Consider the following 57,671-nt stretch of genomic DNA (forward strand, 5'->3'; position numbering starts at 1 on the left):
GAACGGGAGACTTCCCTTAAGCCAGCGGGTTTTCCGTTGTGCGGCCTGCGGGCTGGAGGTGGATCGGGATCTCCACGCGGCCATCCACCTCCGCAATTACGGATTGGCTGTCCTAAACAGCTCTACCGCCAGTTCGGCGGGAAGGGACGCCTGTCGGGGTCCCCAGCCGGTCGAAGACCGGCTGGGGTGCCCCAGATCCCTCTGGCGGCGGAACGGCCTTCGGGTCGAGGAAGCCGGAAGTGGCCGGTCATGGATTTCGCCCGGTGGGGCGAAATAAATGACGATGAGTTGCAGAACGGTAGAACCTGTCCCGACAGAACGATCGTTCGCTGGATCATGATCCGAAGGGAGCAGGTGGGGGGAACCATGGAGAAGAACGGTCGGGATCCGGTGATCGTAGGGGCGGCGCGCACGCCCATTGGGAAACTGCTCGGGGGACTATCCCCGCTATCCGCTCCCCAGCTGGGCGCCGTTGCGGTCCGCGAGGCCATCCGCCGGGCGGGCATCGATCCCCGCCAGATCGATGAGGTCATTATGGGCGAGGTGGTCCAGGCTGGCAGCGGCATGGCCCCGGCCCGCCAGGCGGCGGTCTTCGCCGGGATCCCATCGGAGGTCGGCGCGGTCACGGTGAACAAGGTCTGCGGCTCGGGGTTGAAGGCGGTGATGCTGGCGGCGCAGGCCATCCGGGCGGGCGATGCGGATCTCGTGGTGGCCGGCGGGATGGAGAGCATGAGCAACGCCCCCCATCTGATCCGCCTGCGCGCTGGGATGCGGTATGGCCATCTCCAAGCGGAGGATAGCCTGATCGCGGATGGGCTGCGCTGCCCGTTCCACCAGGTGCTGATGGGGGAGCTGGCGGAGTTCATCGCCGATCAGTTCGAGGTCACCCGGGAGGAGATGGACGCCTTCGCCCTGGAGAGCCACCGCAAGGCGGTCGCAGCCATCGATGCCGGCCGGTTCCGGGCGGAGATCGTGCCGGTGGAGGTGCCCGATGGCAAGGGAGGGACACGGGTGGTGGACACCGATGAGGGGCCCCGACGGGACACGTCCATGGAGGCCCTGGCCCGGCTCCGGCCGGCTTTCCGGCCCAACGGTCGTGTCACGGCCGGCAATTCCCCGGGTTTGAACGATGGCGCGGCCGCCGTGGTGGTGATGAGCCGGGCGAAGGCGGAGGCCATGGGGATCCCGCCGCTGGCCCGGATTGTGGGCTACACGCAGGCGGCGGTCGACCCCCAATGGCTGTTCTACGCTCCGGCGAAAGCGATCCCCCGTTTGCTGGAGCGGGTCGGCTGGCGCTGGGAGGAGGTGGATCTCATCGAAATCAACGAGGCCTTCGCCGCTCAGGTCCTGGCCGACGCCAAAGCCATGGAGCAGCAGGGATACCGGTGGGACTGGAGCCGGGTGAATGTGAACGGCGGGGCCATCGCCCTGGGCCATCCAGTCGGCGCCAGCGGCGCCCGCATCCTGGTCACCCTGATCTACGCCCTGCGGGATCGCGGCCTGCGCCGCGGCATTGCCACCCTGTGCCTGGGGGGTGGCGAGGCCGTGGCCATGGCGGTGGAGATCGAGTGAGGACTTGCACGGAACCCGCCGCAGGAGGCCATCATGAACATCCGGGATGTGCGAACCATTGGGATAGTCGGTTGTGGTCTGATGGGCTCCGGGATCGCGGAAGTGTGCGCCCGCGCCGGCTTCCAGGTGATCGTCCGCGAGGTGAACCCGGAGCTCCTCCAGAAAGGCCTGGATCGCATCCGGGCTTCCATGGCGAAAGCGGTGGAGCGGGGGAAGCTGAGCGCCTCCGATATGGAGGCGGCCTGGGGCCGCATCCGGGGCACGCTGGATATGGCGGACTTCGGGGCCTGCGATCTGGTGATCGAAGCGGTGGTGGAGGACATGAACACCAAGAAGGGGGTCTTCGCCGATCTCGATCGCATCTGCCCCCCCCATGCCGTCCTGGCCAGCAACACTTCCTCTCTCTCGATCACGGAGCTGGGGAGCGTCACCCGGCGTCCGGAGCGGGTGATCGGTTTCCATTTTTTCAACCCGGTTCCGGTGATGCCTCTGCTGGAGATCGTGGTGGGGCTGCAAACCGCCGAGGAAACGGTGGCCCTGGGCCGGGCCCTGGCGGAGCGCCTGAACAAGACCGTGGTGATCTCCAAAGATCGTCCGGGGTTCATCGTCAATCGCCTGCTGATCCCTTACCTGCTGGACGCCATCCGGCTCCTGGAGGAAGGCGTCGCGACCATGGAGGACATCGACACGGCGATCCGGCTGGGGCTGAACCATCCGATGGGCCCCTTCACCCTGATGGATTTCGTGGGGCTGGACACCCTGCTGTTCATCGCCGACGCGATGTTCGAGGAGTTCAAGGATCCCCGCTACGCCGCCCCGCCGTTGCTCCGCCGCATGGTGGCCGCCGGCTGGCTGGGCCGTAAGAGCGGACGAGGGTTCTACACGTATCCAGCGTGAGAGCTCGATCGGGAGGATAGGACAACCTGATGATTCGAGGAGGTTTGCGATGGAGGTGGAGCTGCTTGCCCAGGCAGGGCTGAACTTCGAGCTCTCCGAAGAGCATCGCATGTTCCAGCAGGTGGTGCGGGAGTTCGCCCAGAAGGAGATCGCCCCGGTGGCCGCGCACTATGACGAGACGGGGGAGTTCCCATGGGAGACGGTGCGCAAGATGGCTGCCATGGGGCTGATGGGCCTGGAGGTCCCCGAGGAATACGGCGGCCAGGGGCTGGACGCCATCGCCTCCGCCCTGGCGATGATCGAGATCGCCAAAGCCGACGCTGCCCACAGCGCGATCATGTCCGTCAACAACACCCTGTTCTGCTTCCCCATTCTCACCTTCGGCACGGAGGAGCAAAAGCGCAAATATGTGACCCCCGTGGCCAGCGGGCAGGCGATCGGCGCTTACGCCCTCACGGAGCCCCAATCCGGATCCGATGCCGCGGGCATGCGCACCCGCGCGGTGCGCAAAGGGGATGTCTATATCCTCAACGGCCGCAAGTCCTGGATCACCAATGGGCCGGTGGCGGATTACATCGTCGTCTTCGCGATGACGGAGCCGGAGAAAAAGCATCACGGCATCAGCGCCTTCATCATCGAGACGAACCGCCCGGGCTTCATCCGGGGCAAGAAAGAGGAGAAGCTGGGGATCCGGGCCAGCGCCACCTGTGAGATCTATCTGGACCACTATGAATGCCCGGTCGAGAACCGTCTGGGGGAGGAGGGGGAAGGCTTCCGGATCGCGATGACCACCCTGGACGCCGGGCGGGTGGGGATCGCGGCCCAGGCGGTGGGGATCGCCGAGGCCGCCTACGAGGCAGCGCTGGCCTGGGCGAAGCAGCGGGAGGCCTTCGGCCGCAAGATCGGGGAGTTCCAGGCCATCCAGTGGAAGCTGGCGGACATGCGGGTGAAGCTGGAGGCCGCCCGCCTGCTCACCCTGCAGGCGGCATGGAAACGGGAGCGGGCCAAGCGCACCGGGGAGCGCTACACCCTGGAGGCGGCCATGGCCAAGCTGTTCGCCAGCGAGGCCGCCCAGTGGATCACCTATGAGGCCATCCAGATCCATGGCGGCATGGGCTACAGCCGGGAGCTGCCGGTGGAGCGCTATTTCCGGGACGCCCGTATCACCACGATCTACGAAGGCACCAGCGAGATCCAGCGCCTGGTGATCGCCCGCCAGATCCTGGGGTTCAAAAGCAGCGTGTGAGGCCCATATCCTCCGGGGAGCGGAAGATCCGCCATGAAGGCCATCGTTTTCTACCAGCACGGAGGTCCAGAGGTGTTGCAAGCGGCGGACCTTCCCACCCCTCACCCGGGGCCGGGCGAGGTGCAGGTCCGCGTCCATGCCTGTGCGATGAACCACCTGGATCTGTGGGTGCGGCGGGGGATCCCATCCCTGCGGCTGGAGATGCCGCACATCCCGGGCTCGGATGTGGCCGGGGTGGTGACCGAAGTCGGCCCCGAGGTTTCCGGGATCCAGGTGGGGGATCGAGTGGTGGTGAACGCGACCCTGAGCTGCGGGCAGTGCGAGTTCTGCCTGCGGGGGGAGGACAACCGCTGCCGTCGGGGAGGCATCCTGGGCGAGCACGTGCGAGGGGGCTATGCCGAATACGTGGTGGTGCCGGCCCGCAATGTTTTGAAACTGCCGGAGGGCTTCCCCTTCGAGGAGGCGGCGGCGGCTTCCCTGGTCTTCCTCACCGCGTGGCACATGCTGATCACCCGGGGTGGCCTCCGGCCCGGGGAGGACGTGCTCATCGTGGGGGCTGGCGGGGGTGTGAACACGGCGGCCCTCCAGATCGCGAAGCTGGCGGGCGCGCGAGTGGCGGTGGTGGCCTCAAGCCCCGCGAAGGCGGAGCGGGCCCGCGCCCTGGGGGCGGATCACGTCATCGACCGCTCCCAGGAGCCGGACTGGTCCCGGGCGGTCTGGCAATGGACGGAGAGGCGGGGCGTGGATGTGGTGGTGGACAACGTGGGACAGGCCACCTGGATGAGGAGCATCCGCTGCCTGCGGCCTGGCGGGCGCCTGCTGGTGGTGGGGGCGACCTCCGGCCCGAACCCGGAGGATTTCGACATCCGGTATGTGTTCTCCCGACAGATCAGCATCCTGGGCTCCACCATGGGGACCCAGCATGATTTCCGGATGGTGATGGGGTTGATCTTCGCCGGGCGGCTGCGGCCGGTGATCGACCGGGTTCTGCCGCTGACCCAGGAGGGAGCGCGGGAGGGCCACCGCCTGCTGGAGTCCGGGGCGGTCTTCGGGAAGATCGTCTTCGCGGTCGACGCGATCCGATGACCCGATGGCGACGCCTCCCTGGAGCCCTGTGGCTGCTGTATTTCGCCCTGCGCAACGGGGTGCGGGCCGTCTACTATCTGGGAATGATCCCTCCGGCATGGGCGGAGGAGGGCCTCCACGGGCCCTGGACTTACCTGGGGGTGGCTGCGCTGATCTGGGCGCTGGCCTTCGGGGCGGCCGCTGGCTTCTGGTGGCGAAGCGGATCACCGGCCGCTCGCTGGATCCTGGGAGGGATGCTTCTCTATCAGGTCCATATCTGGGCCCATCGCCTCTTTCTGATGCGAAGCCCCTTCATCGCCGGAAGCCATGGCTTCGCCCTGCTGATCAGCCTGCTCACGCTCCTGCTCACCATCGGAGCGCTTGGAGGAATCCCGTGGCCCCGCCGCGGAGCGTAAAGGTTTTCGGTGGTCCTGCCGTTCCGTACAGGAGGTGAAGAAGTGCAGATGCGATCCATCGCGGAGCTGGCCGAAGCGGTGGAGCGGGATCCGGAGCTGGCCCGTCAGATCCGGGAGGATCCAGCGGGGGCGCTTCGAAAGCTGGCCATGCCCGAGCCGCTCCAGTCGGATGTGTGGATTTATCGCATGGTGGTGGGAGCCCTGGGCGCGATTGGCCTGGCGGCGATCCTGGGCGCGCTGATCCTGACGGCGATGGGAAGGGGAGGAGATCAAATCCCCGCGGTAGTGACGGCCCTGGGATCTGCCGCGATCGGCGCCCTGGCCGGGCTGCTGGCTCCATCCCCCCGGGAGTAACCGATCGGCCGGGCCTGTTATCGGACAGGGAAAAGAAGGGGGCGCCCCAGCGAGGGCGCCCCCTTTCTGGCCTTCGTCGACGGATCGATGGGGGAAGCTTCCACCCGGTCTCTTCAGCCTTCCAGCACCTCCTGGATCTGATCCAGCGCCCAGTCCAGGTCTTCGCGGGAGATCACCAGGGGCGGGGCGAAGCGGAGGATGTGTTCGTGGGTGTCTTTCACCAGTATGCCCCGTTCCTTCAGGGCCTCGGCGAAACGCCGCGCCCCGCCGGCCTCGGGATGGAGCTCAATGCCGATGAGCAAACCGCGGCCGCGCACTTCTTTGACGTAGGGGCTGCGGATCGCCCGCAGGCGCTCCATCGCTTGCTCGCCCAGGGCCGCTGCGCGCTCCGGCAGACCTTCCTCCACGATCACCCGTAACGCCTCCCGGGCCACCGCGGCGGCCAGCGGGTTGCCCCCGAAGGTGCTCCCATGATCGCCCGGCCGGAACACACCCAGGATCTCCCGTCGGGAGACCACCGCGGAGATCGGCAGCACGCCCCCGCCGAGGGCCTTGCCCAGGATCACCATATCGGGCTGCACGTCCTCCCACCAGGAGGCCAGCAGTCTGCCGGTTCGCCCCAGGCCGGTCTGGATCTCATCGGCGATGAAGAGCACGTTGTGCCGGCGGCAGATCTCGGCGGCCCGGGCCAGATATCCGGGCGGCGGCACCCGCACGCCCCCTTCGCCCTGGATCGGCTCCACCAGGAACGCGACGGTGTTCGGGGTGATCGCCCGCTCCAGGGCTTCCGCATCCCCATATGGGATGCTCACGAAGCCGGGGGTGTAAGGGCCGAAGTCTTCCCGATACTGGGGCACCGTGGAGAAGCTGATGATGGTGGTGGTCCGGCCGTGGAAATTTCCCTCGCACACGATGATCTCCGCCTGATCCCGCGGGACGCCCTTTACCCGGTAACCCCATTTGCGGGCCGTCTTGATGGCGGTCTCTACGGCCTCGGCCCCGGTGTTCATCGGCAAGGCCTTCTCATATCCCAGCAGCTCACACAGCTCCTTCAGGAAGGGGCCGAGCTGGTCGTTGCGGAAAGCCCGGGAGGTGAGGGTCACCCGCCCGGCCTGCTCGATCAGGGCCCGGATGATGCGGGGATGCCGGTGGCCCTGGTTCAGCGCCGAATAGCCGCTCAGGCCGTCCAGATAGCGGCGCCCTTCCACATCATACACCCATACCCCTTCCGCCCACGCGATGACCACATCGATGGGTTGATAATTGGGGGCGCTGTAAGTGTCCTCCATTTCGATGTAATCTGCAGATCGAAGCAAGGTCGGCGTCGACATGATGGCCTCCTGGTGAAGGGGAAGTTCAGCTGCGCGCTATGGTGTGGTCCAGCGGTGAACCGAAGGCATGGGCGCTGGATCGCTCACCGGGACGCGCATGGCCTGGCCCAGCGCCTGCTGCACCAGCTCCTCCATCCTCACCCGGCCTTCGATCTCCCGAACGGTCTCCAGGGAGGGGCGGGTGATGACCCGGGGGGGCATCAAGAACTGACAGCAATCTTCGCCGGGCAGGATCGAGAGCTCATAGGTTCCGATGGCCCGCGCCCGATCGATGATCTCCACCTTATCCAGCCCGATGAGGGGCCGCAGGATCGGCATGGCCGCCGCGTCCTCAATCGCCGTCAGGCTTTCTAAAGTTTGAGAGGCCACCTGTCCCAGGGAATCCCCGGTGACCAGGGCTAGCCCGCCTTCCTGTCGGGTGAGGGCTTCCGCCACCCGCACCATCAGCCGACGGTAAAGGATCAGGCGATAGGGCGCGGGGGCGGCCAGGACGATGGCCCGCTGAGGCTCTCCGATGGGCACCACATACAGCCAGGACGGCATCCCATAAGGGCGCATCTGACGGACGATGGCCATCGCCTTCGCCTCCGAGGCCGCCCAATCCCCGAAGGGCCCACTGTGGAAATGGATGGGGATCACCTCGCAGCCCCGTTTCAGCATGAAGTAACCCGCCACAGGGGAGTCGATGCCGCCGGAGAGCAGCAGGCCCACCCGCCCGCTCACCCCCACCGGCAATCCCCCGGGGCCTCGATGGCGGGCGAAGTAAATGAGGGCGGTGTTGGTGGCGATTTCGATGTAGGCCACCCAGGCTGGCTCCTCGAGATCCACCCGCCAGCCCGTCTGGCGCTGGATCGCTGCGCCGATGTGCCGCTCGATCTCCTGGGAGGTCAGGGGGAACGATTTATCCGCGCGGGAGGCTCGAACACAGAAAGAGGGCACAGGCTCGGAGGGGAGGTGGCGAAGAACGATCTCCGTAATGACGTGGAGGTCTTTCGCGGCAGGGATCGCCGGGGCGAAATAGGCGATCCCGAACACGGTGCGAAGGCGCTCGACCCAGATCGCCTCCGGGATCGGGCGCGGAAGGCGAACGAGGAGCCGTCCGGGCAGACGCTCCACCGAAGCAGGCCCGATATCCTGCAGGCGCTCCTCGATCCGCCGGGCCAGCATCCGCTCGAAGAAGCCCCGATTATGACCTTTCAGCCCGATCTCTGCGTAATGCACCACCGCATACCGGCTGTCCATGGCGCCTTCCTCAGCGATTCCGGGTCCTCGGGCACTCGCCCCGACCCATTGCACCGATGGAAATCAACCTCATTGGGCGCTCTGCGCCGAACGTCGGCGGATGTGCCGATGGAAATCGGCCTCGTGAGGCGCTCCGCGCCTCGCGTCGGCGAAGGCCGACACGGAAGGCCTTTCGGCCGGCGGAGGCCGGCCATTGGCCGGAGGCCTCTCGAGGTCGAATTCATTCGACACTCACGCCAGCCGCTGGCCTCTCACGCCGATTGAAATCGGCCTTTCCGGGCGCTCTGCGCCGAACGTCGGCCTCCGCCGACGTAACGGCCGGCGCAGGCCGGCCATCGGCCGAAGGCCCATCAAGGTCGAATTCATTCGACGCCCGGAGGCCGGCCATTGGCCGGAGGCCCACTTCACCCCGCGGCGGGCTGCCCTCCCGGGCATCTCCGTAAAAGAAGGGGCGCCATCCGCGCCCCTTCTCCCGCATGGGCGAGGCAGGACTCGAACCTGCGACCCTCCGCTTGTAAGGCGGATGCTCTCACCCCTGAGCTACTCGCCCGTCTTCCCCGCCGGCCGCATCGCCGGCTGGACGTTGAAGCGATTCATCGCTGCTTCCAGCCCCTCCTCGATAAACGTGCGGATGGCCTGCGCGGCCCGATGAAGCACTCCCTCCAGGATCTCCTCCTCATCCGGCCGGAAGTCCTGGAGCACGTAATCGGCCGGGTTCATATGGCCCGGGGGGCGCCCGATGCCGACCCGCAGGCGGGGGAAGTCCATCGTCCCCAGCGCCTGGACGATGGATTTCATCCCGTTGTGGCCGCCCGGGCTGCCCCGGGGCCGCAGCCGGATCGCCCCAAGGGGGAGATCCATATCATCGTACACGACCAGCAGCCGGTTTAAAGGCACCCGGTAATACGAAACCAGGGGGCGCACGGAGCGCCCGCTCAGGTTCATGAACGTCTGGGGTTTGGCCAGGATCACCCGCTGCCCGGCCAGACGCCCCTCGGCGATTAGAGCTTGATGCAGGATCCGCCGGAAGGCCATTTGATGGGCCTGGGCGAACACATCCACGACCCGGAAGCCCACATTATGGCGGTTGCGGGCATACTCGGGACCCGGGTTCCCCAACCCCACGATCAACACCGGGAATCCCTCTGGGGCCTCTTCCCTCTCGTCCTCCCGGGACGCGGGCTCCGGCCGAAGCGCCTTCAGGATGCGATCCAGGCGCTCCAGCGTCTCCTCATAGTGTAAAGTCACGAGAGGCCTCTCCCTTATCACTGGATAGGTTGCAGAGATGGAGTCCTTCCCATCCGACTGGGACCTTTCGATTTCCGGCGGGCGCGGAGGGGAGGACGCTGAAGGCGGCCCTCACCCCGGATTTCTTCAGTTCAACGACCCAAGAGTCCTGGGAGGGGCCTATCCCCCATCCTCCCGATCGCCCTTTCCTCACTGGGCGCGCACCAGAATGGGGGCCCCGCGCCAAAGGGACTCCAGGTCGTAGTAGCGGCGCTGGGGGGGCGCGAAGATGTGAACGATGATGTCCCCGTAGTCCATCAACACCCACCCCGAGGCCGGATCCCCTTCTACCCGGGCCGGATCGACCCGGTAGCCTTGCGCGGTGGCCTCCGCGATGCCCTCCACAATCGCCTTCAGCTGTCGTTCCGAGGTTCCCGTGCAGATGATGAAGTAATCGGCGAACGTGGCACGGGCCCGGATGTCCATCAGCACCACATCCATCCCCTTCTTGTCGAGGATGGCGTCCACGATCCGATGCGCCAGATCCAGGGTGTTCAGGGAGCCACCTCCTGATTGGAGATTTGCCGACATGGCGCCGGTTGGCGGGATCTGCCAGCTTCACTATCATTCTATCACGTAACCCGATCGGCTACCGCTCGGCCGGGAGGTCGCCATGGTCGAAACCCTTTCCCCGATGAGCGCTGAGGAAATCGTCGCCCTCTGCCGGCGATACACGATCTACGAATGGTCGGCCCAGGATGCTGTCGATCCCATCCCGGTGGTCCGGGCGAAGGGGGTTTATTTCTGGGACGCCCGGGGCCGTCGCTATCTGGATTTCAACTCTCAGCTGATGAACGTCAACATCGGCCACGGCGACGAACGGGTGATCCGGGCGATCCAGGAGCAGGCCGCCCGCCTGCCTTACGTGAACCCGTTCATGGCCACCGAGCCCCGCGCCCGCCTGGGCCAGATGCTGGCGGAGATCGCCCCGGGGGATCTTAACAAGGTCTTCTTCACGCTGGGCGGGGCGGACGCCAATGAGAACGCGATCAAGATCGCGCGCCTTTACACCGGCCGCCACAAGATCATCGCCCGCTACCGGTCCTACCACGGCGCCACGGCGGGTGCCATCACCCTCACCGGGGATCCCCGACGCTGGCCGGCGGAGCCGGGCATCCCGGGGGTCATCCACGTGTTCGACCCCTATCGTTACCGCTGCCGCTGGTGCATGCGGGAGGAGCGATGCACGCTGGACTGCCTGAACCATATCGAGGATGTGATCCAGCTGGAAGGCCCCCATACGGTCGCGGCGGTGTTCATTGAGACCGTCACCGGGACCAACGGGATCATCATCCCGCCGGAGGGCTATCTGGAGGGCCTGCGGGAGATCTGTGATCGCTACGGCATCCTGCTCATCTGCGATGAGGTGATGAGCGGCTTCGGCCGCACCGGGGAGTGGTTTGCCGTGAATCACTGGAATGTGGTCCCCGATCTGATGACGGTGGCCAAGGGGCTGACCTCGGGGTATCTCCCCCTGGGCGCCGTCCTGCTCTCGGAGCGGATCGCGGAGTTCTTCCGCGAGCGCCCCTTCCCGGGAGGCCTGACGTATAACTCGCATCCCCTTTGTCTGGCCGCGGCCATCGCCACCCTCCAGGTCTATCAGGAGGACCGCCTGATCGAGAACGCGCGGCGGATGGGGGAGATCCTGGCGCGGGAGCTGGCCCGCCTGAAGGAGCGTCATCCCAGCGTGGGGGATGTGCGGAGCATCGGCCTCTTCGGAGTGATCGAGCTGGTTCGGAACCGCGAGACCCGCGAGCCTCTGGTCCCCTTTAACGCCCGGCCTTCGGAGATGGGGATCATGAACCGCCTGCGGGCGTTCTTCCTCGAGAACGGCCTTTATACGTTCATCCGCTGGAACACGTTCTTCACCAACCCTCCGCTGTGCATTACGGAGGAGGAGCTCATGGAGGGCCTCGAGATCATCGACCGGGGGCTGGAGATCACGGATGATGCGGCGGTGGGTTGAGGAGGCGGCAGAGCCTTCCGGGAGGAGCCAGGGGTCATGCCGGCGGGGTGGACAGCCACAAGCGGTTATCCTGTGAACCCCGGAGGGGCGAGACCATGCGCGTGACGGTGTTCGGAAGTGGGGGGTTGGGTGGCTATTTTGGGGCGCTGCTGGCCCGTGCAGGCCACGAGGTCACCTTCGTCGCTCGGGGTTCCCATCTGGAGGCCATGCGCGCCCGGGGGCTCCAGGTGCACAGCGTCCACGGGGATTTCCATCTCCACCCGGTGCGGGCTACGGATCGGCCGGAGGAAGCGCCGCCGGCGGATCTGGTCCTGTATGCGGTGAAGACCTATCACATCCCAGAGACGGTGGAGGCCCTCCCGCGCCTGCTGGGGCCAGAAGGGGTGGTGCTGACCACCCAGAACGGCGTCGAGGCGCCCGATCAGGTGGCCGCCGTGGTAGGGGCGGAACGGACGCTGGCCGGGGCCGTCTGGGTGGTCTCCCGGATCGAGGCCCCGGGCGTGATCCGGCAGGAGAGCGCCTTCCGTCGGATCGTGGTCGGGGAGCTCGACGGCCGGCTCACCCCGCGGGCCCAGGCCATCGCCCGCGCCTTCGCGGAGGCCGGCACCGAAGGGGAAGCGACGGCGGAGATCCGGAAGGTGCTGTGGACCAAGTTCCTGTTCATCGCTTCCATCGGTGGGGTGGGGAGCGTCGTGCGCCTCCCGGTAGGGGCCTGGCGGGAGGTTCCGGAAACCCGGGCGTTGCTGGAGCAGGCCATGCGCGAGATCGAGGCGGTGGCCCGGGCGGAGGGCGTGATCCTGGACCCGGATGCGGTGCCCCAGACGATGGCTTTCATCGACCACCTGGCCTCTGGCGCGACCGCCTCGATGCAGCGGGATGTGGAGGCGGGCCGCCCGCTGGAGATCGAGGCAATGAGCGGGGCGGTCGTCCGCCTCGGCCAGCGCCACGGGGTTCCCACGCCGGCCCACGCGTTCATCTACGCCGCCCTGAAGCCTGTCCACCTGCAGGCGTTGCAAAGGGCCGGGGTCGCGTAGCCACCCCTCGCTTGCCGATCGGGCTTTGCGGCCGGGTCAGGGTTACCGTAATCCGCCCGGCCTGAGTTAAAATGCACGGAAACGTTGGAGGTGAAGGGAAGATGCCGCCAGCCCCTTCGGAGCGCATGCGACGTCTGAAGCCCTATCCCTTCGCCGCCTTAGAGCGGCGGATCGCGGAGCTGCAGACCCAGGGTCGCGATATCATCCGCCTGGACATCGGCAGCCCGGACATGGCCCCCCCGTCTTTCATCCTCGACGCGCTCGAAAGAAGCGCGCGGGACCCCCGCGCCCACGGCTACGCCGGCTACCGGGGGATCCCGGCGTTGCGCCAGGCGGTGGCCCGCTTCTACGCCCGCCGCTTCGGCGTCGAGCTCGACCCCGACCGCGAGGTCCTGATCCTCATCGGCTCCAAAGAGGGGATCTTCAACCTCAGCCTGGCCTACCTGAGCCAGGGGGACATCGCCCTGGTCCCCTCCCCGGGGTATCCCACCTACACGGATGGCGCCCTGGCGGCTGGGGCCGATGTCTTCTACATGCCATTGCGACAGGAGCGGGGCTGGTTCCCGGATCTCTCGGAGATCCCCTCCGAGGTCCTGGCCCGGGCGAAGGTCTTCTGGCTGAATTACCCCAACAACCCGACCGCGGCCTGTCCCACCCTCGAGTTCCTGACGGAGGCGGTGGCCTTCGCCCGCCGGCACAACCTGCTCCTGGCCTACGACAACCCATACGCCGACGTCGCCTTCGATGGCTACCGGGCCCCCAGTGTTCTCAGCATCCCGGGGGCGAAAGAGGTGGCCGTGGAGTTCTATTCCCTCTCGAAATCCCACAACATGGCCGGCTGGCGCGTGGGGATGCTGGTGGGAAATCCGGAGGTGGTGGGCACAGTGGCGCAGCTCAAGAGCAACATCGACTCGGGCCACTTCCGACCCATCCAGGAGGCGGCGGCCATCGCCCTCACCCATGACGACGAGTGGATGGCCGAGCGCAATGCGGAATACGCCCGGCGGCGGGACGTGGTGGTGGACGGCCTGAACGCCGCCGGCTTGACGGCGGAGCGGCCCCGTGCCACGATTTATGTATGGGCGCGCCTTCCGTCGGGATGGCGCAGCGCGGATTACGCCGCCCGCCTCCTGGAGGAGACCGGGGTCTCGGTGGCCCCCGGGGCGATGTTCGGCGAGGCCGGCGAAGGCTATATCCGGATCTCCCTCGTCCAGCCGGTCCCCCGCCTCGAGGAGGCGGTGCGTCGCATCCAGGCCTTCCACGCTTCCCTGGGGTGAGGCGCGATGAGCCACGTGCCCTATTTGATCGCCGCCGCGATCTTCGAGGCCCTGGTCTTCGGCTGGGCCGTCTGGACGGCGTATCGGGAAAGCCGCCCGCGATGAGGAGAGGAAAGGGACGGTCGGCGGGCCGCTCTGCCGCCCGCTGGCTCTCCCATTTAAAAGGATTCCGTGGCCGGCTTTCCGGCAAGCGCCTCTGGAGCCCGGGGAGGGCCAGGACAGGGTTCGGCCTCCCGGATGGGGAGCTGGAGGGCGCAGATTCGATTTCCAGGAAACCGCGGGACGGAGGTGTGCGATCGGGCGCGGAACGCAGGAGACGGTGGCTCCCGTGGATCGAGCGGTGCTGGTGGGCACCGAGATCTACGGCAAGCCGGGGTTGCTGCCGGTGGAGGATTCCCTGGATGAGCTCGCGCAGCTGGCCCGCACCGCGGGGGTGGAGGTGGTCGGCCGCGCGGTGCAACGGCTCCGTCGTATCCATCCGGCCACCTACATCGGGCCCGGGAAGGTCGAGGAGATCAAAGCCCTGGTGCGGGCCATGCACGCCAATATGGTCATCTTCGACGACGAGCTTTCCCCTTCCCAGCAGCGCAACCTGGAAAACGCCTTCGGCGACGAGGTCCGCGTGCTGGACCGCACGGCCCTGATCCTTGATATCTTCGCCCAGCACGCCCACACCCGCGAGGGAGCCCTCCAGGTGGAGCTGGCCCAGTATGAGTATCGCCTCCCCCGACTGACCCGTCGCTGGCAGAATCTCGCCCAGCAGGCGGGGGGTTCCTTCGGCCGGGGCGGGATCAGCGGGGTGGGCCTGCGAGGGCCTGGTGAGAAGCAGCTGGAGATCGACCGCCGGCGGATCAAGGATCGCATCGCCCATCTCAAGAAGGAGCTGGAGGAGGTGCGGGCCCATCGCCAGCGTTACCGGGAGCGCCGGCGCCGGGCCCAGCTCCCCGTGGTCGCCCTGGTCGGTTACACCAACGCCGGCAAATCCACCCTGCTTAACGCGGTGTCCGGGGCCGATGTCCTGGTGGCCGACCAGCTGTTTGCCACCCTGGATCCCACCACCCGCCGGGTGAAGCTCCCGGAGGGCGGGGTCGCGCTCTTCACCGACACGGTGGGGTTCATCCAGAAGCTCCCCCACCCCCTGGTGGCGGCCTTCCGGGCTACCCTGGAGGAGATCAACGAAGCCGATCTCATCCTCCACGTCCTGGATATCACCCATCCCAACGCCCTCCAGCAGGCCCGGGTGGTGATCCAGACCTTGCGGGAGATCGGGGTGCGGGACATCCCGATGATCACCGCTCTCAACAAGATCGATCGGCTCCCGGACCCGGAGGTGGCGCGGGCGCTGGCGGCGGAGCATCCGGATTTCGTGGCCATCTCGGCCGCTTACGGCATCGGCCTGGAGGACCTGTTGCGGAAGGTGGAGGCGATCCTCTACCGGAGCCTCACGCCGGTGCGGGTGCGGTTGCCCCTGAGCCGTGGGGATCTCATCGCCCTGTTCTACGAGCAGGGCGTGGTGGAATGGGAGGCCCATACGGACAGCGAGGTGACCCTCTTCGGGCGCCTGCCCGGCCGGCTGCTGGCCCCCTTCCGGCCTTACCTGGAACTTGGGGAGGCGGAGGCAACGCCCCGCTACTCGGTGGCCTGGAACCTGTAGGGGCGGGCCCCGGGGGCTTCTCCCCCTCTTACGGGTCGCACGATGGGTTACCCGGCGGGCTTCTCGAGATGTCGACGCTGAATCGCTGGATCGAGCACACGGCGGAATTCCTGGCCCGCTATAAGGGCCTGCCTGTTATGATTGGGGTGGGCCTGATCCTTCTCGATTTCCTTTTGCTGCTCCTCTATCGGCTTGCCCCGGGCCTCCCCGTCCTCGGCACCCTGGCGACGCTCCATTGTTTTCTTTATCTGGGCCTGGTCACCGCCCTCCTGGGCGGGCTCATCGCGGAAGTCCTCTGAGCGGCGGGCGGATGGCGGAGCGCTCTTCCCCGGATCGTCCCCTGGTGGCCATCGTGGGGCCGACGGCTGTCGGCAAGAGCGAGGTGGCTCTGGAGCTCGCGGAGCGCTTCCAGGGGGAAATCGTCTCCGCGGACTCCCGTCAGATCTACCGGGGAATGGATATCGGGACGGCGAAGCCGACGCCGGAGGAACGCGCCCGCGTCCCCCATCACCTCATCGATGTGACGGATCCGGACCGCCCGTTGACCCTGGCCGAATATCAGCGCATGGCTTACGAGGCCATCGAGGGGATCCACCGTAGGGGGCGGTTGCCCTTCCTGGTTGGGGGAACCGGCCTTTACGTATGGGCGGTGGTGGAAGGGTGGCAGATCCCGCCCGCCCCACCGGACCCCGAGCTGCGCCGCGCCCTGGAGGAGCGGGCGCGGCGGGAAGGGCCGCAGGCCCTTTATGAGGAGCTGCGGCGCCTGGATCCCGAAGCCGCCTCCTTCATTGATCCGCGCAACGTCCGTCGGGTGATCCGCGCCCTGGAAGTCTGCTATCAGACGGGGAAGCCCTTTTCCGCCCAGCGGCGGAAGAACCCGCCCCCCTATCGGACGCTCCTCATCGGCCTGACCCGTCCCCGAGCGGAGCTCTACCGGCGGATCGATGAACGGGTGGAGCGGATGATCGCCCAGGGGCTGGTGGAAGAGGTGCGCCGGCTGGCGGAGCGCTATCCGTGGGATCTCCCGGCGATGACGGGGTTAGGGTATCGGCAGATCGGGGCCCATCTGCGCGGTGAGATCTCCCTGGAGGAGGCGATCCGGCAGATCCAATCCGCTACCCGGGATTTCGTGCATCACCAGTATAACTGGTTCCGCCTGAACGACCCGCGCATCCGCTGGTTCGATCTGAGCCGGGAGGATGTGGAAGCCATCGCCGCGTGGCTCAAGGAGCAGCTCCGGTAGACCATGGCTTGCGCCGCCGGGCTCCCCTCGGGCTTACCCCATCTCCATCCCCACGACTTGAAGGAACATCTCCTCCAGCGAGGGGCGCTGGGGGATCATCGCCTCCAGGTCCAGCCCCTGGCCCACCATCCAGCGAGCGAGATCCGCCGGGCGACGGCCGGGCGCCAGCCGCAGGGTCAGGCGGTTATCGGACCGGGCCAGCACGTCCCCCCAGGCTTGCAGCTCCGCCTCCAGGCCCGGGGGAATCCGGCCCAGCTGAAGGACCAGCGTGGCGGCCTCCTCCGCTCGCAAATCCATTGTCTCTACCACCTTCCCGGCCTTGATGAACGCCACGCGGTCGCAGACCCGTTCCACTTCGCTCAGCAGATGGGAGTTCAGGAAGATCGTGACCCCGCGGCCTTTCTGCTCCCGCAGGAAATCCCGCACCAGGATCCGACCGGCAGGGTCCAGGCCTGAGGTCGGCTCATCCAGGAAGACCAGGCGGGGCTCGTGGAGGAATGCTTGAGCCAGCCCCAGGCGCTGCCGCATGCCCTTGGAGAATGTGCGGAAGGGGCGCCGCGCTTCCGCGGTCAGGCCGACATGCTCCAGCAGCTCCGGGATCCGGCGCCGCAGGCGATGGGGGTCCACGCCGGCGAGGCGGCCGTGGAACCCCAGGATCTCCTCCGCTGTGAGCCAGTCGGGGAAGGCGAAGCCCTCGGGCAGGAAGCCGATGGCCCGACGGGCATGGCGGTCGCCCAGGGGCCGCCCCAGCACCCATCCGGTCCCGGCGGTGGGACGGATCAAGCCGAGGAGCATCTTGAGGGCGGTGGTCTTGCCGGCCCCGTTGGGGCCGAGGAAGCCGAAGGCCTCCCCTTCCGCGACCTGGAGCGTGAGGTCCGCCACCGCCACCCGATCCCCGAACACCTTCCGCAGGCCATCGGTCTCAATGATCCAGGTGTCCCTCATCCCCATCTCCTGACGGGGCAATGGCTCGCAGTGATCCCACCCACCCCAGAGATCTTCCCCGGGATAGGGATCGGCGGCAGCGGTCTTTCAGCGGATCGAGCGGGCCCAGGCGATCAGCCGGCCGGTCTCCGCGCCCGGCCCGCCGATCAGGTAAAGGAAGGCCTCATCGTGCCACAGCAGGAAGCGGACCGGCAGGGCCTCCCCGCCCGGTGTGTGGGCCGCCTGGGGGAAGGTGAAAAGCGTCGCCTCTCGCCCCTCGATGGAGATGGATTCCACTTCGAGGGTCATCCCAGGGGCCATGGGGATGGGCAGCAGCAGCGTCGTCTGCCAGTCCACGGTCCGGGCCAGCCGCCGCGCCTCCTCCGCAGGCATCCCCATCAGCCGCAGGGCAGCCTCCGCCAGCGGCCGGATGTCCCCTTCCGGCTCCATCGTGTAAGCGGGCAGGGGGGCCTGGGCCCAGCCATAGGGGATGCCCTCCGCTTCAAAGGTGGCCAGCAGAATCGGCCCCACCGTCATCGTCAGGACCGTCCCGTGGAGCGCCTCGGGGACGATCACGTCATCCGCCCCCGCCCCATGCAGCGCTTCCCGCAGGTGGTTCACGTCGACGGTCCAGCGAACGGAGGCCGCCGGCATCACCTGCAGGGTGAGGAACTCCCGCACGCCCGCTGGTGAGCGCACAGGGAAACCCAGGAGCGCCTCCGCTTCAGCGAGGCGCTGGACTGTCCGGGGCTCCGCGGGTTCGAAGGCCAGATCGCCGCCAAGGATCCCTGAGAGGGTTTCCCCGGTCGCGGCGGGCATGGAGAACGTATACGGGATGACGAGGAGGCGGCGGAAGCGGAAGCCCTGGAGGAAATCGTGGGCTGCTGCCCGCAGGGCGGGGGAGAAAGCGAACGCCAGGGCCGCTCCGCTCAGCAGGAGCAGCCCCGCTATCTTCATGCGCCGGTGCATGATATCCTCCTCGTTCGCGGATAGGGTGGGGCTTTGCCGTCCCATTCCCGACCCGCTAATGGGGTGCGGAGGGCGGCCTGGCCCCGAAGGATGAAGACATCGGGTTTCCCAGATGGGAATCCAGCGTCGCATGTCCGATCGGATCTTACCGCGTCAGCGCGAGGGCGACCAGACGGCCGCACGCCCTTTTCCCATCTCCCTGGATGGATCTGTCGGCCCGGTCCTCGCCTATAATTGGGAATAACCGCCCGGCGGCCTGCCTGCGCGGCGAGTTCCATTCAAAGGGAAGGGAATTTAGAGAACGCCGGAGCGTGCCCACTCCACTGCGGGAGAGAACAGATGCGGCACTTTCTGATGCGCTGGATCCTGAACACCATTGCCCTGTGGGTGGTCTCCCGGATCTATCCGGGGGTTTCCTTCCGGGCCGGTTCCGGGCTGACGGATTTCCTGCTGGCCGGCCTGGTGCTCGGGCTGGCCAATGCCCTGATCCGTCCCATCCTCCTGTTCATCACGCTGCCCCTCAACCTGCTCACCCTGGGGCTCTTCACCTTCGTTGTGAACGCGGTCATTCTGTATCTCGTGGCCGCGCTCACCCCCCTCGAGGTGCACGGGTTCCTCGCCGCCCTGATCGGCGCGGTGCTGCTTTCGATCGTCAGCTTCGGGTTGAGCCTGCTGGTTCGGGAGAACGGATAAGAGCCCGGCCATTCGGCTTCCTTGTCAAATGGGCGCGATGGCTCCGATGGTGTTGCCGCTGGGGATGTGAAGATCCGGGAAATCCTCGGGGACTACATCGCTGGCGATGATGCAGTTGCGGCCCACGCGGGCGTGGGGGGGGATGATGGCGTTCTTCCCCACCAGCGTCAGCCCCGATGACAGATCCCCCAGCCGGTTGGGGCTGTAGTCCATCCCGTAGCCCAGATGCGCCTCTGCCCCCACGACCACGTTTTTGTCCACGATGCAGCGATCCACCACCGCCCCCGGCTCGATGACGGAGTCGGTCATCACCACCGAATAGCGGACCACGGCGCCGCGCTTCACCCGCACGCCCGGCGAGAGCACGCTGTATTCCACGGTCCCTTCGATGATACAGCCGTCGGAGATCAGGCTGTGGGCGACGTGGGCGCCGGTGCGGATGTTGACCGGCGGCCGCTCCTCGCTGCGGGTGTGGATGATCCATTCCCGATCGTGGAGATCCAGGGGCGGGTTGTCCGCCAGCAAATCCATGTGGGCCTCCCAGTAGGCCTGCACCGTTCCTACATCGACCCAGTAGCCGCTGAACCGGTAAGCGTAGACCCGATAGGCCTCAATCATGCGGGGGATCACATCTTTCCCGAAGTCGTGGCTGCTGTTCGGATCCCGTGCGTCTTCGATGAGGACTTCGCGCAACACCTCCGGGCGAAACACATAGATCCCCATGGAGGCCAGGGTTCCCCGGGGACGGATCGGCTTCTCCTCGAAGCGGATCACCCGGCCTTCCTCATCGGTCTCTAAGATGCCGAACCGTGAGGCCTCCTCGGGAGCCACCGGAAGGGCGGCGATGGTCAGGTCGGCGTTTTTCTCGGTGTGCAGACGGATCATCGGGGTGTAGTTCATCTTGTAAACGTGGTCGCCGGCCAGGATCAGCACGTGGGTGGGCCGGTGGTGCTCGATGAAGTCCAGGTTCTGGTAGATCGCGTCCGCCGTCCCCTGATACCAGTCGGAGTCCGCCCGCCCCAGGTAGGGGGTGAGGATCCAGACCCCCCGGTGGAAGCCATTGAGATCCCACGGGGCGCCGCTGCCGATGTGCTCATGGAGGGAGCGGGGCCGGAACTGGGTGCATACGCCGACGAGGTAGATCCCGGAGTTGACGCAGTTGGAGAGGGTGAAATCGATGATCCGGTATTTCCCCGCGAAAGGGACCGCGGGCTTGGCCCGCTTCTGGGTGAGGATGCTCAGGCGGGTGCCCTTGCCGCCCGCCAGGATCATCGCGACCGTGCGCATAAAATCGCTTTTCCGCCCTCAAAGTTCTGTGAGGTTCAACCCGCGTGCCTGTCTGTTCCGCAGAGCCGCCCACTATGGATTATGCCATGCGAGCGCCCGCCGGTAAAGATCCTCATAAGCCCGGGCGGAGGCGGTCCATGAGAAATCCTGGGCCATGGCCCGGCGCTGGACCGCCCGCCAAGCGGCAGGATCCCGGTAGAGGGTCAGGGCGCGATCGACGGCGGCCAGGAAGGCTTCCCCGGTGAACGGGGCGAACACGAAACCCGTTCCATCCTCCTGGCTCACATCCCGCACGGTATCCGCCAGCCCGCCGACCGCGTGGACCAGGGGGAGGGCGCCGTAGCGCATGGCGATCATCTGGCCCAGGCCGCATGGCTCGAATTTCGAGGGCATGAGGAACACATCCGCCCCGCCGTAAAGCAGGCGGGAGAGGTTTTCATCGAAAGCGATCCGCACCCCGGCCTGGCCCGGGAAGCGGGAGGGCCATTCGGCGAAGGCCGCCTCATACTCCGGCATCCCGTTCCCCAGGAGGGCGAGCTGGATGCCCCGGGCGAACAGGGCGTCCGCGGTCTCCAGCAACAGCTCTACCCCTTTCTGCTCGATCAATCGGGCGATGAAGGCGAAGAGCGGGATCTCTCCTCGCACGGGCAGGCCAAAGGCCTGCTGAACGGCCCGCTTGTTCTCCGCCCGCCGTTCCAGGCTCCCAGCATCAAAGCGAGCGGCCAGGGCGGGATCGGAGCGGGGATCCCAGGCTTCGGGGTCGAGGCCGTTGAGGATGCCGAAGAGCCGATCGGCCCGGCGCTGAAGGAGCGGCTCGAGGCCGAAGCCGAACTCCGGGGTCAGGATCTCCCGGGCGTAGCGGGGGCTCACGGTGTTCACGGCGTCGGCATGGGCGATCCCGCGGGCGAGCCAGTTGATATGGCCGGGCGGCTCGACCTCCAGCCGGTCCACATGCTCGTGGATCCCCCCGAAGGCCAGCAGGGCGTCGCCCGTGATCCCCTGATAGGACAGGTTATGGATCGTGAAGACCGTGGCGATGGGCCGGTAGAAGCGGTCCCGCCGGCCGGCGGTGGCCAGCCAGAGGAAGAGGAACCCGGTGTGCCAGTCGTTGCCATGGAGGACCTCCGGCCGCTCGTCCATGTGGCGCATGAAGGCCAGGACCGCCCGGCAGAAGAAGATAAAACGCTGGGGGTCATCGGGGTAGCCATAGACCTCATCGCGGCCGAAGTAATGTTCCTCCCAAATGAAATAGGTGGGAACGCCGGTGGCCTCACTGATCTCAACCTCCACCAAGCGGGTTTCGCCGGTTAAGCCCACGGGGACCGGGATGGGAGGGCGGAGGGGGCGCAGGTTATAAGCGGAGCCGTTGATCCTGCGATAACGAGGGAGGATCACCCGCACATCGTGGCCCAGGGCCCGCAACGCCCGGGGGAGCCCATAGGCCACATCCGCCAGCCCGCCCACTTTCACGAAAGGCGCCGCCTCCGCCACCACATAGAGGATCTCCATCGGAAGACCTCCGCGAAGGCTTTGTTTGGTTTCAGGGGGGTGCGGGTTGGCCTCTGTCGGCCTGTAACTTACGGACACTCCGCCCTCACCCCACCCTTTATCTTAACGCAACCCGGAATAGTGGAAATGGGGGCTTCCGCAGGAATCCATGGGGAACCTGGGCGGGGAGAGTAGTCCAATTAGAGGGTTTTGACATAGGGTGATTTTCGCGGAATAGAAGATCTGTTCACTTTGGGACCATCCGAGGGGTTGGATCCCATCAGCGCTCTCATCAGTTAAGAGAAGTTTCAGGCCTGATCCATCAGCCATTGCCATGTAGCGTTCGGTTCGGAATGGCGCCTGAGGATCTTTAGGATCCTCCAGCGCTACCATGCGGCCAAATACCAGAGCACGACCATCCGGGGTCCACATCGCTATGTGGCCGGCTTGGTATGCTACACGCTGAGGCCCTGTGCCATCCGTGTTTATCACCCCCAATTCCCCTCCCATGGTTCCGGCAGCCTTTTCGCTGGTTCCGGGGCGATACTCAACAAGCGTTTCATTTTGCACTTCCATGCTTCACTCGAATTCACTGCCGTGGGCGAAACCCGTGTACGGGTCTGGCGGCCTAACGGTGCCGCGCTCAGCCGTTGCGGCCGAGCGAGCGAAGCGTCGGCTACAGCGAGGGGTTGGGCCGCCCTCACGGATAGTTCTTCAGCGCGAGAGGGATAAACGCTTTGCACGGCCCATCCACGCAAACGCTTACATCATAAGTTGGCCAGCCAGAGTCTCCGAACCAGAAGTTGCCATAAGCGGAGGTCCCATAGATGTCAAAACGGAGGGTATAGGCCCCAGGGCCCCAGTTCGGGATGTTCTCCATGGTCAGGTTCACCGTAGGGGAAGGGTCGCCCTTTGGGGTGCCACACACAGAGGCCGAACTGCTGCTCCTGACTTCCCCATGATCATGCACAGGCGACCTTCGTTCGCCGTTGGGCAATTTACCGCCATTCGTTGGCCGTTGGGAGACCAGGCTAAATTCCAGCCTGCATCTCCGCCGGTAAACAATGCTTCAGGCAGCACACGCATATCTCGACCAGTCGCAACTTCGACAAGGTAAAGACCCGCATACAGGACCCTTTCCCTCAATTCGACAGCAGCCTGGACAGCTATGATCTGACTGTTCGGTGCCCACGCCATATCCATAACATAATACTGACCTGGCTCAATATACTGTTTTGGATGCACATGGTGGAGTTCACCTGTGATGGTATCCAGAATTGTGAGGCCACTAAACTTCACGGGAGGATCACCGATGGTTGTCAACATGGATAGATATCGCCCACTGGGAGCCCACTGCGCATAGAATGCCCACCGCTTTCCATATCGAGCTTCGCTTTCTTCGACACCAAGATCAACCTTGCAAATGCGCCCCAAAGGCAAGTCGGCCAAATAGAAGCCCGTCTCGTTATAGAAAGCGATCTGATGCCCTTGCGGATGCCAGCTAATTCGATAGGGAGACCATCGCATCAGCGGTAACGCGGCAGGGAGGGTGGCGCGCTGGGGCTGAGCCAGATCAAAGACTTCAGGCCGATCCTGGCTCGCCTGGGTGAAGAACGCCAACTGCCGACCGTCAGGGCTGACTCCCCAAAAGGAACCCGTCAGGTCAGAAATCGTCGTCTCTACGGTTGCCGTCTCTCCCCGGCTGATGCGCAACACCACCTGCTTATCCGGCCCAACATCGGCAAAGGCCACAGCCTGGTGAGCAGCAAGCCACACCGGCTTACCGGGTAAACTGTGCCGTTCTCCATAGCGCTGGAGTTCGCCGGTGCGGGTGTTGAATATCTCGATATACTCCCTGGGCTGACCGGGAATAAGACGGGTGATGAGCAAACGCTGCCCATCTGGCAACCAGCCGGCGATGCCAATAGCCGAGGTATGGGTTAGCACCACACGAGGTTCCGAAAACTGGTAAGCCTCTATAAGTGGCCTGGGCTCGACAGGTGCCGGGCGGGCCACAAATGTGCAGCGTGATACTGGTGTCGGAGCGACGGGAGGCGTGGCCGGTGGGCCAGGTAGCATGGGGGTTACCGACGGCGGATTGGGTAAACTATAGCCAACTTCCCGTTCCGGAGGTTGGCGATGGTAGGCGAACTGAGGGATGCCCGGTGGGAAGCCATCTACCCTGGTCGGCATGGGGCTTCCGGGAGGGAAACAGTGGAATGATAGGATCCCAGCGCTCGTTGGTCAGCAACGGGGCTTCCGGGGGGCAAGCAGCGGGGCGATAGGGTCCCCTTGCTTATCGGTCAGCACCCTCACCACGGCTGAAACCTCCCCTTGGGGTCTCAGCCCCAGTTAAGGCAGGGGACGGGTGCCTGCCCACATTTCGGGAAGGTCTCTCAATCGATCATTGCGCCCTCACCCGGCGCTCGCTCCGGCCTCGAGGAGCGAGCGGGAGCCGCCCCTTGAGGCCAGAGCGATCCCTCAGCTCTCCGGCGGGGGCTCGTGGGAGCCGTTGTTCTCGCCCGGCGAGGGGGCCTGCCGGCGCTGCCGGAGCTCCTCCATCCGCCTGGGGATCTCCCGGGGCGGGACCGGGGCCAGCCAGCAAGCGTCGGCTTCCACCTCCTGGCTCAGCCGACGGATCGCGCCATCCATATAGTAGACGGCGATGGCCACGACGATGTCCCGGGTCTCGGGATCCGACTTGATCCGCCGACAGAGTTCGAAGGGATCGCCATCCGGGAGGGCATCGCCGATCAGCACGGCATCGGGACGACCCTCCCGGATCCGCTCCAGCGCCTCGGCCATCGTCGCGGCCTCCAGAAGCTCCACACCGAGCTTCCCCAGGCCGATCCGATAGAGCATTCGCATATCGTCGTTTTCTTCTACGATCAGGAGTCTCATCGTTCACCTACGCGAACAGGAAATCGGGATAGGGGGTGATCTCCTGTGAGGACCGATGCTCGATCCAGCGGGCGGCCGCCGCCGCGAAATCCGTCAGGTCCTTCGCCCGCACCTGGAGGAGCCACTGCCGCTCCTCTTCGGTGAGATCATACCGGGCCAGGACCTCCGCCCGGCGGGCGCTCAGCAGATCCTGCCGGATCCGCTCATCGATCAGGGCCCAGCCCACCAGCTCATCGATCGCCGCTGCAGACATGGCCATCGCTCCGTCCATCCAGGGATTCCCGCGCATAAGCGGAAACTATGTGGGATTGCCACCGCCCATAGGCGGGTTGGCCAGCTGGAAGACCGCCCCGACCAGCCAGACGGCGAGCAGGGCCAGGCGGAGCGCATGGGGATGGGCCATCAGCCAGGTCGCCAGCGCGAGCCCACGGGTCTTCATGGCGCTTCCTCCTCAGGGGTTCTGGCTCTATCTTACGGGGGACTTCTCACGGAACTCTCACGGGGAAGGCTAAGGATTTCTAACAGAGAGGGAGGATGGGGGGGAGGGGGAGCCCGCGCGGGCGGGCGGGGGCAGCGGGGCGATGGCCGATGGGCCGATCCCACGGAATCCAATGCCATCCCCTCCGGCCCATGGTGAGGGAAGGTCCTCTCCGGGCGGGCGTCGGGATCCGCCCGGGCCCTCCTGGGGACGGGTTACATCCGAATCCGGCTCTCCTCAGCGGGAGCGATCCTGGCGGCGGAGGATCGATTCGTAGAGGGCGCGGGCCTCCGGGGAGGGGCGCAGGCCGAGATCCCGCTCCAGCCGGGCGGCATATTGCCGGTAGAAGGCCAGGGCGGCGGCGGGCTGGTCCATCGCCAGGTAGCACCGCAGGGCCCCCAGGCACGCTGCCTCCAGGTAGGGGTCGGCGGCGAGGGCCTGCTGGAACCAGGCCAGGGCGGCCTGGGGCTCCCCCCCTTTCAGGGACCCTTCCGCCAGGGCGAGCAGGGCCTCGAGGTAGCGGGTCCGCAGCCGCTCCCGGAGCTCCACCGCCCATTCGGCGTTCCACCCGCTCAGGTAATCCCCCCGGTAGAGCTCCACCGCGGCCCGGAGGTGCGAGAGGGCCTCCGGCGTCTCCCGGGCGGCCCAGGCCCGCCGCAGATATTCCTCGAACATGGCCACATCATACCAGTGGGGCTGGCGGCGGTCGAAGGCGTAGCGCCCCTCCCGGAACACCAGGACCTCCCGTCCCAGGATCCGCTTGAGGCGCCATTTGGCCGAGTGGAACTGGCCGATGAGGCGGGCCGGCGGGGCCTCCGGCCACAGGGCGGCCCCGATCTCCTCCCGGGTGGCCGAATCCACCGTGAGGAGGAAGAAGAAGAGCTCCCAGGCCTTGCGGGCCTCCGGCCAGGCCACCGGCTGCCCCTCGATCCATACCTCCCCGGGGCCGAAGGCCCGGATCTCCAGGGGAGGCGAGGCGACCCGAGCGGCCGCCCGCCGGGACCGGCCCAGCCGGCGCAGGGGATCCCAGATGGGGGGCCACTCCACCCCCCGCCGCTTCGCCAATCGGAAGAGGCCGTCGGCCCGCCGCAGCTCCGGGAGGAGGGAAGCGATCATGGCATCGGGGCCGTTGAGGCGGGCCGCTTCGGCCAGCTGCTTCAGGGCCTCCCGGTGCCGGTGGGCCTCGAAATAGGCCCGGGCGATCACAACGTGCGCCCACACCCGGGTGGGGAGGTCGGCTTCCTGCAGGCGCTCCAGGGCCGGGGCCATCCGGGAGAGGCCCTCCAGGATGTAGCCGGCCTCCACCTCGGCCATCCCCCGGGAGAGGGCGGCCACGGCCGCCAGGGGGCGCAGCCCCAGGCGGGCGGCGATCTCCGCCGCCTCCTGGAGAGGCGGGAGGGCCTCCCGGGCCCGGCCCTGCAGCCGCAGGGTCCGCCCCATCCCCTCCAGCCCGTAGGCCATCAGGAACACGTTATGGATCTCCCGGGCGATCCCCAGGGCCGCCCGATAGGCCTCCAGGGCCTCCTCCAGCCGCTCCTCATCCCGGGCGAGGTCCGCCAGGCCGATGAGGAGGAAGGCCTCCATCCGCCGATCCCCCGCCTGGCGGGCCAGCCCCAGGCCCTCCTCGTAGTAACGCCGGGCGGCCTCGAACTGGCAGCGGGCGTAGGCCGTGTAGCCCAGGTTGTTCAGGAGGGTGATCAGGGGGCGGGGGTTCTCCAGGGTCCGGGCCAGGGCCAGGGCCTCCTGGAGGTAGAGGTCCATCTCCGCCAGCCGATCCTGGGCCCGCAGGGCCTCTGCCAGCTCGATCAGGGTGTTCACCAGATCTACCGGGGAATCGATCGATCGGAACAGGGCCATGGCCTGCCGGAGGTCCTGTTCCGCCTCCCGGGGGCGGCCCAGGGCGAGGCGGGCGAAGCCCCGCAACCGATGGGCGGCGGCCAGGGGGTGCACCCACTCGGGCCGGCAGCGGGCGAGGGCGGCCTCGGCGGCGGCCGCCGCCTCGGCGTGGCGGCCCATTAGGTTCAGGGTCGAGGCCCGCTGGACCGCGATCTCCACCCTCAGCAGGTCCTCCTCCGGCCCGCAGGCCGCCTCGGCCTGCTCCAGGAGGTGGAGGGCCGCCTCCGGCCGTCCGGCATCCACCATAACCTTGGCCTGATAAAGCAACAGGCGGGGAGCCTGCTGGAGACGCGCGGGAGGCAGGGCCCGGAACCACCGGCCCAGCGTTTCCAGGCGCCCGGCCGCGTAAACTCCCCGCACCGCTCCCTCCATGGCCTCCCCCGCGGCCTCCAGGTCCCCGGCCTCCAGGAAGTGGGCGACGGCGGCCTCCGCGTCGCCGCGCCCGGCGAACCATCTCCCCGCCTGCCGGTGCAGGTGCCGGTAGCGCTCCGGATCCCGCCCTCGCAGGTAAAGATTCAGGAACTCCCGGAAAAGGTGATGGTAACGATACCAAGGGCCTTCGGCGGTGGTCTCCACCTGGATCAGGAAGAGCTGACGCCGGTCCGCTTCCTCGATCCAGTAGGCGGAATCGGAGCGGCCCCGGAGCGCGTTGCAGGCGGCGACGTTGAAAAGGGGGAGGATCGCGGTCTCCAGGAGGAAATCCTGAAGCTCCGGGGGCTGGCGGGCGAAGACTTCTTCCTCCAGGTAGCGATAGAGGGTCCCCGGCTCGCTGGGTCGAAGGGTTGGTCGGGCCCGGGTTTCGCGCAGGCTTTGGGCGAGCAGGAGGATGGCCGTAATCCACCCTTCGGTTTCCTGGGCCAGGGCCCGGGCCTCATCCTCCGAGAGCTCCATGGCGTAGTGGCGGGTGAAGAGGGTGTGCACTTCCTCGGGGGTGAAAGCGAGATCCTGGAGGCCCAGACCGATGGCCTGCTGGCGGGCCACCAGGCGGGTCAGCGGGAGGCCGTGGGGGCCGCGGCTGGCCAGCAGAATGTGCAGATGTTCCGGCGCATGCTCCAGCAGATGACGGATCACCATCTGGATCCCCGGGTGCTCGGCCACCACGTGGTAATCGTCCAGAACCAGGACGAAGTAATCGGGGATGTTCTCGAGCATATCGTTGATCATAGCGGTGGCCACCGCATCAGGAGGGGTTCCGGCCCGTAGGACACCCAGAGTCAGGCGGCCGAAAGCGGGGAACCGCTCGCGGAGGGCGGCGACCATGTGCTCCACAAAGCGGTGGGTGTTCTGGTCCGTCTCATCCAGGCTATACCAGGCGACGGGCAGGTCCGTGTCGTGGTAGAACTGGACGAGGAGGGCTGTCTTCCCATAGCCGGCGGGCGCGGAGATCAGGATAAGGGTTTTATCGATATGCTCGTGGAGGAAGTTCAGCAGGCGGGGGCGATCCAGCAGCGGCCCGCGCCGCACCGGCGGGTAGATTTTCGTTCTGGCGATCGGGAGCTCAGCAACCATTGCGCCCCCTTTGGACTCCCCTATCCATCCGGGGGGCTCCGCGCAGGACCCATTCCATCATGCGCTCAGTTCGTTGGGGGGCCGTCCCTGCTCACGCCGTTCGCTGGGATTCCCCGTTGCGATGGTTGGAGAGGTGTTAGCAACATGAGTATAACGGGAAAGCGGGGTTTCGAGCAAGAGCCGCCCCGGCGATTGTTGGGGAGGAACGGGCCCTCTCCATTTCGCGGCCTGCAGGGCTGGGTGGGTTGCGAGGGGGGTGCCCGACTTAACGCCCCACGCAGGCGCGGACGTGATTGCTTTCGGCCTCGTTGCCCGCTTTATCGTAGGCTTTCGCCCAGAACTCATGGCAACCCAGCAGCCGATCCCGCTCCACTTGCCGGAAATACCACTTGGCGTTGAAGGGTGGCGCATCCCGCACCGTGAACGGCTGGCCGTCGACGTAGAACTCCACCCGATCCATGGCGTAGTTATCCGAGACCTCGGTGTTCACGCTGATCCATTCATCGGAAAGCTGGTAGCGCTCGCCCTCCCGGGGATACACAATCCGAACCGATGGCGGCGTGTGATCCACGGTTACGGGCACCATGGCGGTGTGCACACTGCCGTCGTGGCGGGCCACTGTGAGCTGGAGGGTGTAGAGACCATCGGCGAAACCGGTGGTGTCCCAGTTCTCCAGCAATCCGTTATCCACCGGGTTCCCATGATCCGGGCCAATGGGGATCCAGGCGGTGGGGTTGAGGCCGGCGCCCACCGCCACCCGATAGGAGGCCACGTCCCCCCGCGCATTCCCGATGATGGGGACCATCCCCCGCACATAGGCGTAGGGGGCGGGGTTCAGGATAGCCACATCGCCGACGGGTTGGGCGAACTGGGTGTCATATTCCGTGGGCGGCTGAGGGATGCCTGCTTCCCGAGCCCAGCCTAAGGCCTCCGGTGGGACCACCAGGAAGACCTTCTCCTCGATTTTATCCGGCGGCGTGCTGGCGGTGGCCAGCTTGCCCGTCTCGCGATTGATGAGGAACGCCTGGTGGAGGTCGCAGACCTCATGAGGCTCGGTGCCGGGGATGAACAGCTCCCGCACCGTCGGGCAGTAAGGGCCGGGGAGCTTCCCGGAGACGGCGCAGATGGTCTTCTCGATCAGGCCGGGTGGCCGCTGGAAGGGCTCCACCGGGAGGCCCCGGTGGGCGTATTCCATCACATCGTGCCAGATGGGGGCCGCCCCGGCGATCCCCGACACGTTCCGCATCGGGCGGTTGTCGGTGTTCCCCACCCAAACCCCCACAACCAGCTGCGGGGTGTAGCCGATGGTCCAGTTATCCCGGAAGTCGTTCGTCGTCCCGGTCTTCACCGCGGCGGGCCGGGAGAGCTCCAGCACGTTCCCCCGTCCGAAGGCCTCCCAGCGCGCGGCGTTGTCCGAGAGGATGCTGGTGATCAGATACGCCACCCGGGGATCCAGGATGGCCTGCACCTCGGGCTGGCGGTATTCCCAGAGGACCTTCCCATCCGGTGTTTCCACCCGGAGGACGGGGACCGGATCCAGCTCGCGATAGCCGGGCCGGCGGCGCTCCTCAGGGACCGGCGCCCCGGCCATGAAGCCGTTGTTGGCGAAGACGCTGAAGGCGTAGACCATATCGATCAGGCGGACCTCGCCGCCGCCCAGGGTGAGGGCCAGGCCGTAGTAATCCAGGCCCTTGTCCAGGGTAGTGATGCCCATGCGATGGGCGAGGCGGATCACGTTGGCGATCCCGGCCATCTGCAGGGCCTCCACCGCCGGGATGTTGTAACTGCGGGCCAGGGCCAGCCGCATCCGCTGCGGGCCGTGGAATTTGCGATCGTAGTTCTCCGGGGCATAGGGTGGCATCCCGGGCCCCTGGTCGAAGGTCTTGGGAACATCCCAGAACAGGTGGGAGGCCGGGACGCCCTGGCTGAGCAGGGTGGCATAGGTGAAGGGTTTGAAAGCGGAACCCGGCTGCCGCAGCCCGTCGACCGCCACATTGAAACGTCCATCGATGGATTCATCCCAGTAATTCACGCTCCCCACCATCGCCAGGATCTCGCCGGTCTTCGGGCGGATGGCCACCAGGGCGCCGTTGGTCACATTGCGGTTCTCGGACTTCAGCTTCTCCACGTGGCGGCGGACGGCTTCCTCCGCGTATTGCTGGAGGTCCCAGTCCAGGGTGGTGTAGACCCGCAGCCCGCCGCGGTTCACCAAGTCCGGCCCGAAGCGCTCCTCCAGCCAGCGGCGGACGTAGAGCGAGAAGTGGGGGGCCTTGATATCGAAGCGCTCGGCGGGCTTCCGCCGGATCGGGATGGGTTGCGCTTTGGCGGCCGCGGCTTCCTCCGGCGTGATGTAGCCTTCTTTTACCATGGCATCCAGCACCAGCTCCTGCCGCCGCTTGGCCTCCTGGGGAGCGTCGATGGGGTTCAGGCTGGGGAACTGGGGGATGGCGGCCAGCATCGCCGACTCCGCCAGGTTCAGCTCCCACACGTGCTTCCCGAAGTAGATCTGAGCCGCTGCCTCCACGCCGTAGGCCAGGTTCCCGTAGAAGTTCGTGTTGAGATAGAACTCCAGGATCTGATCCTTCGAGTAGCGTCGGGAGAGCTCCAGGGCGAGGAGGATCTCCTTGATCTTGCGAACATAGGAGCGCTGATAGCGCTCCTGGGGATCGATGAGGGTGTTTTTGACCAGCTGCTGGGTGATAGAGGAGCCGCCCTGAACGACCTCGCCGCCCGTGTGCAGGTTGATCCACAAGGCCCGCAACAGGCCCTTCGGGTTGATCCCCGGGTTCTCATAGAACGAGCGATCCTCAATGGCAATAGTGGCCTGGCGCAGGGAGAGCGGGATCTGGTCCAGGGGGACCCACGTCCGATCGCCCCATGTGGGGTCGATCACCTCGTAGAGCAGGACACGGCCGGTGCGGTCGTATATTTTAGTGGTTTCGAACGCTCTGGCACTGGCCTCGATGCGGGAGGGGTCGAGATCCCGGACCAGGCTCGTATACAGAGCGGCAGCCCCGGCCACGCCCGCCGCGGTCAGCACGCCGAAGGCCGTTGCGAGAAAGATCGCACCCGCCAGCGTTAGGCGGACCCAGGCGCTGGCCCCCCGGCGGCTGCGAGCCCGCCGCATCCGCCGCCGCTCCAGCAACCATCCCAGCTCGCTGTTTCGAAGGGTCATTCCTCGCCGCTCCAGACAAAGGGAGTCCACCATCTTTCCATCGGCCGTTCCCCGATCCGGCCATCCGGCCTCGGGTTAGCCTTCCGCATCTATTCTCATTCTAACTCGATCCGATCGCGAACGGGGGTGTGCGGGGGGCTCCTCTGGAGAGCTTGCTGGGCCGGGTGGGAAAAAAGAAAGAGGGTGGTGGAACGATCCGCGGAGCCGACCGCCCCACCACCCCCTGTTCTCGGGGGAGCATCGCTGCGGCCATGCGGCGGCTTAGCCGGAAGCCCGCACGGGCTCCGGCGCGTAGACCGGCGTGCACCAGTGGCGATACTTCGGCACCTTTCCCCGGACCACATCGAAGTAAAGATCGTGGAGCCGTCGTGTGATCGGCCCGATCTCCCCATTGCCCACCGGCCGCCGATCCACCGAGACCACCGGGACAAGCTGCACACCGGTGCCGCAGAGGAACATCTCATCGGCGTAGTAAAGTTCCGTGCGGTCGATGTGGCGCTCCACCGTGGGGATCCCCAGCTCGTTGTGGGCGAGCTCAATGATGGTGCGCCGGGTGATCCCCTCCAGGATCTCATCGGTCACCGGGGGTGTGATCAGGGCTCCGTTCCGGACGATGAACAGGTTCTCTGCGCTCCCCTCGGCCACGTGGCCGTCCTCGGTGAGCACGATGGCTTCGTCGAACCCGTTGAGCATCGCCTCGCTCTTGGCCAGGGCGGAGTTCACATAAGCGCCGGTGATCTTGGAGCGAGCGGGGATGGCGTTGTCGTTGATCCGCCGCCATGAGGAGACCATCACGTGGGCTGCCTCGCGCTCAATATAGTGGCCGAAGGGGGTGGTCCAGATGGTCAGTTCCTCCTTCAGGTTATGCAGGCGGACCCCGATGACCTCGTCGGCTTTGTAGGCGATGGGGCGGATGTAGACATCCTCGCGGTATCCTTCTTTTTGAAGCAGCTCGACCGTGATGCGGGTGAGGTCATCGGGGGTGTAGGGGAAGCTCATCAGGAGCATTCGGGCGGAGGCAAGGAGGCGTTCGTAGTGCTCGCGGGGCCGGAAGATGAAGAGCTGCTGCTCCTCCTCGTTCCAGTAGGCCCGTATCCCTTCGAAGACCCCCGTCCCGTAATTGAAGGCGTGGGTCCGCACGCTGATCACGGCTTCCTCGATGGGCACGATGCGACCCTTGAAGAATGCATAGCGGCCGCTCATGGCCTTCCCCCTATTGGTGATAAAGTATAGAAACAGGTGGGCCCTCCTCGAACAGGTCGCCGGAAGGCTTCTCCGCCCGCTGGGGACCCCCAGGACAAGAGGGCACTCCACCTGTCTCGATTATACCTTGCTGGGGCACCCCGCGCGGCCTGAGCAGCGTCTCTTCACCGCCCTCCGACCCGCACCAGGATTGGATCCACCTCCGGCATGGGCATCCGACCCCAGGCAGCCCATGCCTCCCGGGCCTCGGCCACCACGAACAGGGAGCCGGTGACCAGAACCGGGCCGCCTTCCGCCAGCGCGTCCTCCAGGGCATGGGCCACCTCGCGGCGGATCCGCCCGGGAAGGCCCAGCGCCTGCGCGGCTTCCGCCAGGCGCTGGGGGTCCGCCGCTCGGGGATGGCGGGAGCGGGTGAGCCAGATCCCCTCGATCAGCGGTTGTAGGGGGGCCAGAATGGCCCGCGGATCTTTATCGGCGGAAATCCCGAAGACCAGCTGCCAGCGACGCCCCGGGAACACCTCGGCCACCGTCTCCGCCAGCCGCGTCGCCGAGGCATCGTTGTGGGCCCCATCCAGGACCAGCGGGGGCTCTTCCTGCAGGACCTCGAAGCGCCCTGGCCATCGCACCCGTTCCAGCCCCTCCCGGATCGCCTCATCGGGGATCATCCACCCCCGCTCCCGCAGCTGGCCCACGGCGGCCACCGCGAGGGCCGCGTTCTCCCATTGATGGCGTCCCAGCAGCGGCAGGCGGATGGACCAGTGGGACCCGTCAGGGGAATGGATTTCCCCCCGTTGCCCGGTCGGGGCGATGTCCTTCGGGCCATAGCGCCAGCCCTCCAGGGTCCAGAGAGGGGCCCCGCGCTCCGCCGCCACCTGCCGCAGCACCGCCATCGCTTCCTCCGCCTGCGGAGCCGTTACGGCAGGAACCCCAGGCTTCAGGATGCCGGCCTTCTCAAACGCGATGTGGGCCAGCGTCGGCCCCAGGATCTCGGTATGATCCATGCTGAGGGCGGTGATCAGACAGACGGCCGGGGAGACCACGTTCGTGGAATCCAGGCGTCCTCCCAGGCCGACCTCCACCACCGCGATCTCCACGCCGGCCTCGGCGAAGGCCAGGAACCCCATCGCCGTCAGGATGTCGAAGACCGTGAGGTCGGGGTCGGCCTCGATGGCTGGACGGAGCCGCCCGAAGAGCTCCACGACGGTGGAAGGCGGGATCAGCTCCCCTCCGATGCGGATCCGCTCCCGCATGGTATGCAGATGGGGGGAAGTGTAAAGGCCCGTGCGGTATCCGGCCGCCCGGAGGATCGCCTCGGCCATCGCGGCGGTGGAGCCCTTCCCCTTGGTGCCGGCGATATGAATCACCGCGTAGCGGCGGTGAGGGTTCCCCAGTTCCTCCAGCAGACGTCGGATCGGTTCCAGCCGGAAGGCCTCCGGCGCACGAGGCCGGCGCGTCTCGAAGTTGGCCCGTCCGAACAGTTCCAGCAGGGTTGCGAGATAAGCGTCCTCTTCATGCATCGCCGCTTTCTCCTATGGAGATCCCTCACGCTCCATCTTCGAAGGTTGAGGGAGTGGGTGGGCCGCCTTCATCGGCCATCTCCTGCGAAAGCCTCCTATGACCGGACAATGCCGTAGAGTTTGAAGGGGAGAGCAAGAGCGCTCTTCCTGTCATCTCCCGCCATTCTATCCCCATTTTTTGACCGGTTCCTTGTTTCCGCTACAATGAAAAGCAATCGCCCACACCCCATGCTCGCCGCCGCCCATTGGATTCCTGTCCGGAAGGGGGTTCCGATGCGTGTGGTTTTTCCGTTTACGGCGATCGTCGATCAGGAGCGAATGAAACGCGCGCTGGTGCTCTGCGCCATCTACCCGCAGATCGGCGGGGTGCTGATCCGTGGGGAACGGGGCACCGCCAAGTCCACGGCCGCCCGCGCCCTGGCGGCCCTTCTTCCCGAAATCGATGTGGTGGCCGATTGTCCTTTCGCCTGTGATCCCCATCAGCCAGCCACCTGGTGCACCCTCTGTCAGGAGCGGGCCGCCCGGGGCGAGACGCTCCCGGTGGCCCGGCGCAAGACCCGTTTCGTGGACCTGCCGGTCAGCGCCACGGAGGACCGCGTGGTGGGCACCCTGGACATCGAGCGGGCGATCCAGAAGGGGGAGCGCCGGTTTGAGCCAGGGGTCCTGGCGATGGCTAACCGGGGCCTTCTCTATGTAGATGAAGTGAATCTGCTCGACGATCATATTGTGGATGTGCTGCTGGACGCGGCGGCGATGGGGGTGAATGTGGTGGAGCGGGAGGGGATCTCCTTCCAGCACCCGGCCCGTTTCATTCTGGTTGGAACCATGAACCCGGAGGAAGGCGATCTGCGGCCGCAGCTGCTGGACCGTTTTGCCCTCTGCGTGAATGTGGAAGGGGTGCGGGATCCTGCCCAGCGGGCGGAGATCCTGCGGCGCAACCTGGCTTTCGAACAGGACCCGGAGGGGTTCCGCGCGGAGTGGGAGCCGTATGAACGCCAGCTCTCGGAGGAGATCGCGGCGGCACGGGAGCGGCTTCCTCAGGTCATCCACACCCCGCGGGACCTGCTGTTGATCGCCGGGCTGGTGGCCAGCCTGGGGGTGGATGGTCATCGAGCGGATCTGGTGATCTTGAAGACGGCGCGAGCCCACGCGGCCTTCAAGGGCCGGGATCAGATCACGGAGGAGGACATCCTGCTGGCGGCCGAGCTGGCGCTCCCCCATCGGCTCAAGCGTCGGCCCTTCGACGAGGACGGCCATCTCACCCTGGAGCAGCTGGCCGAACGCATGGAGCAGGTTCGGCGCCAGATGGAAGGCAATGCCCCTTCCCAGCCGACCTCGGGTTCGGAGGGGGGGACCCCAAAAAAAGCCCAGCGCACCGACGGGGAGCTCCGTGACCAGAGCCATCCCGTCGGGGAGGAATCGGCGCCGTTGCAGCGCCAGACCGTCACCCGTCAGGAAGGCGTGTGGTGGGAGGGCGGGAAGCGGGTCCCGATTGGGGAGACCTTCCGGGTGAAGCGCCTGGACACGCCGAAGGATCGGCGGGAGCGACGGATCGGTGGCCGCCGGAGCGCCACCCGTTCCGCCCGCAAGCGGGGCCGTTACATCTGGGCGCGCCCCTCCCCGGGCCAGGCGGAGGATCTGGCCTTCGACGCCACCTTCCGGGCTGCCGCCCCCCATCAGATCGAGCGGGACCGCTCTCAGACCACCCTGGCCATCCGGCCGGAGGATTATCATCGCAAGGTTCGGGTCCGCAAGGCCGCGAATTTGATCCTCTTCGTGGTGGATGCCTCGTGGAGCATGGCGGTGGCGGAACGGATGGAGGCCACCAAGGGGGCGATCCTCTCCCTGCTGACGGACGCCTATCAGCGGCGGGATCGGGTGGGGCTGATCGTCTTTCAGAAAGATCGGGCCCGGCTGGTGCTGCCCCCGACCTCGAGTGTGGACCTGGCCAAGAAGGCCCTGGAGGACATTCCGGTGGGGGGCAAGACGCCGCTTTCGGCGGGCCTGTTGCTGGCGTATGAGGTGCTCTGTCGGGAGATGCTCCTGCGCCCCGAGGTGCGCCCGTTGATGATCCTGCTCACGGACGGGGCGGGCAACGTTTCCATGAGCGAGCTGCCGCCCCAGGAGGAAGCCCACCGGATCGCCGACCGCTTTCGGGAGCGGGGGATCCCGTGTGTGGTGATCAACATGGAGCATGCGGCCTTCGATCAGGGCCTGGCCCAGGCGCTGGCCGATCATCTCGGCGCCCCCTGCTATACGCTCCAGGAGCTGAAAGCGGAATCCCTTTACTCCACGGTCCGGTCGGCGTTGCGGTAAAGACGGGCCGGAGAGCGCGGCGGAAGCCGGCAACAACTTTCCAGATCCTCTATGCGGGATGCGCGTCGTGTCCATCTCCCCCCCGAGGATGCCCGTCCGTCCATGGATCCACACCCATCGGCGCGGGGACCTTGTGGCCTTGGCGCTGCTGGGGTTAGGCTGGGGGCTCCGGATCCACGGTTTAACCTACCATAGCATCTGGCTGGATGAAGGAGCAGCGCTCTGGATCGCCCGGCTGCCCCTGGGGGTGCTGCTCGAACGCACCATGGCCTTTCGAGAGGAAGTGAGCCCTCCCCTTTATTTCCTCCTGCTCAAAGGATGGATAGCCCTGGCTGGGGACGGGGATTTCGCGTTGCGTTTTTTCTCGGCCGGGTGGATGCTGATCGGCCTGGCGTTCCTCTTTCCGCTTGGCCGGATCGCCTTCGGTCGAGCGATCGGTCGACTGGCCCTGGCCATGGGTGTGCTCCAGCCCTACCTGGTCTGGTTCTCCCAGGAAGTCCGCGTCTATGGCCTTCTCTTCGCCCTGAGCAGCCTGAGCACGCTGGAGCTGCTGCGGGCGCTTCAACGAAACCGCTGGTCCAGCTGGCTCCGCTATGGCGTGGCCATCGCGGCCGCGTGTTATACCCATCTCACCGCGCTCTGGATGATCACTGCTCATCTGGCGCTGGCCGCATGGGAAGGGAGGCGCCTGGGGTGGCCGCCGCGGTGGCTGCTTGCTCTAACGGTCATCCTGCTTGCTGGATGGCCCCTGGCCCTGCGGGCATGGCTCAGCCAGCAGGGCACCGTGTTCTGGTGGAATCCTCCCCAGCCCCTGGGAGCTGCCGTCCAGCTCCTGATCATCACCTGGACTGTTTACCAGATCCCGCCCGGGTTTCCAGAGGCTGTCCTTTGGATTTACATGGGGGCGGTGCTGCTCATCGGCCTCCTTCGGCTTCGGGGTTTCTCCCCCGTGCGGTGGGGGATCAGCCTGGGGCTCGGATGGGGGCTCTGGTATCTGACGAGCCAGCGGTTCCCCCTCACCTCTCCGCGCTACTGGATGAGCCTCACCCCCATGTTCCTGATCGGGCTGGCGGCCCTCATCGCCTGGGGGAAGCCTTCTGCTCGGAGCCGGGCGTGGATGGTCGCGGCATGGATGGGGTGGGTGGGGATCAGCGTCCCCGGCTTGCGGGAGCTCTGGTCCCCCCGGAGCGCCAAGGAGGATTGGCGTGGAGCGGCCGCATGGATTTCCGCATATGCTGGACCCCGGGACGGAGCGCTCTTCTTTGCGGAATATGTTCGCTTCCCGTTCTTTCATTATTATCGGAAGCCCCTGGATCATCGGGCGTTTGCGCATCCCCTCCCGGATCGCTCCGTCGCCGAGCGGACTTTAAACGACCTGGGCCTGGAGCAATATGAAACCCTCTGGTATATCCGGGCCCACGCGGACTGGGCCGATCCCCAGGACCTGGTGGATCAGGTGCTGCGGTCCCGGTATCCGGTTCGGATGGAAGTTTTCCCGGAGAAGATCCGCATCCGGGCCTACGCGATCCGCTGGCAGCGGGAGGATCTTCCTCCAGGGGCTCGACCCACCTTCCTGTCGTTCCCGGGCGGATGGATCCTGCGAGGGTTCCAGCATGCAGGCTCGGGAGGGGTGCGCCCGCGAGCCTGGGGCGTTTTCCCGCCAACCCGTCAGCTCCATCTCACCCTTTACTGGCAGCGAAGGGCCGCTCATCGCTCCGAGGTTCATCTCCGTGCCGCGCTGATGGATTCCGGGGGGCGCCTCCGCGGGGAGGCGCTTCCCCCTCGGGATGGTCTCCTCCTCCGGCATCCCCCTGCTGAGTGGCCGGTGGGTCCCCTCATTGTGGATGATCGGGACCTGCTCCTTCCGGAGGATCTGCCCCCCGGCCGCTATAGGCTGGCGGTCTGGGTGGAACAGCCTGGAGAGGCCTCCCCATCTCCCCAGATCCTGGACGAGATCGAGGTCCTCCCGTGATGCGAGGCACAGCAGCGGGACATCGCCGGGCGATCCCGGTTGCCGCTCTCGCTCTCCTGGGGGCGGGCTTCTTTCTGCGCGTGTGGCGGATTGCGCTTCCCTCCCTGCGGGGAGATGAAGCCTTCTCGTGGATGATCGCCCGCCAGGATCCCGGGTCGATCCTCCGGTTCATCTGGGAGGCCCGGGAGCCCCATTCTCCGCTGCCCTTTCTCTGGATGAAGGTATGGATAGGATGGGCAGGCGACGGGGAGTTTACGCTGCGCTTCCATTCGTTGTTTCTGACCTTCCTGATCCTCCCGCTGGTGGGCTGGTGGCTTCGATCTCTCGGCCGTGATCGGGCGATCGCCATAGCGGGGATGGCTCTGGCCAGCGTTCACCCCTATCTGATCTGGCAGAGCCAGGACGCCCGGCAATATGGGACATTGGCGTTCTTTGGCGTTGCGGAGCCGGCGGCGCTCCTGCAGGCGCTGCGCACGGGCCGGAAGCGGGACTGGGCGCTCTTCATCCTGATCGGGACGCTGGGCGCCTATTATCATTACAATCTGATCATCCTGTTCGCGCTGCAAGGACTGTGGATCGTCGCTTTCCGGCGTCGCCTTCTCCGGCCATGGGGGATGGCCCAGGGGGCGGTCCTGATGCTCTTCCTCCCCGGGGCGATTCTGGCCGGGCATGCGCTGGCCCCGTATTCAGGGACGGCGCAGCGCGCTCCCGCGCTCCTGGACGGGCTGTATCAGATCGCCCGGGCGTTTACGGTAGGGACGACCGGGGATGGCCTGGCGGCGGCAGCGGCGATCGCCGGCTGGACGCTGGCTGCCGGAATCGGGGCGTGGCGGTCCTTCCGGTCTTCGCTGGAGGAAGGCCTCTGGTTGATTGGGCACCTGGCTGCGCCGATTGCGGCGACCTTCCTGGTGGCCCGGAGCCGATCGGTTTTCGCTCCCCATTATATGATCACCGCCCTTCCCTTCTGGATCCTTCTGGCGGCGATCGGCATGGGAGAGCTCCGGGGAGGGAAGCCGTGGCGCTGGGGGTTCCTGGGCCTGTGCAGCCTGGGGATCGGGCTCGGTTTCGCCCAGAGCCTGGTGCATTATTACGCGGATCCCCGGTATGCCAAGAGCCCTCCGATCCGGGAGCTGACCGCCGAGCTGCATCGGAAGGCCCAGCCCGGGGATTACGCGCTGATTACATTTCCCGATCCGTCGTTCACATATTATCATCGAGACGCCATCCCCTGGGGGATGCTGCCGTCTATACAGCCTTTCCAGCGGGCGGAAACCCTCGCCGCCCTGGAGCGCCTCGCTTTGCAGCACCAGCGGATCTGGCTGATCCCGATCCACCTGCCCATGTGGCCGGGATCCGAGGAGGTCGAGCGCTGGCTGCGCCTGCACGCGGAGCTTCGGGAGGAACAGGCCTTCGGCCCGCTGCGGCTGCTCGCGTTCCGGCCGGAGGCGCGCGCCCTGGCGGAGATGCGTCCAGCAACGGCGCGTTGGGCGGATGGGATCGAGCTGGTGGCCTTCCGGCTCGAGCCTGAAGGCGCTGTGCCCCGGGGCGGAAGGCTGCGCGTCTCGACCGCATGGCGGCGATGGGGAGAGGTTCGGGAGGAGCACAGCGTGTTTGTGCATCTCCTGGATGAGACCGGCCGGCTGATCGCCCAGGACGATCATCCGGTGGGCCGAGGATCCTATCCCTCCGTGGCGTGGTCCGGTGAGGAGATCCTGTTCGAGTATTTCGATTTAAAGATTCCTGAACATGTTGCTCCGGGTCGCTACCGCCTGGTCATCGGGCGATACAACTGGGAGACCCTGATTCGCATCCCGGTGGGGACTTCGGATCACCTCGAGCTCGGGATCGTTGAGGTTGGCCCATGATCACACGACGGGACGTGGGATGGTCGCTGGGGTTGGGGATGCTTGCCTTCGCGGTGTATTTCCTGACCTATTCCGGCTACCCAATCAGCGATGATGAGCGGGCGATGTTCGCCTCTGCCTCGAGCTTTCAGAAGATCGGGCGCTTCACCATCCACCCCCTTTACTATCTGGATGTCAAGCCCGGCAGCGCGAACGTAGGCATGTACGCAGTGTCGGGAGAGATGGTTCCCAATTACGAGCCCCTTCAGATCGTAGCAATGGTTCCCCTGCTCGGGCTGAGCGATCTTCTGGGAACGGGGCGCTTCCAGACGGCCATGCTGCTGGGCCCGATGGTCGCCGCAGCCACGGTCGGCGCGCTCTATCTGATTTTGAGAGGCCTGAACTTCTCCGCCCCGACTGCCACGGCCACCGCGTTGCTGTTCGCCTTTGGGACGATGGCCTGGCCCTACAGCCAGCGGCTGTTCCGGGAACCTCTGGCCGGGTTCTGGCTGTTGCTGGCCTTCGGGGCACCCTTTCTCATCCCCAGGCCGCCTGAAGCGCTCTTCTTCCTGGCTGGGCTGGCTTTCGGAGGGGCGGTGGCGACCAAGCAATCCGCTCTGATCGCCCTTCCGGGCCTCCTCATGGCTCTCTATCCATCTATGCGTTTTCCTTCCCGGCGGATGGCGCTTCAGGCGGGGATGGCCGCGCTGGCTGGCTTCATGATTGTGATGATCCCTGCTCATCTGTATTACCGGACCACTCTGGCTGGCGTTCCGGCGTTCGCCCGTAATGTGGTGGAGTATTCGCGCTCGCCGGAGCTTGTGCTCTCTGAGCCGGAGCAGATGGTCCGTCGAGCCCTGGCCCTGACGGTAAGCCCCGGCAAGGGGGTGCTCATCTATTCGCCAGCCTTGCTGCTGGCCCTGGCGGGGCTCGGGAGGCTCTTTCGAACCTATCCCTTTCTTGCCGGGGGCCTGACGGCCTTCGCTGCCCTTCATCTAATCGGTTACAGCCGTCAGATCATCTGGTGGGGTGGCCTGAGCTGGGGACCGCGATATATGATCCCTCTGATTCCTGGGATGATGCTCGCCGCCGCCCCGGCTGTGGCTCATCTCCTCCGGCCGCCCCGCCGTTGGGGTCTCCCCTTGCTGATCGGTCTCGGGCTGCTGGCCATGCTTCCCCAGCTGGCCGGCGTCCTGGTGGATCCCCGCGTCTTTGAAGGCGAGCTGGATCGCTCCTTATATCATGTGCTGAGGGATTATCCGCAGGCGATGGAGCGCGTGGCCTGGGATCTGGCTTACAACCCGATCCTGGGCCACTGGCGGATGCTGGATGGGGCAGATCCGGCGCCCGCATGGATCCGCAAGGGGCCAGGTTGGCACATCCTCTGGCTTCCGATAGCGATCAGTCTTGGGGCAGGTCTGTGCGCCCTGGGGATCCTCCAGCAGCTCCGACAGGCTTCCGAGACGCTGCCTGGGCGAAACCTCCTTCTGATCGGGGGGCTCAGTGTGGGGGCGTTCCTGGCGGCGGCATGGTCCCTCCACGCGATCGCGGACGATCCCCGCTACGATTTCCACGAGAACGCCCGCTTCCTTCGGCCGATGATTGAGGACCTCAATCGGGAGGCGCAAGCGGGGGACGTGCTGTTGATGACCTATCCGTATTTCGGCGATTACTTCCTGAACTGGCTGCGGGCGCCTGTGGACTGGTATGGGATCTTCTCCGCCGCTTTCCCTCTCCCGGAGCCCCAGCGGATGTTGCTGGACCGCGTCCTCGCCCGGCATCCCCGGGTCTGGCTGATGCGGCCGTGGAATCGCTGGCATGAGCCGGAGCCCGGGATCGAGCGTTATCTGCTGGAGCACGCCTATAAGGTTCGCGAAAACGATTATGAAGACTGGATGAGGTTGATCCTCTACCTGAGCCCTCGAGGGGGGTGGCATATCGTTGGGGGAGGCATCCGCTGGGCCCATGGGCTGGAGTTGAGCGCAGCGGCCATCCAGGGGGAGACGACACCGATCTCCGGGGCGGACAAGCCGATCCTCCACCTGCAAAGGGGGGCTCCTCTGCGCCTGACCCTGATCTGGCAAGCGGTGCGCCCCTCCCCTTCCTCTCGCAAAGTGTTTGTGCACATCGGCCATCCGGATCAGCCGCCCCTGTTGCAACAGGATCGTCTTCCTCAGGATGGGTGGGGACGGATCGAGGAGTGGATGCCGGGCTGGCCTGTTCTGGACCGCTATGGGTTTTTGCTCGATCTACCGCCCGGCCGCTATATCCTGCGCATCGGATTCTACGATGAGAGGACAGGCAGTCGAGAGCCCTCCGATCATGGCGAAGTGGTGGATCTGCTGGACCTCGAGGTTCGCTGAGGTCGCGCGACGCCATGGGCCGCCGATCCTCCTGTTCGCCGCGTTATCGGTCGCGCTGACCTGGCCGGTGGCGCTGACAGCGTCCTCGCATCTTGAGAACGATGGGGATGCCGTGTTGAACGCGTGGACGCTGGGATGGGTGGCGACTCATTTGCGACATCCCGCCCAGCTCCCCCACGCGCCCAATTTTTATCCTTACCCTTACACGCTGTATTTTTCCGAACATCTCATCGGGGCCGCGCTGTTGATCGCGCCGGTGATCGGGCTCACGGGCAACCCGGTGCTGGCCTACAACGTGCTGTTCCTCTCCGCCTTTGTTCTCTCCGCCGGGTCCATGTATGCCCTCGTTTCCTGGATGACGGGGGATCGATCGGCGGCGATGCTGAGCGGAATGCTATTCGCCTCTATGACGCTTCGGTTCGGGCCTTCGCCCCAGCTCCAGGTTTTGCTGAATTTCGGGATCCCACTGGCTCTTCTGTTCTTCCTGCGGGCCCTGCGGACCGGTCGATGTCGAGATGTCGTGGGGTTGGGGGGGGTCTTCGCGCTCCAGTTTCTGATATCGCTCTATCACGGCCTGTTCACAGCGGTGGGTTTAATCAGCGTGGGAGCCGAACAGCTTATGCGCAACCCCCGGGCCCGCCGGGCCGCCCTCTGGGGGAGGATCGCCCTCGCCATGGCCGCCGCGGCCGGGCTTCTGCTTCCGGTCACATGGCCTTACCTGGAGGCGCGCCGCTGGGTGGGAGCGCGGGGGCTGGATCAGCAGGCCCTCTTTGGGGCGCTCAGCTACCTGCTGGTACCCCATGGACATCTTTACGCCGCGCTCCCACCTTTCCGCGAGGTCCACCGGTATGCCCACATTGAGACCCTTTTCCCGGGGGTGGTGCCCCTGGCGCTGGCCGCCTATGGCCTTTGGCGGAGCCGCTCTCCCTGGCGCCGGCCCTTCGCCCTGTTGCTGGCCCTGGGATGGATATTCTCCCTCGGCCCGGCGCTCCGTCTGCGGCTGGAGGATCCGCCGCTGATCCCGGCGATGCCTTATGTTCTCCTCTGGCGCTTCTTCCCGGGCTTTCAGGCCATCCGCGTCCCCGCTCGGATGTTTGTGCTGGCTCAGCTGGGCCTGGCCGGGCTGGCCGGCCTTGGCTGGCACGCGTGGCACCCCCGGCGGATCCCTCGAGCCGGGGGGGTTCTCGCCGTGCTGGCCCTGGCGACCCTGGAAGCCTATCGGGGTCCCTTCCCCCGGTATCCGGCGCCGCAGCCCTTGCCGGATCTGGACCGGCACCTCGCCAGCCATCGCCCGACAAGCCCCTTTATCGAGCTTCCCACTCTCCGAACCCTGGACGTGCTGTCCGATGCCGAGACCATGCGCCGGTTGACCCATGCCCAGTTTGCCACCCTGTATCGAGGGCAACCGACGCCCATTGGCTACAGCGGGTTCTTTCCTCCCCTGTTCTGGGAGGTGGCGGATCGTCTCCTGGTCTTCCCATCCCGTGAGAGCCTGGCTTTTTTGGAAGATCTGGGTGTACGGGCCATCCTGGTTCGAACCGATGGCTGGGCTCCGGGGGAGCGGGAGGCCCTGGAGGCCCGCTGGGCGCTGTTCCGGGATTCCTTTGAGAGGGAGGCGGAAACGCCCGCCGGGACGCTCTACTGGATTCGGGAGCGCCCGCGGTCCACGGTCGGGGAAATCGACGTCACCGGCGTGCCCGTGGGGGATCGGATCTGGATCTTCCTGAATCTCCCACGGGGCGCGTGGCCCTGGCGGATCTCGATCACGCCCGGTCGCTATCGACTGGAGATCACCCCGCTGAACCGCGCGAGCGTCCCTCCCTCTTATGTCCTGGAGGGGGCTCTCCCCCGCGTTCTGCCGTTCTACCTGGAGAAGTTGCCCATCGGGGTTCTCCCCCTGCCCGCAGACATCCAGGCGTTCAAAGTGGAGGGCTGGGTGGAAGGAGGGGACAGCGGGCGGCTGGAGCTTCCCCCGGCCCGGCGGATCCTCCTCCGGCGTGTGGTCTTCCTGGAGGAACCTTTATCCGCCCTTCCAGCTACCTATCGCATGCCCATGATCGAATTCCAGAACGGCATCGTCCTGGGGGTGATCGCCCTGAGTGGAGAGGCCTTCTGTCCGGGCGAGGCCCTTGAGTTCACCATGCTCTGGAACGTGAGGGATGTGCAGGCCTTCCAGGCTCAGGAGCGCGTGCCGGTGGTGTTTCTCCACCTTCACGATCGAGGGGGCCGAATGGTGGGGGGTCGGGATCTGCCCCTCGATTTCGGAATCAAATCCTTCCGCGAGTGGGGACCGGGAGAGGTGATCGCTCAAGGATATCGGGTGACTCTTCCGCTCGATCTGCCTCCTGGCCCGGCCTCCATGGTGATTGGGCTCTACCCGCTGGGCCAGCCGGAGCCAGGGAGCCGCTGGCCGATCCGATCGGCCCGCGCGCCGCTCTGGGAGCATGCCGCGGCGGTAGGGGCAACCATCGAGATCCTTCCGAGTCCATGTCGGATCCCGGAGGGGCGCTGAGATGGTGCGGGAGCGGGGCTTCTGGCTGATGATGCTGGGCCTCCTGATGCTGGTGGAGCCGATGATCCGTCCTGGCCTGCCGCCCACTGAGGATGGGGTGATCCACGCCTATCGGGTTCTGGAGATGGATCGCCTCTGGCGGGTCGGGGTTTTTTACTCCCGCTGGGCGCCGGATCTGGCCTTCGGCCTGGGCACGCCGCTCTTTCACTTCCTTGGGCCGCTCTTCCCATGGCTGGGAGCCCTGGGGAGGTGGATAGGGCTTCCGCTGGAGCTCAGCATCAAGATCCCCCTTGCCGGGCTGTTGTTGCTGGGGAGCGCAGGGGTCTACGGGCTGGCGCGTCTTTGGGGCCTTTCGGAGCCGGCCAGCCTCATAGCGGGTCTCGCCTTCGCCAGCGCTCCCTTTCGGGTGCGGGAGCTCTACGGGCAGGGCGACTACCCCCAGTATCTGGCGACCAGTCTGCTGCCGTGGGCCCTGTTCGCCCTCCACCGTGTGCTGCGGGGAGGAAGGGGGGGCTGGCGCTTCGCTGCCGCATGGACGATCGCATGGCTTCCTTTAAGCCATAACATCAGCGCGCTCTTGAGCGTCCCGATCCTTCTCGGATACAGCTTGCTGGTCATCGGGGTGGAGGGGATGTCATGGCGTCGTATCCTCCGCATCCTGCATGTTCTGGCAATCGGCGCCGGCCTGGCCGCTTTCTTCGTGTTGCCGGCTCTGGCTGACCGTTCCCTCGTGCATCTGGATCGATTGCTCCAGGGGGAGTATGACTTCCGGAAACATTTCGTAGATCTGGGGACGCTGCTCTCCATGCCGCCCCTTCGGGATGATCGGCTGGGGAATCGACGGCTGATCCTGACCCTGGGACTCCATCAGGTGCTCCTCTCGCTGCCGGCCTGGTGGGGACTGGTCCGGTCGGATCAACGACGGGGGCTGACCCTCGGTTGCGCGGGGGGGCTGGCGGGGATGATCGCGATGATGCTTCCCGTCTCCCGGCCCGTATGGGAAGCGATCCCCCTGCTGGCCTATGCGGAGTTCCCATGGCGATGGCTCGGGATCGCCGCGCTTCCCCTGGCGCTGCTGGTTGGCCTGGCTGTGGACGCCATGCCCCCTCGCTGGCGAGGCGGGGCTGCTCTCCTCTTCTCTATGCTTCTGATCGCTGGAAGCCTGGGGCTGCTCTACAACGGAGGCACGCCGGTTCGTCTGATTCGGCCGACCCTGGCCGATCTCCACGCTTACGAGCGCCGGCATCGCTATCCCGGCCTGACCAGTGTGGGAGAGCTCTTCCCGCGATGGGTGCAGGGCGAGATCGAAGGCTCCTCCCTGGAGGCCGCTTATCTGGAAGGCCGAGAGCCGATCCGGCTGGATCGGAGCAGTTTGCCGCCGGGCGCGGACGTCCGTGTCCTCCATTTGGGCGCGCTGGATCAGCGCTATCAGGTGGCGCTCCCGGTGGGGGTCGATCTCCGGTTTGAGGTCCTGGCGTTCCCTGGATGGACGGTGCGGATGGACGGGCGGCCGGCCGTTACATGGGCGGAGGCGGGAACCGGGAGATTGCGGGCCGAGATCCCCCCGGGGTCCCATGAGATTCGCCTCCGGTTTGAGCCGCTGCTCCACTGGCGGCTCCTGGAGCTGTTCTCCGCCGGGTTCGCGGCATTGGGCATCTGGCGGTGGGTGTTCCCACCGGGCGGGAGGATCCTTCGGCGTATTCCTTCAATCCTCCGCCGGGCCATGGCTCTTCCCGCATCCGCGGGGGCAGGCTGGCGTTCATGGTCGGTGGGCCAGCGTGCGATGGCCGCTCTCTTCATCGTCAGCCTCATCAGCCAGGCCCCCTATCGACTCTGGAACGCCACCCGCGCGCCGTTGGATCGGCCTCCCGGGCCGGCTGCCTATGTGCAGGCGGATTACGGAAGCCAGATCCGCCTGGTGGGATATCGTCTGGAACCTTCCCACGTGCCGCCGGGCGGGGAAGCACGGCTGATCCTGTGGTGGCGTCCCCTCCGGTTCATGGAAACTCAATACAGCGTGTATGTCCACGCGTATCCGGCCAGCGGAGAGCCCCGTCTGGCTTTCCAGAGCGATCACATGCATCCAGCGGACGTGCCCACGAACGCCTGGGATGTGGAACGAATCTATATGGATGGCCATCTCCTGCGCGTGCCCTCGGAGATCCCGCCCGGGCTCTACCGGATCCGAGTGGGCCTGTATGAGCGGCTCCACCCAGAGAGCCGATTGCGGATCGATGGCTCGGGGGAAGATGGATTCGACCTCCCGACGCCCCTGGTGGTCGCCCGCCCCATCCCCATGCTGCCGCAGCCCATCTCCTTTGGGGGAAAGATCCGCCTGGTCGGCGTGGAGCTTCCCTCCCGTTTAGCGCCGGGGGCGCCATGGACCCTGTGGCTGGCCTTCGAAGCCGTGTCCCCTATGGAAGCGGACTACACGCTTTTCGTGCATGTCGTCGATGAGAAAGGAGTGCAGAAGAGTCAGCGAGATCTCTGGCAACCCACCTCGCGCTGGCCGGGGGGAGTGAGCATCCCCATCGCTGTGGAGCTGGACGGCCCCCCTCATCCGGGCCGTTACTTCCTGCGGATCGGGTGGTATAAATGGCCGGAGATGATCCATCTGGCTCCCGAGTTCATGGCGGAGACCTTCTATCTTTACCCGGTGCCGATCGAGGTGAGGTGAGAACGAATGCGAGGGCTCTGGCGAGAACGAGGTCTCTGGCTGATGGGGATCGGGATGGTGCCGGTTTGCGGACCGCTGCTGTGGGCCGGCTTCCCCCCCTCCCATGATGGCGTGCTGCACGTATATCGGGTCCTGGAGATGGATCGCATGTGGCGCGCGGGGGTGTTCTATCCCCGCTGGGCCCCCGATTTGGTGTCCGGGTTGGGTTACCCGCTGTTTCATTTTCTTGGGCCGCTGTTCCCCTGGCTGGGCGCGCTGGGGATGCGGCTGGGGCTCGACCTGGAGAGCAGTGTGAAGCTCGCCCTGGCCCTTCTGGTGGGGTTGGGGGGCACCGGGGTTTACCGGCTGGCCCGCCGATGGGGGATTCACGAGGTGGGAGCCATGATCGCTGGGCTGGCTTACGTTTACGCCCCGTTCCGGGTCCGCGAGCTTTACTGGCAGGGGGACTTCCCGCAGTATCTGGCGCTGAGTTTGCTCCCCTGGGCCATGGGTGCCTTCCATGGATATCTGCAGGAGGGGGGATGGGCCCAGCGCTGGAAAGCAGGGGTGGCCTATAGCCTGCTCCTGCTCAGCCACAACATCACCGCCATGCTGGGCACGATCGCCCTTCTCGGCTACGGCGTTCTGGTCTGGGCGGCAGAGCGCCCCCCGCGCCGGCGGTTATGGGGAGCCCTGTGGGCCCTCGGGCTGGGAGTGGGGCTGGCCGCGTTCTTCGTGGTTCCGGCCCTGCTCGATCGGCCGCTGGTTCACCTGGATCGCCTGCTCCAGGGCCACTTTGATTTCCGAAAGCACTTCCTCGGGTTGGATCGCTTGCTCTCCTTTGTGCCCATGCAGGATCAGAGCATGGGCAATCCCCAGGAGGTGCTGACCCTGGGCGCCCATCAGGTCCTGCTGGCCGCTGCTGCTCTTCTCGGCTGGGGAGGATGGACCCGCCCTCAGCGGATCCTGGCAGCAGGTGCCTGGCTGGGGCTGATTGGGATGATCGGGCTCATGACGGCGCCCGCCCGTCCGCTATGGGAGCATTTGCCGTTGCTGGCCTACTCGGAGTTCCCGTGGCGCTGGCTGGGCATCGCCGGGCTCCCCACCGCCTTGCTGATCGGATTGGGGATGGAAGGGTTGCGGCGATCCGGATGGCGGGCCATGGGAGCGGCCGTCGCCGGGCTGGCCCTGATGTTGGGCGTTGCGCCGCTGCTGTATCCCTTCGGTCGGTTCACGGTTCTCCGCCAGGCCACCCTGGCGGATTTGCAGGCCTTCGATCGGGCAGCGGGCCTGATCGGCCTCACCAGTGTGGGCGAGCTCCTGCCTCGCACGGTGCTCGCTCGGGAGATCCCACCCTCTCCCCTGGAAGAGGCTTACCGTCGGGGCGAGGAGCCGGTTCGCCTGGATTCCGCCTCGCTTCCCTCCGGCGCGACGGCCCGTCCGCTCTCCCTGGGCCCGCTGGATCAGCGTTTCTGGGTCGATCTTCCGGTGGGCGCCACGTTGCGGTTCTGGGTCTTTGCGTTCCCAGGCTGGCAGGTTCAGGTGGATGGGCGTCCGGTTTCCGTGGGGGCAGTTGGGGAGCTGGGTCTGCTCCATGCCGCCGTCCCTGTTGGAAGCCATGAAATCCGGTTGTGTTTTTGCGGTCGATGGGACTGGCGGTTGCTGGAGCTGTTCTCGCTGGGACTTGGGCTGGCCGGCTTCGGCCAGTGGTGGACTCGCCGTGTTCGTTCCCGGCCGCAAGCGGTAGCGGGGATCTCTCCCCATCCTCTCTCCCAGAGGGAGTGGATGGCCCTGGCCGCTTTCTGGGCTCTGATCCTGGGCGTGAAGTTTCTCTATGTGGATCCTCACACCCGCTGGTTTCGTCCGCGATCCGATCCGGATCATCCCCCGGGCATGCGCGAGCGGGCGGATGTCGACTTCGGCGGCCGCATTCGTCTGCTGGGCTATGCGGCCTCTCCCCCCGCGTGGGTGATCGAACCGGGAGAGCGCCTGATCCTCACCCTGTGGTGGCGCGGGCTGCAGGAGATGAACACACAATACAGCGTTTACGTGCATGGGCTGGAAGCCCTCCCGCCCCACCGGTTGCGGTTCCAGAGCGATCACATGCATCCGGGGGACATGCCCACGACGGCATCCCCGTGGCGGGAGGAGCGTTATATTCGGGATGTCCACGTCATTCGGATCCCAGCGGATCTCTCCCCCGGGCCTTATCGGTTGAAGGTGGGATTATATGAGAGAGATCACCCCGAGCAAACCCTTTCGGTGGATGGCTCTGGGGAAAACGGATATATGCTCCCGCATATCCTGCTGGTCAACCGGCCGATGCCGCCCGCCGCCCGCCTGCCGGAGCCGATCTCCTTTGGAGGGGCTCTCCGCCTGGTCGGCGCGGAGCTCCCGACGAAGATCCCCCGGGGCCAGCCGTGGCGGCTCTGGTTTTACTGGGAGGCGGAGCGTCCAATCGATCGCTCCTATACGCTCTTCGTTCATCGAACGGATGAAAGCGGGGCGGTTCGAGGGCAGCGGGATGCTCCGCCCTATTCTGGCGCGTTCGAAACCTCCCGCTGGCCCCCGGGAATCATCATCGCCATCCCGGTTGAGCTGGAAGGGATCGATCAGGTGGGATGGTATCATCTCCGAATCGGCTGGTATGAATGGCCCTCGCTGACGCATCTGAACCTCCCTTCCGGGGAGACCGCCTATATCCTTCCCCGTCCGATCGAGGTGAGCCCGTGAAGCGGCGCGCCTTCCTCCAGGACGGAACCATCGCCCTGGCCTACGCCCTCTGGTCCATCTTGCTGACCGCTCCGCTCGTCTTTCGAATGGCGGACGCCCTTCCTCAGGACCTGGGGGATCCCCTGCTGAATACGTGGATCCTGGCCTGGGAGACCCGGGCACTGGTGGACCGTCCCGGAGCGTTCTTCGACGCACCGATCTTTTATCCGCATCGCGGGACACTGGCGTATTCTGAGCCCCTGCTGGGGATCCTGCCCTTTGCCTTCTCCTTCATGCTGGGAACGGGGATCCCGGCCCTGGGTTACAATATGGCTTTCCTTTTCTCTTTCTGGATCGCCGCGATGGGGATGGCGCGGCTGGTGCGGGCGTGGGGCGGAGGCCGTCGGGCGGCGTTTGTCGCCGGGTGGCTGTTCGCCGCCGCCCCCTATCGCTTCGCCCACCTGATGCATCTGCAGCTGCTCTACGCCGGATGGATCCCGATGGCCATGGCCGCGCTGATCCGATACCTGCGGCGGCCCACGTGGCGGCGGGCGTTCGACCTGTTGCTTTCTCTCCTTCTGATGACGCTCTCCAGCTGGCATCTGGCGGTGTTCGGCGGCATCGCCCTCGTCCTCCTGGGCCTCTGGGGTCTGCGGGAGCAGCATCTCCTCCGGCCGGCCCTGAAAAAGATGGCCCTCGTGATCCTCTTGGGGGGTCTTATCATCGGGAGTATCGCCGTGCCTTACTTCCGGGTGGCCCCCGAGCTGGCCCGCCATCGGGATCTGCGGCTGGCCCAGGAGTTCGCCGCATGGCCCATCGACGGGCTGGCCGCCGCTCCGATCCTGCGGATCCTGGGGCCGCTCACAGCTCCTTTCCGCATCCCTGGACATACCACCCACGAGGTGCAGCTGTATCCGGGCCTGGCTCCCCTCGTGATGGCCGCCATCGCCCTTCGAGCGTCATCGCGCGGGTGGGCGCGCGCCCTCCAGCGGATGGCGTGGGTGTGCATGGGGTTAGGCGCAGCGATGGCCCTGGGCCCGCGCTGGACCATAGGCCCGATCATCCTTCCAGGCCTTTACGCCGGCGTGGCTACCCTGTTCCCCGGCATCACGCTGATCCGAGCCATCGCACGCTGGTTCCTGCTGGCGTTGATCGGCCTGCACGGGCTGGCCGGGATCGGCCTTGCAGAGGCGTTTCGATCTTTCCGGAGGCGTGCCATACCCTTTGCCCTCGGGATGCTCGGCCTGGGCGCCCTGGAGGCCTGGGCGGTCCCCCTCCCGCTGGCGCCTCTTCCCCGGCCGTCGGCGCTGCCGCCGGTCTACCGCTGGCTGGCCCAGCAGCCCGGGGCGTTCGCTGTCGTGGAGCTGCCCGTCTTCCTCCCTCTGGATGCCGGTGAAACGATGCGTATGTATGCCGCGCTGGTCCACGGCAAGCCTCTGATCATCGCCTACAGCGGATATATCCCACCGGACATCCGGGAGCTGCGGGAGCGGTTGCGAACCTTCCCGGGTCGAGAAGCCCGGGAAGCGCTTGCCGCCCTGCGCGCCGTCGGCGTGCGCTACGTGCTGGTGGACGAGAGCAAGTCGGAGCTTCAGGGATTCTCCACCGCAGGGATTTGCGAGGTGTCTCGAGATCCGCGCTTCATGCCGGTGATCCGCATGGAGCCCTACTGGGTGTTCGAGCTCATCGAGCCGTCCCGGAAGTGGGGGGATCCCCCTGCGTTGCGTTCGATCCGTATTCCCTTCGGGGGGGTGGCCGCCTTGCGGGGCTATGGGGTCCGCTGGCTTTCGGAAACGGAAGCGGAGGTCTGGCTCGAGTGGGAAGCGGGCATGCAACCGGCCGGCAGCTATTCGATCACTGTGCAGGCTTTTGACAGCAAGAAAGAAAAAATCGCTCAGCATGATGGACCGCCTCTTCATGGCGGGTATCCTTTTCTCTGCTGGCAGCCCGGGGAGCGGATCATGGATGTTCGAAGGCTATCGGCCGGGGGATTAAGGCAGGCGCGGTGGCTGGGTATCGGGATCTACGAGTGGCCTTCCCTGAAGCACCTGCCGGTTCCGCGCGAGACAGATCGGATCGGCGATCTCGTCCTTTTGCCCCTCTCGGAAGGGCCGTGATCCCCTCTCAGGGAATGGGGAGGTGGACGATGGGGCGCTGGCGGACAGTTGGGCTGATCCTGATGCTGGCCTTCGGCGCCCGGATCATAGGTCTGCCGGCCCTCCGACACAATTACGATCACTCGTTCCCCATTGCTCAGGCCGCCCTGGGGTGGGAGCGTGGGCTCTGGTCTATGGTGGGACAGCGATCCACCCTGGGGTTCCCGGCCTCACCGATGAGCAGCTGGCTGATCGCCCCAGTCCTGGGGATCGGCGCAGGGCCATGGCTTCCGCATTTCATGGCCGTGGCGCTGGATGTGCTGGCCATCGCCCTGGTGTATCGAATCGCGCGGGCCGCGGCGCCTGCGTGGCTGGCTCGTCTCGCGGCGACCCTCGCCGCCTTTTCCCCATGGCACATCTACTTTGCCCGGGGCACCTGGCTGCCTGCCTGGTTTCCATTTTTCGTCGCACTCGCCCTCTTCAGCTGGAGCCCTTTTCTGGCTCGGGGGAGATCTCCCTCGCCGGCCCGCATCGGCATGGGTTGGGTCGGGATCACACTGGCCGCCCTGGTACACCCGGTCGGGCTTCTTCTGATCCCGCCGGCGTTGCTTTCCGTCTGGTGGATGCCCGGGGGAGGCCGGTTGCAGCGTCTGGGCGCTGCTTGCATGCTGATCGTCGTTCTGATGTATGGGATCACCGCATGGCGGGCCTGGGAGGGCCCTCGATCCCTCCGCCTGCCCTCCCGGTTTTGGCCGTGGCAGGAGGTGGCCTTCGCCCATGCCATGCGGATGGTTTCCGGAAAGGATTTCGCCGAGGTCTGGATGGGAGCCTTTTCCCCCTATGATAGACTACTCGTCCGTCTCTCCCGCATCATCGCGCTGGGGATCGAGCTCTCGATCGCCCTCGCCGTGGCGGAGTCCGTGGCGCGGGGGATCCGGCAGCGAAACGGGCATGGGTTGTTGCTCTCCATCTGGTGGGGCTTCCCGGCCCTCTGGCTGGCTTTCCCATGGCCGTATCCCATTCATATTCACTATCTGGCTCCTACGATGCCGGTGGGGGCCCTGCTGGCCATCTGGCCCTGGAGGAAACTGCCTCCCGAATCCTGGAAACGCTATCCGATCGAAGCATGGGCCTGGGGGGCTGCCCTGGTCTGGGTCATCATCTTATTCGCCGCGGATCGAAACGCCCGGATGCATCCGTGGACGGGCAATGTGGAGGAGCTGCCGCTCTCGGAATCCGCCGTCCTGGCCCAGCGTTTGATCCGCTGGCTGGAGAGAGACCACCGGGTTCAGGTGGTGCTTCCCTCCGACTGTGCGGAGACTACCCCGACTTGGCTGATGGGCCTGGTTGGACGCGCCATCGACGTTCGTTGCGGGTTCCACCCTGAGCGCCTGGCCTTCGCCCACACACGCCATCCCACCCTGATGCTTCTGTATGGTCGGGGAAGGCCGCCTGCCTTGAAGCCGCTGCGGCGGGATCCTGCATGGGTTCGCTGGATGCCGGATGGCGCATGGCTGGCGCTTTACGAGGTCCTCCCGGAGGAGATCCGCCCCTCCCGCTGGGTGGATGTCTCCACCGATCTGGGCTGGCGGCTTCTGGGATACGATTTGGAAGAAAACGGCGATCGTCTGACGGTCACCACTTACTGGCAGATCGAAAGGATCCCTTCGGATCCCATGCGATGGGCATGGCATTACCAGCCGTTTCACCACCTGTTGGATCCAGAGGAACACCAGCTGCAAAATCCCAGCGGCTGGGGAGTGCCGGGTTACCTGTGGCGGATCGGTGACATCTATATCGATCGCACCGAGCTGGCCTTCCCGAGGGGCGCCGCTCGCTGCCCGCTTCGCCTGGAGCTGGGATTGTTTGATCCCAATCGCAGCGTGCGGGCGCGGTTTCTCCTGCCGGCGGGTGACGTCGAGACCCTCGTTCTCAAGCGATGGGATGAAGGGGGACCATGCCGTGAAAGGTGAGCGGGTGGCTGTTCTTCTCCTGGTGCTGGGGATGAGCGCCCTGGCCTGGCGCAATGTCCATCGGCCCTCCATCTGGTTCGATGAGGGATGGAGCTGGTGGGTGGCCCGCATGTCCATAGAGGAAGGGCTCAGACAGGCGGCCCGTGATCGCCATCCTCCTCTTCGTCCGCTGCTCGATCATCTATGGATCCGTATGGCCGGGGAGACGGAGCTGGCCCTGCGCTGGCCTTCCGGTGCATTCGCTCTGCTGACCCTTGCGCTAACGTGGCGGATGTATCGTCTGGTCTGGAGGGAATCCCCTGGCGGATCGGCTGCCGCGGGCCTCCTCCTGCTCTCTCCTCTGTGGATCGAGCAGGCGCGACAGGCCCGGATGTATACGCAGGCCGCCTTCCTGGCCCTTTCTTCCTGGTGGGCGATGGAGCGATGGTTGCGTCATCCGAGCGCATGGCGTTCGTGGGTCCTGTGGGCCTCCGTAAGCCAGGCTTTTTTGTTTACCCATTACTACGCCGTGTTCTTCCTGGCGATCGAGGTTCTGATCCTGCTATGGGCATGTGAACGGGGCGAGCGATGGAGGATCTTTCTGGCGATCGGGTTCTGGGGAATCCTCATGGGAGCCTGGATGGCTTTTGGCGGGGTATCCACAGGACTTTTCCTGCCCCAGGAAACCGATCTGGCGGAGCATCCTTTGCAAGGCCTCCAGACCCTCCTCCAGGCGCTTCGATCCCTGCTGGATGCTTACCTGCCGATCTCCTCTCCTACAGGGGCGGCGCTAACGCTGGCCCTGTGGATCATCGGGGCGCGCCCCGTTGGGAACCCTGCGGCTCAGCGCTGGGCCGCATTGGCTTTCGGAAGCACAGCCATTGCCGTGATCGCAATGGCGGGCATTCGAAGCAATCTCCTGAACTTCGCCCCTCGCCATGTTCTTTACGGTCTTCCTCTCGCCGCCATGGGCGTCGGGCGAGGCCTCCAGCTCCTCACGAAGTGGGGTGGGGCCCGATGTCCCTCATGGATGCGAACCGCTGTGGGGAATGGATGGGTGCCCGTGCTGATCATTTTCTCCGTATGCTGGATCAAAGAGCGAGATCGCCTGTGGAGCGCATCCGGAGAGGGAATCGGGCCGGAGAGGGAAGCGGTTCGCCTGGTCAGCGCGCATGGCCATCGTGAGGACATCCTCTTCACCCTGCGGGGTCACTATGGGATCCGGTATTACTGGACCCGCCAGCGGCCCTCCCTGGCTCTCGTCGATGGACCCCAGAACCCCGTTCTGGATGAGGAGACGGTGGCGGCCTGGCTCCAATTCCCGGACCTTCCGTGCGAAGGGGATCGGAATCTGTGGATCATCGCATGGCAGGAGGATATTGTCGATCCGCTGTCGCTTTTCCCCCGCTGGCTCCTCTGGAATGGATTCGAGGAAGAGCGAATCGGCCTGGAGGGCCTGCGCCTCTATCGCTACCACGTTCCGTGCCGCATGCAGCCCCCACCGCTTCCTGTGCTGGAGCTCTCCATTGACTTCGCGCCGGGCATCCGTTTGCAGAGCGTTCAAATCTGGCCCCCTCATCGGCCCGACCGCATCCTGCGGATCACCACCGTCTGGCAGCGCACCGCTCCGATCCGGGAGCCGGTGAAGATTTTTCACCACCTCTATGATGAGTCCGGCCGATTGATGGCTCAGGAGGATGCGTTGCTCGCCCGCGGCTTCTATCCGGCCGCCCGCTGGCCTGCCCATGTCCCGATCACGTTCTTTGTCGGAATCCCTATGCCCGCCGGGCCGATCTCCGGCCTTCACCATATATCCATCGGTCTGTATAATCCGGAAACGATGGTTCGCTATCCCCTTGTCGGCGGGGCGGATGCCACCACCGCGCTCGGCGTGGCCACGCTGGATCCGCAGGCCGTTAACGGGCAGTGGGAGGCCATCCCCGTTCCGGATGGAGCGATCTGGCGCGATGGCATCGCCCTGTCTAACGTGTGGCTGGATCCTGGAAGGCAAGCGCGCCGTGGGACATCCCTTCACGTGTTGACGGAATGGATTCGAAGAGGGAGGCATGCGCAGGAACGGGCAGCGCCGGTTGTAACTTTTGTGCACCTCTGGGACGCGGAGGGCCGTCTGATTGCCCAGGACGATCATCCTCTTCTGAGGGGGCGCGATCCATCATCGCAATGGGAGCCGTGGAAGTCTGTCTGGGATCGCTTCGATCTTCCCATCCCGGAGGCTGTGAAACCTGGCCGTTACCGGCTGGTCGTCGGCCGTTATGAGTGGCCATCGGCGCAGCGGATTGGCGTTGGGGGTCAGGATCACCTGGAGATTGCGACCGTCGAGGTTCTGCCATGAGCGCGCTTATGAACATCTGGCGAAGATGGGGGACGCGTCGCGGGGACTCCCGCTGGCCCTGGATGGCCGTGTTTCCCGCCCTGCTTTGGATCACCATCCTCTGGTGGTGGTTCGTGTGGCGATATCTGACCCCCGTGCCCGCCGATCGCCTGATGCTGGCCCTGGGGGATTTCACCCATACTTACTACGTGTTCCGAGATCTGGCCTACCGGGCCCTCCGGGCCGGCGAGTTTCCCTTTCGGGCCCTCTGCCTCTTCAGCGGCTATCCCTA

40 protein-coding genes and 1 tRNA gene (1 of these 41 running past the window's edge) are annotated in these 57,671 nt (G+C 66.0%); 24 read left to right on the forward strand and 17 right to left on the reverse strand.

From position 1 onward, the window contains the following. Positions 1-366 precede the first annotated feature (366 nt). The 6 genes from VAE54_RS03570 to VAE54_RS03595 all read left to right on the forward strand — a co-directional run bounded on the left by VAE54_RS03570 (position 367) and on the right by VAE54_RS03595 (position 5,550). Positions 367-1,572 (forward strand): acetyl-CoA C-acetyltransferase, encoded by a 1,206-nt coding sequence (locus tag VAE54_RS03570; protein ID WP_322800562.1) that lies wholly within the window; start codon positions 367-369, stop codon positions 1,570-1,572. Positions 1,573-1,605: 33 nt separating this feature from the next. Then, a complete protein-coding gene (locus tag VAE54_RS03575; protein WP_322800563.1) occupies positions 1,606-2,469 on the forward strand; it encodes a 3-hydroxybutyryl-CoA dehydrogenase in 864 nt (287 codons plus the stop codon). Between the two features lie 79 nt (positions 2,470-2,548). Beyond that, positions 2,549-3,715 (forward strand): acyl-CoA dehydrogenase family protein, encoded by a 1,167-nt coding sequence (locus VAE54_RS03580; protein WP_416223767.1) that lies wholly within the window; start codon positions 2,549-2,551, stop codon positions 3,713-3,715. Positions 3,716-3,748: 33 nt separating this feature from the next. Then, positions 3,749-4,801 (forward strand): zinc-binding dehydrogenase, encoded by a 1,053-nt coding sequence (locus VAE54_RS03585; protein WP_322800565.1) that lies wholly within the window; start codon positions 3,749-3,751, stop codon positions 4,799-4,801. Next, positions 4,798-5,196, forward strand: a complete 399-nt coding sequence (locus tag VAE54_RS03590; protein WP_322800566.1) for a hypothetical protein — start codon at positions 4,798-4,800, stop codon at positions 5,194-5,196. Before VAE54_RS03585 ends, VAE54_RS03590 begins: the two co-directional genes overlap by 4 nt. 48 nt (positions 5,197-5,244) lie before the next feature. Next, positions 5,245-5,550 (forward strand): hypothetical protein, encoded by a 306-nt coding sequence (locus tag VAE54_RS03595; protein WP_322800567.1) that lies wholly within the window; start codon positions 5,245-5,247, stop codon positions 5,548-5,550. A gap of 113 nt (positions 5,551-5,663) precedes the next feature. On the opposite strand, the gene rocD is transcribed toward VAE54_RS03595, so the two are convergent. The 5 genes from rocD to rsfS all read right to left on the reverse strand — a co-directional run bounded on the left by rocD (position 5,664) and on the right by rsfS (position 9,941). Next, a complete protein-coding gene (rocD, locus tag VAE54_RS03600; RefSeq protein ID WP_322800568.1) occupies positions 5,664-6,881 on the reverse strand; it encodes an ornithine--oxo-acid transaminase in 1,218 nt (405 codons plus the stop codon). 36 nt (positions 6,882-6,917) lie between these two features. Next, entirely contained in the window at positions 6,918-8,123 is a 1,206-nt protein-coding gene (gene thiI / locus VAE54_RS03605; RefSeq protein WP_322800569.1) for a tRNA uracil 4-sulfurtransferase ThiI, read from the reverse strand. 477 nt (positions 8,124-8,600) lie between these two features. Next, a tRNA-Val gene (locus VAE54_RS03610) sits at positions 8,601-8,673 on the reverse strand. Continuing rightward, on the reverse strand, positions 8,664-9,257 hold the full coding sequence (gene pth, locus VAE54_RS03615; RefSeq protein ID WP_416223768.1) for an aminoacyl-tRNA hydrolase: 594 nt from the start codon (positions 9,255-9,257) through the stop codon (positions 8,664-8,666). Before pth ends, VAE54_RS03610 begins: the two co-directional genes overlap by 10 nt. 303 nt (positions 9,258-9,560) lie before the next feature. After that, a complete protein-coding gene (gene rsfS, locus VAE54_RS03620; protein ID WP_322800571.1) occupies positions 9,561-9,941 on the reverse strand; it encodes a ribosome silencing factor in 381 nt (126 codons plus the stop codon). Positions 9,942-10,023: 82 nt separating this feature from the next. On the opposite strand from rsfS, the gene VAE54_RS03625 reads away from it, so the two are divergent. The 6 genes from VAE54_RS03625 (at position 10,024) to miaA (ending at position 16,584) form a co-directional block, all read left to right on the forward strand. Beyond that, a complete protein-coding gene (locus VAE54_RS03625) occupies positions 10,024-11,376 on the forward strand; it encodes an aminotransferase class III-fold pyridoxal phosphate-dependent enzyme (protein WP_322800572.1) in 1,353 nt (450 codons plus the stop codon). A 95-nt stretch (positions 11,377-11,471) separates the two neighbouring features. Continuing rightward, positions 11,472-12,410 carry a 2-dehydropantoate 2-reductase gene (locus VAE54_RS03630; RefSeq protein ID WP_322800573.1) on the forward strand — a complete coding sequence of 313 codons (939 nt, stop codon included), beginning with the start codon at positions 11,472-11,474 and terminating at the stop codon, positions 12,408-12,410. A 101-nt stretch (positions 12,411-12,511) separates the two neighbouring features. Further along, positions 12,512-13,687 (forward strand): aminotransferase class I/II-fold pyridoxal phosphate-dependent enzyme, encoded by a 1,176-nt coding sequence (locus VAE54_RS03635; RefSeq protein WP_322800574.1) that lies wholly within the window; start codon positions 12,512-12,514, stop codon positions 13,685-13,687. 328 nt (positions 13,688-14,015) lie between these two features. Beyond that, the gene (gene hflX / locus VAE54_RS03640; RefSeq protein WP_322800575.1) at positions 14,016-15,341 is read left to right on the forward strand and encodes a GTPase HflX; all 1,326 of its coding nucleotides are present in this window, start codon (positions 14,016-14,018) and stop codon (positions 15,339-15,341) included. 68 nt (positions 15,342-15,409) lie between these two features. Beyond that, complete coding sequence (locus VAE54_RS03645) at positions 15,410-15,640, forward strand: hypothetical protein (protein ID WP_322800576.1); 231 nt, start codon at positions 15,410-15,412, stop codon at positions 15,638-15,640. Positions 15,641-15,651: 11 nt separating this feature from the next. Then, positions 15,652-16,584 carry a tRNA (adenosine(37)-N6)-dimethylallyltransferase MiaA gene (gene miaA / locus VAE54_RS03650; RefSeq protein ID WP_322800577.1) on the forward strand — a complete coding sequence of 311 codons (933 nt, stop codon included), beginning with the start codon at positions 15,652-15,654 and terminating at the stop codon, positions 16,582-16,584. A 33-nt stretch (positions 16,585-16,617) separates the two neighbouring features. On the opposite strand, the gene VAE54_RS03655 is transcribed toward miaA, so the two are convergent. After that, positions 16,618-17,529 carry an ABC transporter ATP-binding protein gene (locus VAE54_RS03655; RefSeq protein ID WP_322800578.1) on the reverse strand — a complete coding sequence of 304 codons (912 nt, stop codon included), beginning with the start codon at positions 17,527-17,529 and terminating at the stop codon, positions 16,618-16,620. 87 nt (positions 17,530-17,616) lie between these two features. Next, positions 17,617-18,477, reverse strand: a complete 861-nt coding sequence (locus tag VAE54_RS03660; RefSeq protein WP_322800579.1) for a hypothetical protein — start codon at positions 18,475-18,477, stop codon at positions 17,617-17,619. Positions 18,478-18,816: 339 nt separating this feature from the next. Here VAE54_RS03660 and VAE54_RS03665 point away from each other — a divergent pair, with 339 nt between their 5' ends. After that, a complete protein-coding gene (locus tag VAE54_RS03665) occupies positions 18,817-19,170 on the forward strand; it encodes a phage holin family protein (RefSeq protein WP_322800580.1) in 354 nt (117 codons plus the stop codon). A 24-nt stretch (positions 19,171-19,194) separates the two neighbouring features. On the opposite strand, the gene VAE54_RS03670 is transcribed toward VAE54_RS03665, so the two are convergent. The 10 genes from VAE54_RS03670 to VAE54_RS03715 all read right to left on the reverse strand — a co-directional run bounded on the left by VAE54_RS03670 (position 19,195) and on the right by VAE54_RS03715 (position 34,624). Then, positions 19,195-20,457, reverse strand: a complete 1,263-nt coding sequence (locus VAE54_RS03670; RefSeq protein WP_322800581.1) for a glucose-1-phosphate adenylyltransferase — start codon at positions 20,455-20,457, stop codon at positions 19,195-19,197. 72 nt (positions 20,458-20,529) lie between these two features. Then, entirely contained in the window at positions 20,530-21,966 is a 1,437-nt protein-coding gene (locus tag VAE54_RS03675) for a glycogen synthase (RefSeq protein ID WP_322800582.1), read from the reverse strand. Between the two features lie 867 nt (positions 21,967-22,833). Continuing rightward, positions 22,834-23,895, reverse strand: a complete 1,062-nt coding sequence (locus VAE54_RS03680; protein ID WP_322800583.1) for a hypothetical protein — start codon at positions 23,893-23,895, stop codon at positions 22,834-22,836. A gap of 531 nt (positions 23,896-24,426) precedes the next feature. Further along, complete coding sequence (locus tag VAE54_RS03685) at positions 24,427-24,846, reverse strand: response regulator (protein WP_322800584.1); 420 nt, start codon at positions 24,844-24,846, stop codon at positions 24,427-24,429. Between the two features lie 7 nt (positions 24,847-24,853). Continuing rightward, positions 24,854-25,099: a hypothetical protein gene (locus VAE54_RS03690; RefSeq protein WP_322800585.1), complete on the reverse strand. Its 246-nt coding sequence runs from the start codon at positions 25,097-25,099 to the stop codon at positions 24,854-24,856. A 45-nt stretch (positions 25,100-25,144) separates the two neighbouring features. Further along, the gene (locus VAE54_RS03695) at positions 25,145-25,285 is read right to left on the reverse strand and encodes a hypothetical protein (protein WP_322800586.1); all 141 of its coding nucleotides are present in this window, start codon (positions 25,283-25,285) and stop codon (positions 25,145-25,147) included. 276 nt (positions 25,286-25,561) lie between these two features. Beyond that, entirely contained in the window at positions 25,562-28,729 is a 3,168-nt protein-coding gene (locus VAE54_RS03700) for a tetratricopeptide repeat protein (RefSeq protein ID WP_322800587.1), read from the reverse strand. A 265-nt stretch (positions 28,730-28,994) separates the two neighbouring features. Then, complete coding sequence (locus VAE54_RS03705) at positions 28,995-31,904, reverse strand: PBP1A family penicillin-binding protein (RefSeq protein ID WP_322800588.1); 2,910 nt, start codon at positions 31,902-31,904, stop codon at positions 28,995-28,997. Between the two features lie 261 nt (positions 31,905-32,165). Further along, complete coding sequence (locus tag VAE54_RS03710) at positions 32,166-33,107, reverse strand: branched-chain amino acid transaminase (RefSeq protein ID WP_322800589.1); 942 nt, start codon at positions 33,105-33,107, stop codon at positions 32,166-32,168. 164 nt (positions 33,108-33,271) lie between these two features. After that, entirely contained in the window at positions 33,272-34,624 is a 1,353-nt protein-coding gene (locus tag VAE54_RS03715) for a folylpolyglutamate synthase/dihydrofolate synthase family protein (RefSeq protein WP_322800590.1), read from the reverse strand. A gap of 273 nt (positions 34,625-34,897) precedes the next feature. On the opposite strand from VAE54_RS03715, the gene VAE54_RS03720 reads away from it, so the two are divergent. The 11 genes from VAE54_RS03720 to VAE54_RS03770 form a co-directional block, all read left to right on the forward strand. Beyond that, complete coding sequence (locus tag VAE54_RS03720; protein WP_322800591.1) at positions 34,898-36,940, forward strand: putative cobaltochelatase; 2,043 nt, start codon at positions 34,898-34,900, stop codon at positions 36,938-36,940. A gap of 88 nt (positions 36,941-37,028) precedes the next feature. Further along, positions 37,029-38,912, forward strand: a complete 1,884-nt coding sequence (locus tag VAE54_RS03725; RefSeq protein WP_322800592.1) for a glycosyltransferase family 39 protein — start codon at positions 37,029-37,031, stop codon at positions 38,910-38,912. Then, the gene (locus tag VAE54_RS03730) at positions 38,912-40,777 is read left to right on the forward strand and encodes a glycosyltransferase family 39 protein (RefSeq protein ID WP_322800593.1); all 1,866 of its coding nucleotides are present in this window, start codon (positions 38,912-38,914) and stop codon (positions 40,775-40,777) included. The genes VAE54_RS03725 and VAE54_RS03730 overlap by 1 nt, the downstream gene beginning before the upstream one ends. Continuing rightward, the gene (locus VAE54_RS03735) at positions 40,774-43,119 is read left to right on the forward strand and encodes a hypothetical protein (protein WP_322800594.1); all 2,346 of its coding nucleotides are present in this window, start codon (positions 40,774-40,776) and stop codon (positions 43,117-43,119) included. The genes VAE54_RS03730 and VAE54_RS03735 overlap by 4 nt, the downstream gene beginning before the upstream one ends. Beyond that, positions 43,079-45,631: a hypothetical protein gene (locus tag VAE54_RS03740; protein ID WP_322800595.1), complete on the forward strand. Its 2,553-nt coding sequence runs from the start codon at positions 43,079-43,081 to the stop codon at positions 45,629-45,631. Before VAE54_RS03735 ends, VAE54_RS03740 begins: the two co-directional genes overlap by 41 nt. 1 nt (position 45,632) lies before the next feature. Then, positions 45,633-48,308 (forward strand): 6-pyruvoyl-tetrahydropterin synthase-related protein, encoded by a 2,676-nt coding sequence (locus VAE54_RS03745; protein WP_322800596.1) that lies wholly within the window; start codon positions 45,633-45,635, stop codon positions 48,306-48,308. Between the two features lie 6 nt (positions 48,309-48,314). Further along, positions 48,315-51,020, forward strand: coding sequence for a 6-pyruvoyl-tetrahydropterin synthase-related protein (locus VAE54_RS03750; RefSeq protein WP_322800597.1), 2,706 nt, complete (start codon positions 48,315-48,317; stop codon positions 51,018-51,020). Further along, positions 51,017-53,116, forward strand: coding sequence for a hypothetical protein (locus VAE54_RS03755; protein WP_322800598.1), 2,100 nt, complete (start codon positions 51,017-51,019; stop codon positions 53,114-53,116). Before VAE54_RS03750 ends, VAE54_RS03755 begins: the two co-directional genes overlap by 4 nt. Positions 53,117-53,145: 29 nt before the next feature. Beyond that, entirely contained in the window at positions 53,146-55,068 is a 1,923-nt protein-coding gene (locus tag VAE54_RS03760; protein ID WP_322800599.1) for a hypothetical protein, read from the forward strand. Further along, positions 55,058-57,400, forward strand: a complete 2,343-nt coding sequence (locus VAE54_RS03765) for a glycosyltransferase family 39 protein (RefSeq protein WP_322800600.1) — start codon at positions 55,058-55,060, stop codon at positions 57,398-57,400. Before VAE54_RS03760 ends, VAE54_RS03765 begins: the two co-directional genes overlap by 11 nt. Further along, positions 57,397-57,671, forward strand: the beginning of a protein-coding gene (locus VAE54_RS03770; protein ID WP_322800601.1) for a YfhO family protein. The gene runs 2,017 nt beyond the window's last position; the window shows 275 of its 2,292 coding nt (coding positions 1-275); the start codon lies at positions 57,397-57,399; the stop codon falls past the right edge of the window. The genes VAE54_RS03765 and VAE54_RS03770 overlap by 4 nt, the downstream gene beginning before the upstream one ends.

It is taken from the genome of Thermoflexus sp., assembly GCF_034432235.1.
Lineage (GTDB): Bacteria > Chloroflexota > Anaerolineae > Thermoflexales > Thermoflexaceae > Thermoflexus.

Bases quoted from the DNA above. Each gene is read 5' to 3' on its own strand.
- VAE54_RS03710 (WP_322800589.1), bottom strand. From the start codon at position 33,107: ATGAGCGGCCGCTATGCATTCTTCAAGGGTCGCATCGTGCCCATCGAG.
- VAE54_RS03570 (WP_322800562.1), top strand. From the start codon at position 367: ATGGAGAAGAACGGTCGGGATCCGGTGATCGTAGGGGCGGCGCGCACG.
- VAE54_RS03725 (WP_322800592.1), top strand. From the start codon at position 37,029: ATGCCCGTCCGTCCATGGATCCACACCCATCGGCGCGGGGACCTTGTG.
- VAE54_RS03740 (WP_322800595.1), top strand. From the start codon at position 43,079: ATGGCGAAGTGGTGGATCTGCTGGACCTCGAGGTTCGCTGAGGTCGCG.
- VAE54_RS03635 (WP_322800574.1), top strand. From the start codon at position 12,512: ATGCCGCCAGCCCCTTCGGAGCGCATGCGACGTCTGAAGCCCTATCCC.
- thiI (WP_322800569.1), bottom strand. From the start codon at position 8,123: ATGGACAGCCGGTATGCGGTGGTGCATTACGCAGAGATCGGGCTGAAA.
- VAE54_RS03700 (WP_322800587.1), bottom strand. From the start codon at position 28,729: ATGGTTGCTGAGCTCCCGATCGCCAGAACGAAAATCTACCCGCCGGTG.
- VAE54_RS03670 (WP_322800581.1), bottom strand. From the start codon at position 20,457: ATGCGCACGGTCGCGATGATCCTGGCGGGCGGCAAGGGCACCCGCCTG.
- VAE54_RS03690 (WP_322800585.1), bottom strand. From the start codon at position 25,099: ATGTCTGCAGCGGCGATCGATGAGCTGGTGGGCTGGGCCCTGATCGAT.
- VAE54_RS03585 (WP_322800565.1), top strand. From the start codon at position 3,749: ATGAAGGCCATCGTTTTCTACCAGCACGGAGGTCCAGAGGTGTTGCAA.
- VAE54_RS03675 (WP_322800582.1), bottom strand. From the start codon at position 21,966: ATGGAGATCCTCTATGTGGTGGCGGAGGCGGCGCCTTTCGTGAAAGTG.
- rocD (WP_322800568.1), bottom strand. From the start codon at position 6,881: ATGTCGACGCCGACCTTGCTTCGATCTGCAGATTACATCGAAATGGAG.
- VAE54_RS03760 (WP_322800599.1), top strand. From the start codon at position 53,146: ATGGGGCGCTGGCGGACAGTTGGGCTGATCCTGATGCTGGCCTTCGGC.
- VAE54_RS03720 (WP_322800591.1), top strand. From the start codon at position 34,898: ATGCGTGTGGTTTTTCCGTTTACGGCGATCGTCGATCAGGAGCGAATG.
- VAE54_RS03655 (WP_322800578.1), bottom strand. From the start codon at position 17,529: ATGAGGGACACCTGGATCATTGAGACCGATGGCCTGCGGAAGGTGTTC.
- miaA (WP_322800577.1), top strand. From the start codon at position 15,652: ATGGCGGAGCGCTCTTCCCCGGATCGTCCCCTGGTGGCCATCGTGGGG.
- VAE54_RS03735 (WP_322800594.1), top strand. From the start codon at position 40,774: ATGATCACACGACGGGACGTGGGATGGTCGCTGGGGTTGGGGATGCTT.
- VAE54_RS03660 (WP_322800579.1), bottom strand. From the start codon at position 18,477: ATGCACCGGCGCATGAAGATAGCGGGGCTGCTCCTGCTGAGCGGAGCG.
- VAE54_RS03630 (WP_322800573.1), top strand. From the start codon at position 11,472: ATGCGCGTGACGGTGTTCGGAAGTGGGGGGTTGGGTGGCTATTTTGGG.
- VAE54_RS03575 (WP_322800563.1), top strand. From the start codon at position 1,606: ATGAACATCCGGGATGTGCGAACCATTGGGATAGTCGGTTGTGGTCTG.
- VAE54_RS03685 (WP_322800584.1), bottom strand. From the start codon at position 24,846: ATGAGACTCCTGATCGTAGAAGAAAACGACGATATGCGAATGCTCTAT.
- rsfS (WP_322800571.1), bottom strand. From the start codon at position 9,941: ATGTCGGCAAATCTCCAATCAGGAGGTGGCTCCCTGAACACCCTGGAT.
- VAE54_RS03750 (WP_322800597.1), top strand. From the start codon at position 48,315: ATGCGAGGGCTCTGGCGAGAACGAGGTCTCTGGCTGATGGGGATCGGG.
- VAE54_RS03595 (WP_322800567.1), top strand. From the start codon at position 5,245: ATGCGATCCATCGCGGAGCTGGCCGAAGCGGTGGAGCGGGATCCGGAG.
- VAE54_RS03745 (WP_322800596.1), top strand. From the start codon at position 45,633: ATGGTGCGGGAGCGGGGCTTCTGGCTGATGATGCTGGGCCTCCTGATG.
- VAE54_RS03645 (WP_322800576.1), top strand. From the start codon at position 15,410: ATGTCGACGCTGAATCGCTGGATCGAGCACACGGCGGAATTCCTGGCC.
- VAE54_RS03715 (WP_322800590.1), bottom strand. From the start codon at position 34,624: ATGCATGAAGAGGACGCTTATCTCGCAACCCTGCTGGAACTGTTCGGA.
- VAE54_RS03665 (WP_322800580.1), top strand. From the start codon at position 18,817: ATGCGGCACTTTCTGATGCGCTGGATCCTGAACACCATTGCCCTGTGG.
- VAE54_RS03730 (WP_322800593.1), top strand. From the start codon at position 38,912: ATGCGAGGCACAGCAGCGGGACATCGCCGGGCGATCCCGGTTGCCGCT.
- VAE54_RS03695 (WP_322800586.1), bottom strand. From the start codon at position 25,285: ATGAAGACCCGTGGGCTCGCGCTGGCGACCTGGCTGATGGCCCATCCC.
- VAE54_RS03625 (WP_322800572.1), top strand. From the start codon at position 10,024: ATGGTCGAAACCCTTTCCCCGATGAGCGCTGAGGAAATCGTCGCCCTC.
- VAE54_RS03590 (WP_322800566.1), top strand. From the start codon at position 4,798: ATGACCCGATGGCGACGCCTCCCTGGAGCCCTGTGGCTGCTGTATTTC.
- VAE54_RS03705 (WP_322800588.1), bottom strand. From the start codon at position 31,904: ATGACCCTTCGAAACAGCGAGCTGGGATGGTTGCTGGAGCGGCGGCGG.